Below are 45,096 nucleotides of genomic sequence, written 5' to 3'. Positions count from 1 at the left end.
ATGCCGTTCTGGTTGATGAGATTGGTTTTACGTTCAGGGAGACAGATGTTTCTGATGACGGAGAACCAGAATACACGCGAAACGAAGGGTACTTTGTTAATATCCGTCTTCTTGACGATGGATTTGATGATTCCGTGTTCCGTGAGTGGGTGGTTACACCAGAGCGCCCGCTCAGGGAGTGGTTTTAAGGATAGCAGATGGATATCACGCCGATACTTCATGCAATTTGTGCTGTGGCGGTACAGGGGCTGGTTGGGTGCATTACCGGTGACTGGGCTTATGGTGCAGCCATTGCCTGTACGTTTTTTGTTGCCCGCGAATATACCCAGGCAGAATATCGCTGGATTAAGCGTTTTGGTGATGGTCACCGACATAAGATGCCGTGGTGGGGCGGTTTTGATCCGCACGCGTGGGATGTGGCAAGCCTGATGGATTTTGTGGTGCCGGTGGTGGCCTGTGCGGGATTGTATGGCTGTATGCTGATTTTTAGCTGAAAAAAAGGGAGCGCTCAGGCTCCCCAATCGGAAGAAATCGCTTGAAACGACAAGCTTGTTGTTACGCCCTCTAAGAATGTTATATAAAACATGCCATTGCCGTGATTATGATCGCGTTTAATAAAGAGGGGGTAGCCCATATTTTGCACGAGCGCGGTTGCATGCTTCATTCACGATGCCGTGTTCTCCGGACATCGGAAATTCTCTGCAGGTGGATGAGCGATGTTCATAAATGCTGCAGTAGGCATTGACTCCCGGTTGGCCGATCAGGGCCACACAGCGAGGATTTTTCTGGTTAGTGCCCTGCATGCATTGATGGTAGGGAGAGATTTGTTCTGTCATCGTTACGGGGATGGTGCCGCCAGCATCATCTGTTTCAACCCAGTAAAAAGAGACGCGGAAAAATGCACAACAGGCACCACACGTCATACATGGATTAGGATTGTTCATACTTTTATTGCTTTAGCATCAATGAGTTATTATTACAGATGTAACTGCAGAATTATGAATGGCATTCTGATATTTCTTTTATCATTTTGTTTACTTTTTATTTACTTTTGTAACTTGAAAAAGTGCTGTCTATGGTCAATTAATTATAATGCAATCTATGAATTGCAATCCCATAATTACTTTTAATGGTGACTACTATGACTAAATGTTCAAACCTTAGACAGCAGATTATGGATGATGTACAAAGAAGATATGGAGAATATCTTGATAAGGATAAAGTATCTTGTATTACAAGCAAGATAGCTGCGGCAGAAAATAAATACCCAGCAAAAACTACATTAGCTAGTGCAATATTTTATATAAAAGTAGACACTCAGATCACCAGTGAAGGTGGAAAACATTTTTCGGGAAATGCAGGAGGATTATCATCTCCAGGTGGTGGTGTGCTGTTTGGTGACTTATATACAGATGATTTGGATGATCTGTATACAAATACGGTTAGCTTCCAGATAACAATGACCCCTGTATTTTGTAGTGTATTGTTTTTTGATTCTGCATCAAATCTTTTGGGGCATTTCGAGGGAGGTGGTGTGTCAACAGTATCGGGTGTTGCAGGTGGCACAGGCTCGTGGTCCTGATGCTTTAAAATATAAATAGTGCAAAGTCAGACCCGGCTTTGTATTTATTAATGAATAACATTGTCGGGTCTGTATTAATAAAATAATCTGGTATAGAAAGTCGTTTCTGAGCTATTTAACAAAACAATGAGCAGAAAATTTTACTGAATAAACCCGGCATTCGAGTTTCTCAGACTTACTGCAGCATTTCATGAACGAACTCTTGCGCAGTATCTTTGTCTACGGCTCTTAAGATGGTGAGCCCATCATTGGTGAATTTTGACAATCGTGTGTACATTGTACTATCCGTTGTTTATGAAATGATCTATAAGGGAAGGGATAATCCTCTGCAAAACAAAAAAAGACTTTAAAAAAATCAAGCGGTTAAAAACACAGAGTAACTGTATAAAAAATCATCGCAAAAGGTTGTTTTTCCTTTTATAAACAGCTTGTTATTACATTTTTTATAATCTACCGGTCTGGTACATGGATATCGATACCGAAATCCAACGGCGCAGTGCTGCCTGCAGGGCGTTATTCTGACAACGTACGCCTTGACCCGTGGGTATTTATGTTCTCTGCGGGTTACCGCTTCTAATTTTTTACCATCAATAAACCGCCAGATGTTTTCTGGCGGTTTGTCTCAAATTAACTGCGCGTCGCCGCTTTCATCGGTTGTACAAAAGCTTTCAGTGCCGCCAGCATTTTCTCTGGCTCATTAATATGTTGCTCGATGATTTTAACGATGGCCGAACCAGAAATCGCGCCCGCAGCTCCTGCATCAATCGCGGCTTTTACCTGATCCGGGGCGGAAATACCAAATCCCTGCAATGGAGGCGCAGCGTTGTACTCTTTCAGCTTCGCAACCAGATGATTGAGGGGTAACGCGGCGCGGTTTTCTGCGCCGGTCACGCCCGCTCGCGACAGCAAATAGGTGTAACCACGACCGTAAGAGGCTATCTGGCGCAGCAAATCATCGTCGGCATTCGGCGGGCAAATAAAGATAGGTGCGACATTATGACGCAACGCGGCCTGGCGGAAGGGCGCGGACTCTTCCACGGGCACATCGGCAACCAGCACCGAATCGACGCCGACTTTCTCGCACTCGGCATAAAACTCATCAATGCCTTTGTTAAACACCAGGTTGGCATACATCAAAAGGCCGATGGGAATGGTCGGGTGCTTCTGGCGAATGAGTGCCAGCACCTCAAAGCACTGCGCCGGGGTTACTCCCGCCGCAAAAGCACGCAGTGTGGCGTTTTGAATCGTCGGGCCATCCGCCAGTGGGTCGGAGAAGGGGATGCCTAACTCCAGCGCGTCAGCACCGGCTTCAATTAGCGTATCGATAATTTTCAACGACTGCTCAATGCCCGGATCACCGAGGGTGACGAAAGGAACGAATGCGCCTTCTTTGCGCTCCTTCAACTGGGCAAACAGAGATTCGTAGCGTTCCATCAGATTTCCCCTCGTGCTTTCAAAATATCGTGAACGGTGAAGATGTCTTTATCGCCGCGACCGGAAAGGTTAACCACCAGTAGCTGCTCTTTTTCCGGATTTTCGCGCATCATTTTCAGCGCATGGGCCAGGGCGTGGGAGGATTCCAGCGCCGGGATGATCCCTTCATGCAGGCAAAGCGTTTTAAAGGCTTCCAGGGCTTCATCGTCGGTAATAGACACGTAATCAGCGCGTCCAGTGCTGTTGAGATACGCATGTTGCGGGCCGACGGACGGGAAATCCAGCCCGGCAGAAATGGAGTAAGACTCTTCAATTTGCCCGTCTTCGGTTTGCATCATCGGCGCTTTCATACCGAAATAGATGCCCACGCGACCATGTTTTAACGGTGCGCCGTGCTCGCCAGTTTCGATACCGTGGCCGCCAGGCTCCACACCAATCAGGCCGACGTCGGTTTCGTTGATGAAATCTGCAAACATACCGATGGCATTCGAACCACCGCCAACACAGGCGATAACGGCATCCGGCAGGCGACCTTCTCTTTCCAGAATCTGCGCTTTCGTTTCTTCGCCAATCATCCGCTGAAACTCACGCACAATGGTCGGGTAAGGATGCGGGCCAGCTGCGGTACCCAGCATATAGTGCGCGGTTTCATAACTGCCGGACCAGTCGCGTAGCGCCTCATTACAGGCATCTTTCAGGGTCGCGGAACCGCTATGTACCGGGATCACTTCCGCACCCATTAAGCGCATCCGGAAAACGTTGGGCGACTGGCGTTCAACGTCTTTGGCACCCATATAAATACGGCATTTCAGGCCGAGCAGGGCGCTGGCAAGGGCCGACGCCACGCCATGCTGACCGGCACCGGTTTCGGCAATAATTTCAGTTTTACCCATCCGCTTCGCCAGTAAAGCCTGACCGAGCACCTGGTTAGTTTTATGCGCGCCGCCGTGCAGCAAATCTTCGCGCTTCAGATACAGCGTGGTGTTCGTCCCGGCTGTAATGTTCTGGCATTTGGTCAGCGCGGTTGGACGCCCGGCATAGTTTTTCAGCAGGTCGTTGAACTGAGCCTGAAATTCAGGATCTTTTTGCGCGCTGACAAAAGCTTCTTCCAGCTGGCGCAGAGCAGGCATCAGGATTTGTGGCACGTACATGCCGCCAAACTCACCAAAATAGGGGTTAAGTAATGTTGTCATTGTTCCTTTCCTTAATATGCGCGCAGCGTCTGGAAAACCGAGGCCAAAAGACGTGCGTCTTTGATACCCGGTTGCGACTCTACAGCAGAATTAAAATCAAGCCCGGCGCAGCCGGTTTGTGCCGCTTCCACGCAGTTATCTGCGCCTAAGCCCCCCGCCAGCAGAACGTTGCCAAGCGATTGACCATTTAATAGTGACCAGTCGAAACGTTGTCCGCTCCCGCCCTGACCGTTGTCGAATACATATTTATCGATGTGCTGAAAATCGCGCGCGGGAAGAGTTTCACCGACACTTAAAGCCTTCCAGATGGCGACGTGTGCTGGCAGAGCCTCACGCAGAGTGTCGATATACAGCTGATCTTCATTACCATGCAGTTGCACTGCCGCCAGCGATAACACCTTAGCTTTGTCCACCACATCGGCAATATCGTGATTGCGGAACACGCCAACATACTGCAACGGTGCCGCAGCCATCACTTCCTGCGCCTGTTCAACGTTGACGCAACGCGGTGATGTCGCAACAAAAATCAGCCCACCGTAAATCGCGCCCGCGTCATAAGCTGCTTTAGCATCTTGTTCACGCGTCAGGCCACATACTTTATTCTCACCCAGCAACACCCGACGCACGGCGGCGTTCAAATCGTCATGGGCCATCAACGCCGAACCAATCAGAAAGCCGTTAGTGAAGTGGCTTAACTCGCGCACCTGAGCGTAAGTATTGATGCCGGATTCGCTGATTACCGTCACGTTGTGCCCCAGTTTCGGTGCAAGCTCGCGGGTACGGTTGAGATCAATCGACAAATCGCGCAGATCGCGGTTGTTGATGCCAACGACCTTTGCCCCCAATGCAATGGCGCGCTCCAGTTCCTCTTCATTACTGACTTCGGTCAGCACACCCATCTCCAGACTGTGCGCGACGGCTGCAAGCTGGCGATATTGTTCGTCATCCAGTACTGAAAGCATTAATAAGCAGGCATCGGCCTGGTAATAGCGCGCCAGATAGATCTGGTAAGGATCGATAATGAAGTCTTTACATAAAATCGGCTGCGGGGCGATTTGGCTGACGATGGGGAGGAAATCAAAGCTCCCCTGAAAATATTTCTCATCAGTCAGCACTGAAATTGCCGAAGCGTAATGTTTATAAATGGCAGCAATGCGTGCCGGATCGAAATCATCACGGATCACGCCTTTTGACGGCGACGCTTTTTTGCACTCCAGAATAAACGCCGTGCGTGCACCCTGTAGCGCATCATAAAAATGTCGCGTGCTCGGCTGAATCTCATTCTGAAAACTGGCCAGCGGTTGCTGCTGTTTGCGGGCTTCTACCCAAATCGCCTTGTCTGCGACGATTTTCGCTAAAACGGTTTGCATTATTTACCCTCGTGCCGCCAGTGCGGTGACTCTGTCGTAAGCGGAACCACTGCGCAGTACCTCAAGAACGGTTTGCGCATTGGCTTGCAGATCTTCATGGCCATGCAGGCGCATTAACATGGCGACATTCGCCGCGACGGCTGCTTCGTGAGCGGCGTCGCCTTTACCTTGTAACAAGCGTGTTAAAATGTCACGGTTTTCTTCCGGTGTTCCGCCTGCCAGTTGCTCCTGGTGGTAGGGTGTCAGGCCAAAATCTTCAGCGGTCAATTGATAGCTCTTAATTTCGCCGTCATGCAGTTCGGCAACGATTGTCGGCGCGTGTAATGAAACTTCATCCATCCCGCCGCTGTGCACCACCGCCGCGCGTTGATACCCCAGCACGCGCAAGGTTTCGGCAATCGGCAGCACCAGTTCCGGACTATAAACACCAATTAACGCCAGCGGCGGATGCGCCGGGTTAATCAATGGCCCCAGCACATTGAACAGTGTGCGGGTTTTTAGTTGCTGGCGAACCGGCATTGCATGGCGGAATCCGGTGTGATATTTCGGTGCAAAGAGGAAACAGACGCCTAACTCATCCAGCGCCTGGCGCGATTTATCGGCGTTCATATCAAGATTAATACCGAACGCCGCCAGCAGATCCGACGAGCCGGATTTACTGGAGACGCTACGGTTGCCGTGTTTCGCCACTTTCAGCCCGCAGGCCGCGGCGACAAACGCACTGGCGGTAGAAATATTGATGCTGTTACTGCCGTCACCGCCGGTGCCGACGATATCGGCAAACAGATAATCCGGGCGCGGGAACGGCGCGGCGTTTTCCAGTAGCGCGGTTGCTGCTCCGGCGATTTCGTTCGGGTGCTCGCCGCGAATTTTCATGCTCACCAGCGCCGCCGCCAGTTGTTCCGGTTTCAGTTCGCCACGTACCACCGCTGAAAACAGCTGGTGGCTTTCTTGTTGGCTAAGCGTCTGGGCCTGATACAGTTTTTCCAGAATCGGTTGCAGCGTGTTGGTTGGCTTTAGTTTCTGCTGCGCCCAGGCCAGCGTTTGTTCCAGCAGGCGAGCGCCCTGGGTAGTAAGAATGGATTCCGGATGGAACTGGAATCCACAAACGCGATCCGCATCATGACGCACCGCCATCACCATGCCATTAAAATGGGCGTTGATGGTTAAACCGGCCGGAATATTACTGCCAACCAGCGAGTGATAACGCGCCACTGGCAGCGGGTTTGTTAATCCGGCAAACATCGCCTGACCGTCATGTTCAATGCTCGACGCTTTACCGTGAAGAATTTCGCCCGCCTGACCGACATAGCCCCCGTAAGCTTCGACAATCGCCTGATGTCCGAGGCAAATGCCAATAATTGGCAGCTTGCCACGCAAGCGGGTGAGGAGTTCCGGCATACAACCGGCTTCGCTCGGCACACCGGGGCCAGGAGAAAGCATCAGCACCGGATTGCTCATCGTCGCCAGGCGTTCAATTAAGGTCTGCGCCGGAATATGGTTGCGGTAAATCACCACGTTATGACCATTGCTGCGCAACTGATCTGCCAGGTTGTACGTAAAAGAGTCGATATTATCGAGCAGCAGAATGTCAGCCATTAGAACGTCTCCTGTGCATGATGCGCGGTGGCAATAGCGCGCAGTACAGCGCGGGCTTTATTACGGGTTTCGTCTGCTTCCGACTGCGGAACAGAATCAAGGACTACGCCAGCACCGGCTTGCACGGTGGCGATACCGTTTTCCACCAGCGCCGAGCGGATCACAATGCAGGTGTCGAGATAGCCATGCGCGGTAAAATAACCTACCGCGCCGCCGTAGCTGCCGCGTCGACGACCTTCTGCTTCGGCAATTAACTGCATAGCGCGTACTTTCGGTGCACCGCTTAACGTCCCCATATTCATACAGGCGCGGTAAGCGTGCAGGGCGTCGAGATCGTGGCGCAGCTCACCAACAACGCGGGAGACCAGGTGCATCACGTAAGAGTAACGGTCAACTTTGGTGAGATCGGCGACGTAGCGGCTGCCGGGTGTGCAAATGCGTGCCAGGTCATTACGGGCGAGATCCACCAGCATCAGATGTTCAGAAAGCTCTTTATGATCGGTACGCATCTCCAGTTCGATGCGGCTGTCGAGGTCTCTATCCAGTGAACCATCGGCACGACGACCGCGTGGACGTGTTCCGGCAATCGGGTAAATCTCAATCTGGCGGCTGGTGGCGTCATACTTGAGCGAACTTTCCGGCGACGCGCCAAACAGGGTGAAATCATTATCCTGCATAAAAAACATGTACGGGCTGGGATTACTCTTTTTCAGCACGTAATAGGCCGCCAGCGGTGACGGGCAGGGCAGAGAGAAACGGCGAGATGGCACCACCTGGAAAATTTCTCCGGCGCGAATCGCTTTTTGCAACAAACGCACTACGCCACCGAACTCTTCATCGCTCTGGTTACATTCACAACGCATATGCGGCACGGAAACCACCGGCAGCGGCGGCGCGGCTTCGGTCAGTTGCTGACGTAGTTCGTTCAGGCGAGCAGTGAGACGTTGTTTTTCTTCTTCATTCGGAGCAAACAGGCTGGCCTGAATACGGGTGCTTTTTTTCTGATGGTCAATCACCATCAGCGTTTCAGCGAGATAAAAACAGAAATCAGGGCAGCTATTTTCCGCTGACAGTTGCGGTAAATTTTCAAATCCCGCCACAAGGTCATAAGAGAACAGGCCGCCGAAGAACATTGCTTCTCGTTCTTCCTTCGGTACATTCAACAGATTCTGTAATAAGCGGAAAGCGTCAAAAACCGAAAGGGAGCATAAGCGGGCGTCTTCATCCAGCAGTGGACTGACAGGCGGGAAGCGCAGTACGCGGCAGTTTGGTGATTGTTCATTTTCCACACCCGCAGGCAAGGCGTTATCCAGTAGTGTCAACAGGGCTTCTCCATTGCCGGAAAGCGCCTGGATTGTGACAGTGTCACTTAATGCTGTAATGCGCAGCGCACTGTCTACCAGCAGCAGGCTTTTTAAATCATCTTTGCTGTCGATATCTGCGGATTCCAGCAGCAGCGTTGCCGGACGATCCCCACACAACTGGTGAAAAAGCGCAGTCGGGTTGTCGCGATAAGCGCCTTTGCAGGTTAGCAGTTCGAGAGTCGGTTTTTGTGTTTGCATTGTTATTCTCTAATTTTGTTCAAAAAAAAGCCCGCTCATTAGGCGGGCTGGGTATCTGATTGCTTTACGCATGGTGAATACACTGCCCGTTTCAGGAAGTGCGCCACCAACCTTTCAGTACGAAAATTGCTTTCATTGTCGATACCCTTTTTACGTGAACTTGCGTACTAGTTAACTAGTTCGATGATTAATTGTCAACAGCTCATTTCAGAATATTTGCCAGAACCGTTATGATGTCGGCGCAAAAAACATTATCCAGAACGGGAGTGCGCCTTGAGCGACACGAATTACGCAGTGATTTACGACCTGCACAGCCATACCACAGCTTCCGATGGCTGCCTGACGCCAGAAGCATTGGTGCACCGTGCAGTCGAGATGCGCGTCGGCACCCTGGCGATCACCGACCATGACACCACAGCTGCAATTGCACCAGCAAGAGAGGAAATTTCACGTTCGGGACTGGCGCTGAATCTTATTCCTGGTGTGGAAATTTCCACGGTCTGGGAAAATCATGAAATTCATATTGTCGGGCTGAATATTGATATTACTCATCCGCTAATGTGTGAGTTCCTCGCGCAGCAGACAGAACGGCGCAATCAGCGGGCGCAGCTGATTGCCGAAAGACTTGAAAAAGCGCAAATACCTGGGGCACTGGAAAGCGCGCAACGACTGGCGCAGGGCGGTGCGGTGACGCGCGGTCATTTTGCGCGTTTCCTTGTGGAGTGCGGAAAAGCCAGTTCAATGGCGGATGTCTTTAAAAAGTATCTGGCGCGCGGGAAAACCGGATACGTTCCGCCACAGTGGTGTACAATAGAGCAATCTATTGATGTCATTCATCATTCTGGCGGTAAGGCGGTGCTAGCTCATCCTGGGCGGTACAATCTTAGTGCTAAATGGCTGAAAAGATTGGTTGCGCATTTTGCCGAACACCACGGCGACGCGATGGAAGTCGCGCAGTGCCAGCAATCGCCCAATGAACGCACCCAGCTGGCGACACTTGCGCGTCAGCATCATTTATGGGCATCACAAGGATCTGATTTTCATCAGCCATGCCCGTGGATCGAACTGGGTCGTAAACTCTGGCTGCCCGCAGGCGTTGAAGGCGTCTGGCAGCTATGGGAACAGCCGCAGAACACCACAGAGAGGGAATTATGAGCCAGTTTTTTTATATTCATCCTGATAACCCGCAGCAACGCCTGATCAACCAGGCGGTGGAGATCGTGCGTAAAGGCGGGGTGATTGTTTATCCAACTGATTCCGGCTATGCGCTCGGCTGTAAAATTGAAGATAAAAACGCGATGGAGCGTATTTGTCGTATTCGCCAGCTGCCGGACGGTCACAACTTTACCCTGATGTGTCGCGATCTTTCTGAACTCTCGACCTATTCATTTGTCGATAACGTTGCGTTTCGTTTGATGAAAAACAACACGCCAGGCAACTATACCTTCATCCTGAAGGGGACGAAGGAGGTGCCACGCCGTCTGTTGCAGGAAAAACGCAAAACCATCGGTATGCGTGTGCCGTCTAACCCGATTGCGCAGGCGCTGCTTGAAGCATTGGGCGAACCGATGCTTTCCACTTCGCTAATGCTGCCAGGCAGTGAATTTACCGAATCCGATCCGGAAGAAATTAAAGACCGTCTGGAAAAACAGGTGGATTTGATTATTCACGGCGGCTATCTCGGGCAGAAACCAACAACGGTTATTGATCTCACCGATGATACGCCGGTCGTGGTGCGTGAAGGCGTAGGTGATGTGAAGCCTTTCTTATAACAAATTGCGTTCCACGGATGGAAGATGATGGCAGGGATATATCGCTGCATTTTGCTGTTGATAGTTGGGCTTTTTTTCTCTTCGTTGAGTTATGCGAAAAACACGGAGATCCCTTCTTATGAAGAAGGGATCTCGCTCTTTGATGTTGAAGCCACTCTGCAACCGAATGGGGTGCTCGACATCAAAGAGAACATTCATTTTCAGGCGCGAAATCAGCAGATTAAGCACGGATTTTATCGTGATTTACCGCGACTCTGGATGCAGCCTGATGGGGACGCTGCACTGCTGAACTATCATATTGTTGGCGTCACCCGTGATGGTATTCCTGAACCCTGGCATCTTGACTGGCATATCGGGTTAATGAGTATTGTCGTGGGCGATAAACAACGTTTCTTGCCTCAAGGCGACTATCATTATCAAATTCATTATCAGGTTAAAAATGCTTTCCTGCGTGAGGGGGATTCTGATCTGCTAATCTGGAACGTGACCGGTAACCACTGGCCGTTTGAAATTTATAAGACCCTATTTTCACTCAAGTTGCCTGATATTGCGGGTAATCCATTTAGCGAAATCGATCTCTTTACTGGAGAAGAGGGCGACACATATCGAAATGGCCGCATCCTTGAGGACGGAAGAATTGAATCTCGCGATCCGTTTTATCGTGAAGATTTCACGGTCCTCTACCGCTGGCCTCACGCATTACTTGGTAATGCCCCGGCTCCACAAACGACGAATATTTTCAGTCATCTTCTTTTACCCTCAACGTCATCGTTGTTAATTTGCTTTCCGAGTCTGTTCCTGGCGTGTGGATGGTTATATCTCTGGAAGCGCAGGCCGCAATTTACGCCGGTAGATGTGATTGAAACCGATGTCATTCCGCCAGATTACACGCCCGGCATGTTACGTCTTGATGCGAAACTGGTTTACGACGATAAAGGTTTTTGCGCCGATATCGTAAATCTGATTGTGAAAGAAAAAATTCATCTGGAAGATCATTATGACAAGAACCAGCAAATCCTGATTCGTGTTAATGAAGGCGCGACCAGAAATAATGCGGTATTACTGCCCGCAGAGCAGTTATTACTGGAAGCGTTATTTCGTAAAGGCGATAAGGTCGTTCTTACGGGGAGACGCAACAGAGTCTTACGCAAGGCATTTTTACGGATGCAGAAATTTTATCTGCCGCGTAAAAAGTCTTCGTTTTACCGACCTGATGCGTTTTTGCAATGGGGCGGAATGGCAATATTGGCGGTCATTCTCTACGGTAACCTGAGTCCCGTAGGCTGGGAAGGAATGAGTCTGGTAGGCGATATGTTTATTATGATCTGCTGGCTTCTTACTTTCTTATTTTGTTCCCTTGATCTTTTGTTTGCCCGCGATGATGACAAGCCTTGCGTTAATCGTGTCATCATCACTTTGTTTTTACCACTGATTTGTTCAGGTGTGGCTTTTTACTCTCTCTACATCAATGTCGGAGATGTATTCTTTTACTGGTATATGCCAGCGGGTTATTTTAGCGCGGTTTTCCTGACCGGTTATCTCACTGGCATGGGGTATATTTTTCTGCCAAAGTTTACCCAAACCGGGCAGCAACGTTATGCCCACGGTGAAGCTATCGTTAACTATCTTGCGCGTAAAGAGGCAGCAACACACAGTGGGCGGCGGAGGAAAGGGGAAACACGGAAACTGGATTACGCGTTGTTAGGTTGGGCTATATCGGCAAATTTGGGGAGGGAATGGGCGTTACGCATCGCCCCTTCGCTTTCTTCGGCGATTTGCGCTCCAGAGATTGCCCGTAACGGCGTTTTATTCTCATTACAGACGCACCTGAGTTGCGGGGTCTATACCAGTTTGTTGGGGCGGAGCTATTCTGGTGGTGGTTCTGGCGCTGGTGGCGGAGGCGGTGGTGGCTGGTAATCAAGCTGATGTTAATCGAAACAAGCTTTAACCATAAAGATAGTGTAGTATGTTGCGCCTCAAAGCCAGGCAAGTTAAAACGTCGAGTCGTTTACTTAAGGCCTGAAGAGTTCAAACAGACTTTACTATCAGTGAGTCAGATGTAAGTTCTGACTCATTGTTGCACAAAAGCATATCAGACGCCTGGGAAGGCGACACCAAAAGGAAGCTCTATGAGCGAAAAGCTACAGAAAGTGCTGGCGCGTGCCGGCCACGGTTCTCGCCGTGAAATCGAATCTATTATTGAAGCCGGTCGTGTGAGTGTTGATGGCAAAATTGCTAAACTCGGCGATCGCGTTGAAATTACCCCTGGACTGAAAATCCGTATCGATGGTCATCTGATTTCGGTACGTGAGTCCGCTGAACAAATTTGTCGCGTTCTGGCCTATTACAAACCGGAAGGTGAGTTGTGTACCCGTAACGATCCGGAAGGGCGTCCAACGGTGTTTGACCGTCTGCCAAAACTGCGTGGCGCACGCTGGATTGCCGTAGGTCGTCTGGACGTTAACACCTGTGGTCTGTTGCTGTTCACCACCGACGGTGAACTGGCAAACCGTTTAATGCATCCAAGCCGTGAAGTTGAACGTGAATATGCCGTGCGTGTATTTGGTCAGGTTGACGACGCGAAACTGCGTGATTTGAGTCGTGGCGTGCAGCTGGAAGATGGTCCGGCAGCCTTTAAAACCATCAAGTTCAGCGGCGGCGAAGGGATCAACCAGTGGTACAATGTTACTCTGACCGAAGGCCGTAACCGTGAAGTTCGTCGTCTTTGGGAAGCGGTTGGTGTGCAGGTGAGCCGCCTGATTCGTGTTCGTTACGGTGATATCCCACTGCCAAAAGGTCTGCCACGCGGTGGCTGGACGGAGCTGGACCTCGCCCAGACTAACTATCTGCGCGAACTGGTGGAACTACCGCCAGAAACCAGCTCTAAAGTCGCTGTAGAAAAAGACCGTCGTCGTATGAAGGCGAATCAAATTCGTCGTGCGGTGAAACGTCACAGCCAGGTGAGCGGCGGTCGTCGTTCTGGTGGACGTAATAATAACGGTTAATCAAAGTATGCCGGACGTCATATCCGGCATTTTTACAGATTAGTAATCAATCCCTATCTGCGCTTTTACACCGGCATCAAACGCATGTTTGATGGGGCGCAGCTCACTTACCGTATCCGCCAGTTCAAGAATATCCCGATGACAACCACGACCTGTGATAATCACCGTCTGTTGATGTGGACGTTCATTTAACGCCTGAATCACGTCTTCCAGTGGCAAATAATCATACGCTACCATATATGTCAGTTCATCGAGCAAAACCATATCCAGTGAGGAATCAGCCAGCATCCGCTTTGCATGTTGCCAGACTTCGCGGCAGGCGGCGGTATCAGACTCTCGGTTTTGTGTATCCCAGGTAAAGCCCGTTGCCATTACCTGAAACTCAACGCCGTGTGGCTCCAGCAGATTTCGTTCACCATTAGGCCAGGTGCCTTTAATAAACTGCACGACGCCCACTTTTTTTCCGTGACCAACTGCGCGTGTTGCCGTACCAAATGCCGCGGTGGTTTTGCCTTTTCCATTGCCGGTAAAGACGATGATAATACCGCGTTCATCCTGGGCCTGGGCCACACGAGCATCTACTTTTTCTTTCACTCGCTGCTGACGCTGTTGGTAGCGTTCATCACTCATTGGGAAATTCCTGGTTTACGGCCCGGTTGGGCGTCAAAGGTCATGCCGGTTTTACGGCGGCTGTCATCGCCCATCAGCCAGAGGTAGAGCGGCATGATATCAGCGGGGGTTTTAAGTTTCTGTGGATCTTCGGTCGGGAAGGCGCTGGCCCGCATTGCGGTGCGCGTACCGCCTGGGTTAATGCAGTTGACGCGCAGGCGCTGCTGATATTCATCGGCCAGTACCTGCATCATCCCTTCGGTGGCAAATTTCGACGCTGCATATGCGCCCCAGTTTGCACGCCCCTGACGTCCAACGCTTGATGAGGTAAAGACCAGTGAACCGGCATCCGATTTGAGTAATAAAGGAAGCAGTGCCTGTGTGAGCATAAAGGTGGCATTAACGTTGACCTGCATGACGTCCTGCCAGACCTGCGGATCTTGTTCGCTCATTGGGCAAACATCGCCGAGCAATCCGGCATTATGCAAAACACCATCCAGACGCGGATAATTAACGGCAATGCGCTGTGCCAGTTGTTGGCAATCTTCGGACGTGCAGGTTAGCAAATCGAGAATAAACCACTGTGGCTGACGTCCAATTTCTTCGTTTATGTGGCTGGCTACCTGACGTAATTTTTCTTCATTACGGCCCAAAAGAATCACTGTCGCACCATAGCGTGCATACGTCATCGCTGCTTCACGACCAATTCCATCGCTGGCTCCCGTCACCAGGATAATGCGATCATTGAGTAAATCTTGTTTTGGCTGGTAATGCATGGCTACTCCTCAACGACGTTGTCTGTCGCGCTGCCAGTGTACTTTATGACTTTGGGGCTTTATGCCTGAAACAGAAGGGCATTTCAATCAGCCTGGGGCGATAACACCGCAAAATGGATACTTTGTCATACTTTCGCTGCAATAACATCTCTGCGAGACGGCTAAACATGCCTGTTGTAAACTGTGAGCCAAAGCGTTGTTTAACCAAGGTGGGGACTCGTGGAATTGTTGTCTGAATATGGTTTGTTTTTGGCGAAAATCGTTACCGTTGTGCTAGCGATTGCGGCGATTGCCGCCATTATTGTCAATGTTGCTCAACGTAATAAACGCCAGCGTGGCGAGTTACGAGTCAACAATCTCAGCGAACAGTATAAGGAGATGAAAGAAGAACTGGCCGCGGCGCTGATGGACACTCATCAGCAAAAACAGTGGCACAAAGCGCAGAAGAAAAAGCACAAGCAAGAAGCGAAAGCCGCAAAAGCGAAAGCTAAACTGGGCGAGGTGGTAACTGACAGTAAACCCCGCGTCTGGGTGCTGGATTTTAAAGGCAGCATGGACGCCCATGAAGTGAACTCGCTACGTGAAGAGATAACGGCGGTACTCGCAGCATTCAAACCGCAGGATCAGGTTGTGCTCCGTCTGGAAAGCCCAGGTGGCATGGTGCATGGTTACGGGTTGGCGGCTTCGCAGTTGCAGCGTCTGCGTGATAAAAACATTCCTTTAACTGTTACGGTAGACAAAGTCGCTGCCAGCGGCGGTTACATGATGGCCTGTGTGGCGGACAAAATTGTTTCCGCACCGTTTGCTATTGTGGGTTCCATTGGGGTGGTGGCGCAAATGCCCAACTTTAACCGCTTCCTGAAAAGCAAAGATATTGATATCGAACTGCACACCGCCGGGCAGTATAAGCGCACGCTGACGTTGCTGGGTGAAAATACCGAAGAAGGGCGGGAGAAATTCCGCGAAGAGTTGAACGAAACGCATCAGTTATTTAAAGATTTTGTGAAGCGTATGCGTCCGTCTCTGGATATTGAACAGGTGGCAACGGGTGAACACTGGTACGGACAACAGGCAGTAGAGAAAGGCCTGGTTGATGAAATCAACACCAGTGATGAAGTTATTCTTAGCCTGATGGAAGGCCGGGAAGTGGTCAATGTACGCTATATGCAGCGTAAACGACTCATTGACCGATTCACCGGCAGCGCGGCAGAGAGCGCCGATCGATTGTTGTTACGCTGGTGGCAGCGTGGGCAAAAGTCGTTGATGTAAAAGACAAACGCGAGGATAAGACCTCGCGTTTTGCTTTAATCAACCAAGTGATATTTTTCTGAAAGCACATGGGCCAGGTGTTTGAACATATTAAACACCGCGGTGCTTTTGGCAGTTGGTAATCCTTGTTCATCTAAAAAGTAGTCGCCGGTAAATACCAGCACGCCATTACGCTGCGTGACGCCGGTGGCTTCAATCCCTGCGAGCGTATCCTCATGCTCACGAATGATTTTGTTGGCCTCTTTCAACAGCGTTTCGCGGTCGATGGGTTGAGTCTCTTTGTTCATTATTTACTCCTTAAACAAGGACATTAGTCTACGCCAGGCATGGCTTGCAGACAAATATACCACGCTGGTGGCAAGAGCGCCTTACTGGCAACTTTGGATTTTGCATGCTAATAAAGTTGCGTATCGGATTTTATCAGGTACAGTGTGACGCTTTCGTCAATCTGGCAATAGATTTGCTTGACATTCGACCAAAATTCCGTCGTGCTATAGCGCCTGTAGGCCAAGACCTGTTAACTCAGTCACCTGAATTTTCGTGAGCAGAGTCACGACAAGGGGTTGATATCCGCAGAGAGCGAGTCCATATCGGTAACTCGTTGCCAGTGGAAGGTTTATCAACGTGCGACGCATTCCTGGAAGAATCAAATTAGGTAAGGTGAATATGGGTAAAGCTCTTGTCATCGTTGAGTCCCCGGCAAAAGCCAAAACGATCAACAAGTATCTGGGTAGTGACTACGTGGTGAAATCCAGCGTCGGTCACATCCGCGATTTGCCGACCAGTGGCTCAACTGCCAAAAAGAGTGCCGACTCTACCTCCACCAAGACGGCTAAAAAGCCTAAAAAGGATGAACGTGGCGCTCTCGTCAACCGTATGGGGGTTGACCCGTGGCACAATTGGGAGGCGCACTATGAAGTGTTGCCTGGTAAAGAGAAGGTCGTCTCTGAACTGAAACAACTGGCTGAAAAAGCCGACCACATCTATCTCGCAACCGACCTTGACCGCGAAGGGGAAGCCATTGCATGGCACCTGCGGGAAGTGATTGGTGGTGATGATGCGCGCTATAGCCGAGTGGTGTTTAACGAAATTACTAAAAACGCGATCCGCCAGGCATTTAACAAACCGGGTGAGCTGAATATTGATCGTGTTAATGCCCAGCAGGCGCGTCGCTTTATGGACCGCGTGGTGGGGTATATGGTTTCGCCGCTTCTATGGAAAAAGATCGCTCGTGGTCTGTCTGCCGGTCGTGTGCAGTCGGTGGCGGTCCGCCTGGTGGTCGAGCGTGAGCGTGAAATTAAAGCGTTCGTACCGGAAGAGTTCTGGGAAGTCGATGCCAGCACGACCACGCCATCTGGTGAAGCGTTGGCGTTGCAGGTGACTCATCAGAACGACAAACCGTTCCGTCCGGTCAACAAAGAACAAACTCAGGCTGCGGTAAGTCTGCTGGAAAAAGCGCGCTACAGCGTGCTGGAACGTGAAGACAAACCGACAACCAGTAAACCTGGCGCTCCTTTTATTACCTCTACGCTGCAACAAGCTGCCAGCACCCGTCTTGGTTTTGGCGTGAAAAAAACCATGATGATGGCGCAGCGTTTGTATGAAGCAGGCTATATCACTTACATGCGTACCGACTCCACCAACCTGAGTCAGGACGCGGTAAATATGGTTCGCGGTTATATCAGCGATAATTTTGGTAAGAAATATCTGCCGGAAAGTCCGAATCAGTACGCCAGCAAAGAAAACTCACAGGAAGCGCACGAAGCGATTCGTCCTTCTGACGTCAATGTGATGGCGGAATCGTTGAAGGATATGGAAGCAGATGCGCAGAAACTGTACCAGTTAATCTGGCGTCAGTTCGTAGCCTGCCAGATGACCCCAGCGAAATATGACTCCACGACGCTGACCGTTGGTGCGGGCGATTTCCGCCTGAAAGCACGCGGTCGTATTTTGCGCTTTGATGGCTGGACGAAAGTGATGCCTGCACTGCGTAAAGGCGATGAAGATCGTATCTTACCGGCAGTCGATAAAGGCGATGCTCTGACGCTCGTTGAACTGACACCAGCCCAGCACTTTACCAAGCCTCCAGCCCGTTTCAGTGAAGCATCGCTGGTCAAAGAGCTGGAAAAACGCGGTATCGGTCGTCCTTCTACCTATGCGTCGATCATTTCGACTATTCAGGATCGTGGCTATGTGCGAGTAGAAAATCGTCGTTTCTATGCGGAAAAAATGGGCGAAATCGTCACCGATCGCCTGGAAGAGAATTTCCGCGAGTTAATGAACTACGACTTCACCGCGCAGATGGAAAACAGCCTCGACCAGGTGGCAAATCACGAAGCAGAGTGGAAAGCTGTACTGGATCACTTCTTCTCGGATTTCACCCAGCAATTAGATAAAGCTGAAAAAGATCCGGAAGAGGGTGGTATGCGCCCGAACCAGATGGTTCTGACCAGCATTGACTGTCCGACTTGTGGTCGCAAAATGGGGATTCGCACAGCGAGCACCGGGGTATTCCTTGGCTGTTCTGGCTATGCGCTGCCGCCGAAAGAGCGTTGCAAAACCACCATTAACCTGGTGCCGGAAAACGAAGTGCTGAACGTGCTGGAAGGTGAAGACGCTGAAACCAATGCGTTGCGCGCAAAACGTCGTTGCCCGAAATGCGGCACGGCGATGGACAGCTATCTCATCGATCCGAAACGTAAGTTGCATGTCTGTGGTAATAACCCAACCTGCGACGGTTACGAGATCGAAGAGGGTGAATTCCGCATTAAAGGTTATGACGGCCCGATCGTTGAGTGTGAAAAATGTGGCTCTGAAATGCACCTGAAAATGGGGCGTTTCGGTAAATACATGGCCTGCACCAACGAAGAGTGTAAAAACACACGTAAGATTTTACGTAACGGCGAAGTGGCACCACCGAAAGAAGATCCGGTGCCATTACCGGAGCTGCCGTGCGAAAAATCAGATGCCTATTTCGTGTTGCGTGACGGTGCTGCCGGTGTGTTCCTGGCGGCCAATACCTTCCCGAAATCGCGTGAAACGCGTGCGCCGCTGGTGGAGGAGCTTTATCGCTTCCGCGACCGTCTGCCGGAAAAACTGCGTTATCTGGCCGATGCGCCACAGCAGGATCCGGAAGGTAATAAGACCATGGTTCGCTTTAGCCGTAAAACCAAACAGCAATATGTCTCTTCGGAAAAAGACGGAAAGGCGACTGGCTGGTCAGCATTTTATGTTGATGGCAAATGGGTTGAAGGGAAAAAATAACCTTTAATTCTGTCTGGTTTTTATAAACAAAGGGTCGCGAAAGCGGCCCTTTTTTATTGCATATTATTTTTTCTTCACACCTATACACTAAGGCTATAAATGATATAGTGGTTATAGTTAGCACCTTTTTTATTATTAAATCGTATTAGTCACCCGCCTGGTGTGACGAAAAAACGATGTTCTGATGGCGTCTAAGTGGATGGTTTAACATGAAATTACAACAACTTCGCTATATTGTTGAGGTGGTCAATCATAACCTGAATGTCTCATCAACGGCGGAAGGACTTTACACATCACAACCCGGGATCAGTAAACAAGTCAGAATGCTGGAAGACGAGCTAGGCATTCAAATTTTTTCCCGAAGCGGCAAGCACCTGACGCAGGTAACGCCAGCAGGACAAGAAATAATTCGTATCGCTCGTGAAGTTCTGTCGAAAGTCGATGCCATAAAATCGGTCGCCGGAGAGCACACCTGGCCGGATAAAGGCTCGCTGTATATCGCCACCACGCATACTCAGGCACGCTATGCGTTACCAAACGTTATCAAAGGCTTTATTGAGCGTTATCCTCGCGTTTCTTTGCATATGCACCAGGGCTCGCCGACACAAATTGCTGATGCCGTCTCTAAAGGCAATGCCGATTTCGCTATCGCCACGGAAGCGCTGCATCTGTATGAAGATTTAGTGATGCTACCGTGCTACCACTGGAATCGGGCTATAGTAGTCACTCCGGATCACCCGCTGGCAGGTAAAAAAGCCATTACCATTGAAGAACTGGCGCAATATCCGTTGGTGACATATACCTTCGGCTTTACCGGACGTTCAGAACTGGATACTGCCTTTAACCGCGCAGGGTTAACGCCGCGTATCGTCTTCACGGCAACGGATGCTGACGTCATTAAAACTTACGTCCGGTTAGGGCTGGGGGTAGGGGTCATTGCCAGCATGGCGGTGGATCCGGTCGCCGATCCCGACCTTGTGCGTGTTGATGCTCACGACATCTTCAGCCACAGTACAACCAAAATTGGTTTTCGCCGTAGTACTTTTTTGCGTAGTTATATGTATGATTTCATTCAGCGTTTTGCACCGCATTTAACGCGTGATGTCGTTGATGCGGCTGTCGCATTGCGCTCTAATGAAGAAATTGAGGTCATGTTTAAAGATATAAAACTGCCGGAAAAATAATTTCTTGCGTTATTTTCGGCACCTTTTATGTAGCGAAGGTGCCGGAATATATTCTCCTTTGTTACTTATTTGTATCCGGTGCACAATATTTTTATCCCTCATATTTATAGGGTAAATTACCTGTAAAGTAGTGTCTAATTACACACCTCGCAAACTCCAGTTTTCAAATATCTATTTCAGGTCAAAAGATTGAATTATTCACTGGAGACGATTCGTAAATTCGCTGGATTTTTGACTAAAGTTTCTTTAGGATTTGTCTCATCGTATGATTAATTACACCAATCGTTCAACGTCTTGCTGATAAGTGATGGCGATTATATGAGGTTAGCAATGCCTTCTGGAAATCAGGAACCCCGCCGCAATCCTGAATTAAAACGTAAAGCCTGGCTGGCGGTTTTTCTTGGTTCTGCACTTTTCTGGGTGGTTGTCGCACTGCTTATTTGGAAATTGTGGGGATAACTATGGTCGGTCAGGAGCAACTGGAGTCGTCACCATTATGTCAGCATAGTGACAATGAACCAGAAGCAAAACGGGAATGTTCCGTCGTTATTCCAGACGACTGGCAACTAACATCGCAGCAACAAGCCTTTATAGAACTGTTTGCTGAAGATGATCAGCCGAAACAATAATTATCATCATTCTTATTACCCATTTTTAATGAATTACAGGGCTTTTAATACACCGCAGCAATAACAGGTTGAGTTATCTCAACACAAAGTAATAACCGTTAAGGGTGTAGCCTATGATCAACACAAATATGAAATATTGGTCCTGGATGGGCGCATTTTCTCTGTCGATGCTCTTCTGTGCCGAACTCCTCTGGATCATTACTCACTGATCCCTGACCCCGCTGTTTGCTTTGCCTCAAGGTTTCTCCTCTTTTATCAATTTGGGTTGTTATCAAATCGTTACGCGATGTTTGTGTTATCTTTAATATTCACCCTGAAGAGAATCAGGGCTTCGCAACCCTGTCATTAAGGAGGAGCTATGTCGTCAACCCTACGAGAAGCCAGTAAGGACACGTTGCAGGCCAAAGATAAAACTTACCACTACTACAGCTTGCCGCTTGCTGCCAAATCACTGGGCGATATCACCCGTCTACCCAAGTCACTCAAAGTTTTGCTCGAAAACCTGCTGCGTTGGCAGGATGGTAAATCGGTTACCGAAGAGGATATCCACGCGCTGGCGGGATGGCTGAAAAATGCCCATGCTGACCGTGAAATTGCCTACCGCCCGGCAAGAGTGCTGATGCAGGACTTTACCGGCGTACCTGCCGTTGTTGATCTGGCGGCAATGCGCGAAGCGGTTAAACGCCTCGGCGGCGATACTGCAAAGGTTAACCCACTCTCACCGGTCGACCTGGTCATTGACCACTCGGTGACCGTCGATCGTTTTGGTGATGATGAGGCATTTGAAGAAAACGTACGCCTGGAAATGGAGCGCAACCACGAACGTTATGTGTTCCTGAAATGGGGAAAGCAGGCGTTCAGTCGGTTTAGCGTCGTGCCGCCAGGCACAGGCATTTGCCATCAGGTTAACCTCGAATATCTCGGCAAAGCAGTGTGGAGCGAATTGCAGGACGGTGAATGGATTGCTTATCCGGATACACTCGTTGGTACTGACTCGCACACCACCATGATCAACGGCCTTGGCGTGCTGGGGTGGGGCGTTGGTGGCATCGAAGCAGAAGCCGCAATGTTAGGCCAGCCGGTTTCCATGCTTATCCCGGACGTAGTGGGCTTTAAACTTACCGGAAAATTACGCGAAGGTATTACCGCCACAGACCTGGTTCTCACTGTTACCCAAATGTTGCGCAAACATGGCGTGGTGGGGAAATTCGTCGAATTTTATGGTGATGGGCTGGATTCACTACCGCTGGCGGATCGCGCCACTATTGCCAATATGTCACCAGAATATGGTGCCACCTGTGGCTTCTTCCCAATCGATGCTGTCACCCTCGATTACATGCGTTTAAGCGGGCGCAGTGAAGATCAGGTCGAGTTGGTCGAAAAATATGCCAAAGCGCAGGGCATGTGGCGTAATTCGGGCGATGAACCAATTTTTACCAGTGTGTTAGAACTGGATATGAATGACGTTGAAGCGAGCCTTGCAGGGCCAAAACGCCCGCAGGATCGCGTTGCACTGCCCGATGTACCAAAAGCATTTGCTGCCAGTAGCGAACTGGAAGTGAATGCCACGCATAAAGATCGCCTGCCGGTCGATTATGTTATGAACGGACATCAGTATCAGTTACCTGATGGCGCTGTGGTCATTGCTGCGATAACGTCGTGCACCAACACCTCTAACCCAAGTGTGCTGATGGCCGCAGGCTTGCTGGCGAAAAAAGCCGTAACTCTGGGCCTCAAGCGGCAACCGTGGGTCAAAGCGTCGCTGGCACCGGGTTCGAAAGTCGTTTCTGATTATCTGGCAAAAGCGAAACTGACACCGTATCTCGATGAACTGGGATTTAACCTTGTGGGATACGGTTGTACCACCTGTATTGGTAACTCTGGACCGTTGCCCGATCCTATCGAAACGGCAATCAAAAAAGGCGATTTAACCGTCGGTGCAGTGCTGTCCGGCAACCGTAACTTTGAAGGCCGTATCCATCCGCTGGTTAAAACCAACTGGCTGGCCTCGCCGCCGCTGGTGGTTGCCTATGCGCTGGCGGGAAATATGAATATCAACCTGGCTTCTGAGCCTATCGGCCATGATCGCAAAGGCGAGCCGGTATATCTGAAAGATATCTGGCCATCGGCACAAGAAATTGCCCGTGCGGTAGACCAAGTCTCCACAGAAATGTTCCGCAAAGAGTACGCAGAAGTTTTTGAAGGCACAGCTGAGTGGAAGGAAATTAACGTCACACGATCCGATACCTACGGTTGGCAGGAGGATTCAACCTATATTCGCTTATCGCCTTTCTTTGATGAAATGCAGGCAACACCAGCACCTGTGGAAGATATTCACGGTGCGCGGATCCTCGCAATGCTGGGGGATTCAGTCACCACTGACCATATCTCTCCGGCGGGCAGTATTAAGCCCGACAGCCCGGCGGGTCGATATCTACAAGGTCGGGGTGTTGAGCGGAAAGACTTTAACTCCTATGGTTCGCGGCGTGGTAACCATGAAGTGATGATGCGCGGCACCTTCGCCAATATTCGCATCCGTAATGAAATGGTGCCTGGCGTTGAAGGGGGGATGACGTGCCATTTACCTGACAGCGATGTCGTCTCTATTTATGATGCCGCAATGCGCTATAAGCAGGAGCAAACGCCGCTGGCGGTGATTGCCGGGAAAGAGTATGGATCAGGCTCCAGCCGTGACTGGGCGGCAAAAGGTCCGCGTCTGCTTGGTATTCGTGTTGTGATTGCCGAATCGTTTGAACGAATTCACCGTTCGAATTTAATTGGCATGGGCATCCTGCCGCTGGAATTTCCACAAGGTGTGACGCGTAAAACGTTAGAGCTTACCGGGGAAGAGAAGATTGATATTGGTGATCTGCAAAATCTACAACCCGGCGCGACGGTTCCGGTGACGCTTACGCGCGCGGATGGTAGCCAGGAAGTCGTACCCTGCCGTTGTCGTATCGACACCGCGACGGAGTTGGCCTACTACCAGAACGACGGCATTTTGCATTATGTCATTCGTAATATGTTGAAGTAACGAGTATTTGCTTGCCGGTTATTTTGCTTCCGGCAAGCAAATTAATTACACAATGCAAGAGGGTTATTTGTTCAGCAAATGACCCATTTTCTCGGCTTTGGTATCGAGATAATGTTCGTTATTGGGGTTACGACCTACAATCAACGGTACGCGTTCAATAATATTAATCCCTGCTTCGGTCAGAATTTCGACTTTTTTCGGGTTATTGGTTAACAAGCGGACTTCATTGACGCCAAGGAGTTTGAACATATCAGCGCAAAGAGTGAAGTCGCGCTCATCAGCGGCGAAGCCTAACTGGTGGTTAGCCTCTACAGTATCGTAACCTTGATCCTGCAGTGCGTAAGCGCGGATTTTATTCAGCAGACCAATGTTACGACCTTCCTGACGGTGATACAGCAAAATACCACGGCCTTCCTCGGCAATTTGCGTCAATGCCGCTTCGAGCTGGAAGCCACAATCGCAGCGCAAGCTGAACAGGGCGTCACCGGTCAGACATTCGGAATGGACGCGCGCAAGTACCGGGGTATGCCCGGAAATATCGCCATAGACTAGCGCGACATGATCGTGTCCGGTTGCCAGTTCTTCAAATCCCACCATCAGGAAATCGCCCCATGGGGTTGGCAGTTTGGCTTCTGCCACACGTTTAAGCTGCATGAAATTCTCCAGATAATGCTGGTTCTGTATTGGCTTATTTTGCCATAACGAGAAGGGGTTCACCTAATCACGACGCGTCGATCGTTCACGGAATGGCACAAATCTGTCAATTTTTCCTGGAACTGGCATTTTCAGTTATGATTGTGGGACTTATCAAAAAGGAGAGGCCATGCGTTCGATTGCCAGACGTACCGCAGTGGGAGCTGCACTATTGCTTGTCATGCCAGTAGCCGTATGGCTTTCTGGCTGGCGTTGGCAACCTGGAGAACAAAGTTGGTTACTAAAAGCGGCTTTTTGGGTTACTGAAACTGTCACCCAGCCCTGGGGCGTCATTACACATTTGATTTTATTCGGCTGGTTTCTCTGGTGTCTGCGTTTTCGCATTAAGGCTGCCATTATGTTATTTGCCATTCTGGCGGCGGCAATCCTTATGGGACAAGGCGTTAAATCCTGGATCAAAGACAAAGTCCAGGAACCACGACCTTTTGTTATCTGGCTGGAAAAAACACATCATATTCCGGTTGATGAGTTCTACACTTTAAAGCGAGCAGAACGCGGAAATCTGGTGAAAGAACAGTTGGCTGAAGAGAAAAATATCCCACAATATTTGCGTTCACACTGGCAGAAAGAGACGGGGTTTGCCTTTCCTTCCGGTCACACGATGTTTGCTGCCAGTTGGGCACTGCTGGCCGTTGGTTTGCTGTGGCCGCGTCGGCGAACGTTAACCATTGCTATCTTGTTGGTCTGGGCAACGGGAGTCATGGGAAGCCGCCTGCTGCTCGGGATGCATTGGTCACGCGATCTGGTTGTAGCTACGTTGATTTCGTGGGCGCTGGTGGCGGTGGCAACGTGGCTTGCGCAACGAATTTGTGGGCCATTAACACCACCTGCGGAAGAAAATCGCGAAATTGCACAACGAGAACAAGAAAGTTAACGCTGGTTGATTTTCCGAATTTAGCCCTTAAATCATCAACAATGCGCGTGGATGCCATTTCGCAGACGGCGCGAAAATGGTACTTTAAAGGGCTATTGCGGTAAGTTGACCATAATTTATTCGCCCTAACCACATAACGGGAAGTAATGTGAAATATTTACTCATTTTCTTACTGGTGTTAGCGATCTTCGTGATTTCGGTCACGTTGGGTGCGCAGAACGATCAACAGGTGACGTTTAATTATCTGTTAGCGCAAGGGGAGTACCGTATTTCCACATTGCTGGCGGTATTGTTTGCTGCGGGGTTTGCTATCGGTTGGTTGATTTGTGGCCTGTTCTGGCTGCGAGTTCGTGTTTCCCTGGCGCGCGCTGAACGTAAAATAAAGCGACTGGAAAACCAGCTTTCACCTGCGACTGACGTGGCTGTAGCGCCGCACTCGTCTGCGTCGAAGGAATAACTTTCTATGCTGGAGTTGTTGTTTCTGCTTTTGCCTGTAGCCGCTGCCTATGGCTGGTATATGGGCCGCAGAAGTGCGCAACAAAACAAGCAAGATGAAGCCAACCGCTTGTCGCGTGATTACGTAGCGGGGGTTAACTTCCTGCTTAGTAATCAACAGGATAAAGCGGTAGACCTGTTTCTCGATATGCTTAAAGAGGATACAGGTACCGTTGAAGCCCACCTTACGCTCGGAAACCTGTTCCGTTCGCGTGGCGAAGTTGATCGCGCTATTCGCATCCATCAGACCCTAATGGAAAGCGCCTCGCTGACCTATGAACAGCGGCTTTTGGCGATTCAACAACTGGGGCGTGATTACATGGCTGCCGGGTTATACGACCGCGCGGAAGACATGTTCAATCAGCTGACCGATGAAACTGACTTCCGCATTGGCGCGCTGCAACAACTGCTACAAATTTACCAGGCTACCAGCGAGTGGCAGAAAGCAATTGATGTTGCCGAACGCCTGGTGAAGCTGGGTAAAGATAAACAGCGCGTCGAAATTGCCCATTTCTACTGTGAGTTAGCTCTGCAGCATATGGCCAGCGACGATCTCGATCGTGCCATGACTTTGCTAAAAAAAGGTGCGGCGGCAGATAAAAACAGCGCCCGCGTATCCATCATGATGGGACGCGTGTTTATGGCGAAAGGAGAATACGCCAAAGCCGTCGAAAGTTTGCAACGTGTCATATCCCAGGACAGAGAACTGGTCAGCGAAACGCTGGAAATGCTGCAAACATGCTATCAGCAGTTGGGTAAAACTGCCGAATGGGCAGAATTCCTGCAGCGCGCGGTGGAAGAGAACACCGGTGCCGATGCTGAATTGATGCTTGCGGATATCATCGAAGCGCGCGACGGTAGTGAGGCCGCACAGGTCTATATTACGCGCCAGCTTCAGCGTCATCCGACCATGCGTGTGTTCCATAAGTTAATGGATTACCACTTAAATGAAGCAGAAGAAGGGCGTGCCAAAGAGAGTCTGATGGTGCTGCGTGACATGGTTGGCGAGAAGGTGCGTAGTAAGCCTCGTTATCGCTGCCAGAAATGTGGTTTTACCGCATACACTCTCTACTGGCATTGTCCGTCTTGTCGGGCCTGGTCAACCATTAAACCGATTCGCGGTCTTGATGGCCTGTAATTTTTAAAAAAATCCGACTTTAGTTACAACATACTAATTATTGATGTTCTATTGTGCTCCGGCACCGACGGCGCGGAAAAGCCTGCCAGAGGAGAAATCGCAACTGTTAATTTTTTATTTCCACGGGTAGAATGCTCGCCGTTTACCTGTTTCGCGCCACTTCCGGTGCCCATCATCAAGAAGGTCTGGTCATGACGTTAACTGCTTCATCTTCTTCCCGCGCTGTTACGAATTCTCCTGTAGTTGTTGCCCTTGATTATCATAATCGCGATGCCGCGATGGCCTTTGTCGACAAGATCGACCCACGCGATTGTCGTCTGAAGGTCGGCAAAGAGATGTTTACATTGTTTGGGCCACAGTTTGTGAGCGAACTTCAACAGCGTGGTTTTGATATCTTTCTTGACCTGAAATTCCACGATATTCCCAACACTGCAGCGCACGCTGTCGCTGCTGCGGCTGACTTAGGCGTGTGGATGGTGAATGTTCATGCCTCCGGTGGGGCGCGTATGATGGCCGCAGCGCGTGAGGCACTGGTTCCGTTTGGCAAAGATGCACCGCTTTTGATTGCTGTGACAGTGTTGACCAGCATGGAAGCCAGCGACCTGGCCGATCTTGGCGTGACACTGTCACCTGCAGATTATGCAGAACGTCTGGCGGCACTGACGCAAAAATGTGGCCTTGATGGTGTGGTGTGTTCTGCTCAGGAAGCTGTGCGCTTTAAACAGGTATTCGGTCAGGAGTTCAAACTGGTTACGCCGGGCATTCGTCCGCAGGGGAGTGATGCTGGTGACCAGCGCCGCATTATGACGCCAGAACAGGCGTTGGCGGCTGGTGTTGATTATATGGTGATTGGTCGCCCGGTAACGCAATCGGTAGATCCAGCGCAGACGCTGAAAGCGATCAACGCCTCTTTACAGCGGAGTGCATGATGAGTGATTCCAACAGCCGTCTGGTCTACTCAACGGAAACCGGACGTATTGATGAGCCAAAAGCGGCCCCTGTACGCCCTAAAGGCGACGGTGTGGTGCGTATTCAGCGTCAGACCAGTGGACGTAAAGGTAAGGGCGTTTGCCTGATTACCGGTGTCGCTCTCGATGATGCCGAACTGACGAAACTGGCAGCGGAACTGAAGAAAAAATGCGGCTGCGGCGGAGCAGTTAAAGATGGAATTATTGAAATCCAGGGCGATAAGCGTGATTTATTAAAATCACTGCTTGAAGCGAAAGGGATGAAGGTAAAACTCGCAGGCGGCTAACATAAAAAGCCACGGATATATCCGTGGCTTTCGAATATTTTACTGTGTGTATTATTCAGTTATTTCGTACTGAACAGAATCAAGCGTATTATAATTGCGAGTCGATAATCGACATTTATTTACGATTATTTACCGACCTGGTGACCAATAACACCACCGACGGCTGCACCACCTAATGTACCCAACGTACTGCCATCGGTCAGTACTGCACCGCCTAATGCCCCTGCACCTGCGCCGATTGCGGTGTTGCGGTCCCGTTTAGACCAGTTAGAACAGGCACTCAGAGACATTGCCAGGGTAATTGCCAGAACAGCCGCGGTCATTTTTTTGCTCGTTACAAACATAATACTCTCTCCTGAATTTATGATTCACGGAAGTAAGCTCTCTATAACTATAATAGCTAAGAATAAGCCTGGTGAAATTATTCCGTGAAATCCGCTCGCGCGCAGGGTTATATCACGCAGGTGATAATGACTTCCTGTTATATCGCTGATAATAATTTTATATCTTGAGAGTGTTAATAACAGGTAAATAGTCTTAATTATCAACCAGGAATCATCTTAGAGCGGATGATTTGCCAAACTGCAAATCATCCGTAGAGAAGGGAAATGGTTAAATGTCAACGACGTGAACGGTGAGTTTACTTTGTTCAAGATGCATCAGATCGCTGGCGCGTATTTTCGAATCGGTAATCACACGATTGAATCGCTCAACGGGGCCGATGGAGTATGAATGTACAGCACCAAATTTCGAGCTGTCAGTCAGGACTATCGCCTCGCACTCTTTTTCCAGCACGGCATTGACCACATCGGTACGCATCATATCGCGACCGGTAAACCCAGTTTCAGGTTGCCAGCCATCAATACCAATAAATGCTTTGCTGAAATGCACTTGTTGGATGCACTGGCGTGTCAAAGGGCCAACCATACTTTCGCTTTTTTTCTGGTACACGCCACCGAGCAAAATGACTTCACAAGGCGCGTCTTTCAGCAAATGCGCGATGTAGCTGCTGACCGTGATGATAGTGACATTTTTCTTCTGCTCGCCCAGAGTCCTGGCGAGCAGGGCATTGCTGCTACCATTTTCGATAAAGATGGTTTCGCCCGGTTGAACCAGTGACGCGGCAAACTCGGCGAGTTCACGCTTCAGCGTATAGTTGCTCATCATACGGGTTTCGACGTCATCACTATCAAGCGAAACTGCAAAACCATGTGCACGTCGGAGGTAACTCAGTTTTTCGAGGGTGTTGAGATCCTGGCGAATGGTAACTTCAGAAACTCCAGTGGCTTTTGCCAGATCGGTTACGCTAACCTGACCCTGGTCAATGACCATCTGTAGAATAGTTTGTTGTCGGGAATTCATCGCTGTAATTCTTATAACGTTATAATACTAAATAAAAAAATACTGACGCGCCGGGCATCCTCAAATAGGAAAACCTGAAGGCACGATTGTTAAATCTCCCACGGTGCCTTCGGGATGTCTGGCGTAGATTCAGCAACCTGGCGCAAAAGTTCTGCTTTAAGTATCTCGAGATTATGGATCGCAGAGTGGTAATCGCCTGCCACAAGGATATCTAACACAATATCAATACGTTCGGCAACGCGCTGGGCATCAAATTCAGACATCAAGGACATCCTTATAGCAAAAGGGGGAAAATGAATAATGCAAAAATTGCCGCTAAAAGAGAAGTGTTTAACAGCAACGGCTAATTATCATCCGGGAATACGATATATAATGACGGAATATAGCGCTAAGTATATATATTCATCTACTTATGTGCGCTTCAGGTAGCGTTTATACCAGCGTTCGAAGGCAACGGCGGGCATCGGTTTGGCAAACAAAAATCCTTGTCGCTCATTGATCCCGTTCTTGGTTAAAAAAGCATCTTCCTTTGCACTTTCTACACCTTCGGCGATCACCTGAAGATTCAATGCCTGGGCCACAGCGACGATCGCCCGGACCAGTGATTGCGAGACAGGCTGTTTGTGAATATCCCGAACAAAAACCTGGTCAAGTTTGATGGCATCGATCGGAAAGCGCGCCAGTTGCGAAAGTGAAGAGTAGCCGGTACCAAAATCGTCCAGATGAACTTGCGCACCTAATCGGCTAAATTGTTGAATAACAGACAGTGCCAGTTCATCATTCTCAATCAGGCAGCTCTCCGTCAGTTCAACATCTATAGGGCAGTATTCAAAATTGAGTTCCTGGAGAACCTGTTTCAGGGCGGTGAAAATGGTTTGATCGGCGAGCTGACGTGCAGAAATATTTACCGCCACTCGCAGGTTAATGCCTTTATCCCGCCACTTCGCTACCTGGCGTACGACATCGAGAATCACCCAACGGCCTAAAGGCACAATTAGCCCTGATTCTTCGGCGTAGGAAATGAAGTCCAACGGTGGAATCAACCCACGTTCAGGTGACTGCCAACGTACTAGTGCTTCCAGACTGCGCACTTCGCCACGCCAGGTGATTTTCGGTTGATAGTGAATAACCAACTGATCGTTTTCCAGTGCTTTACGCAAGTTGGTATCCAGCCAGAGATATTCAAATACCCGCTGATTCATTTCTGGGGTAAAAACGCAAAATTGTCCTCGTCCGCCTTCCTTCGCTGTGTACATTGCTGTGTCGGCGTGACGAATAATAGCCGCGCTGTCCGAACCATGTTCGGGAGAGAGTGAAATACCTACTGAACAGCTGGTATAAACTTCAATTAAACCAATGCGAAAGGGGAGTCGTAAGCGGGTCAAAATTCGTGATGCCAATGCTTCCAGCGCGCTTTGTGAGGTATTGGATGCCAGTACCAGAAACTCATCGCCACCTGGACGCGCCAACACCTGGTCATGTTCGAGACAGCTTAAAATAGCCAATGACACGTCGCGTAATAACTGGTCACCAAACAAATGCCCATAGGCGTCGTTGACCTTTTTAAAATTATCCAAATCAAGATACACAACCCCAACTTTATTGTTATCTGCCTGATTAATAGCGTGATCGATTAACTCCTGCATTGCGTTACGATTCGGCAGTCCGGTGATACTGTCGGTATTTGCCAGAATACGCAGTCGCTCCTGAGCGCGGCGCTCTTCGGTAATGTCGGTGCCGGAACAGATTAAAAAAATCTCGTTTTTGCCACTGCCGCTGTGGACAAATTTATTGCGAAACAGAAACAGCCGCTGGCCTTTACGTGTTGGTATCCACAGTTCGACTTCATATGCATTGCCGCTTCGAAAAAATACACGGTTATTGCGCCTGGATGCCGCAGCTTCACGACGACTCATAAACAGTTTAAACACGCTTTGCCCAATGACGTCGTGTTCTTTCAAGCCTGTGTAATCTTCACATAACCGATTAAAGCGCTGGATATTCCCCCGGCTGTCGAGAATCACTATTGCGGAATGTGCTTCAGAAACTACCTGCTCAGCAAAGGAAAGCCCATGTGATAAATCACGAGCAACCGCCGGTGTGTCATGCCATGCAGACGCGTTGCCTCCCCATTCTCGTTTATTGATTTTTCGTCCTACCAGATGCACAGAAAGATCGCTTTCATCGACGGTCAGACTCATCATCAGGCTGGAGGTGATGACCGTCATTTCCCTGATGCGAGCAGCCTGTTCGGCAGATAGTTGCAAAATACGATCGGGTTCTGTGATTTCGGTGGTAGAAAAGCGCAAAACATCGCTGCTTTCCGTCAACCGCCAGTATGGATTGTGCGATCCGAGAAAGTTGTACAACGTTGTGGACTCCCTAACGGTTTTCATGATGCATATCCTCCGGTTAACAGCGGAGTCCGCAGTTAAATAAAAGGAACAACATGACTTACATGAAATTAACGGCGGCTAAACACATTGTTTTTTTATATATTTATTTGTAATCCAGTTTTGGAAAAACGCCAGTTTTCAAACGAAAGTCAGTTAAAAATCTGCCGGGATATGACGAAGGTTGAGCGGGGAAATAAACGGCCCATCCATGAGGAATGGGCCGTGAAAGGAGATTACGCGACTGGGCGCGCAATAATGCTGCGGGTTTCCATGCGGACTTCGGCAATGGTGACGTCAATAACGTCAGTCACTTTGTAAGCCGTTTCACCTTTAATTTGTACAGTGCCGTTTTCCTGGCTGCAAACCAGTTCATCGCGCACAGCGTGTAAGAAAGGTGCTGGAATAAAGGCGATAGCGCCGTTATCAACCAAACGAACACGCATGCCGCCACGGCTGATATCGACAATTTCCGCCGCGAAACGGGTGTCGGTCCCGGCTTTGTCTTTCAGGAAGCGTGCGTATAACCAGTCGCCAACATCACGTTCTGCCATCCGGTTGAGACGGCGACGCTCGGCCATTTGGACAGTGATTTCATCCTGTGGACGCGTCGCAGTTTCGCCTTTGATAACCGCTTTCAGCAGACGGTGGTTGATCATGTCGCCATATTTACGGATCGGCGAAGTCCAGGTGGCGTATGCTTCCAGACCGAGGCCAAAGTGAGGACCGGGTTCAGTGCTAATTTCAGCAAATGACTGGAAGCGACGAATGCGGCTGTCGAGGAAACCAGTTGGTTGCGCATCCAGTTCACGACGCAGTTTGCAGAAACCGTCCAGCGTGAGCACTTCTTCAGCATCGACATGCAGACCGTGCGTTTTCAGCAACGCTGCCAGCGCGTCGGCATTCGCCGGATCAAAGCCCATATGCACGTTATAGATGCCAAAACCGAGCTTATCGCGCAGTACGCGGGCCGCACAAATGTTAGCGGCAATCATCGCTTCTTCGACGATACGGTTGGCAATGCGACGAGGCTCGGCGACGATATCCAGCACTTCACCTTTTTCACCGAGAATAAAGCGGTAATCCGGGCGATCTTTAAACACCAGTGCGTGGTTATGACGCCACTCGCCGCGGCGTTGGCAAATTTGTGCTAGCAAACGGACTTGTTCGGCAATTGCTTCGCTTTCAGGCTGCCAGTCACCGGTATTTTCCAGCCAGTCAGAAACCTGGTCATACACCAGCTTCGCTTTGGATTCGATGGTGGCGGCAAAGAATTCGATATTATCTTCAATGGTGCCATCAGTGGAGAGCGTCATGCGGCATGCCAGTACCGGGCGGACTTCATTGGCGCGCAGTGAGCAGAGATCGTCAGAAAGCTCGCGAGGCAGCATAGGGATGTTGAAGCCAGGCAGATAGTTGGTGAATGCGCGAATTTTCGCGGCTTTGTCCAGCTTGCTGCCTTCAGCAATCCACGCGGTTGGATCGGCAATCGCCACAATCAGCTGAAGTTTGCCATCCGGTAACGCCTTGGCGAAAAGGGCGTCATCCATATCTTCTGTGCTGGCACTGTCGATGGTGACAAAATCCAGCGCAGTCAGATCTTCACGAACCAGACCTTCATCGAGCATTTCGGTAGCGACGCCGTCTGGTGCTTCTTTTTCCAGATTATGACGCGCAAGGGTAACCCACCACGGTACAAAGTGATCGTCACCAAAAGTGATGTATTGTGTCAGTTCAGCATAGAAAGAACGATCGCCTTTCAGCGGATGACGGCGCATTTCGGCAACCGCCCAGTCGCCTTCTTTAAACTCGTGGTTCAGGCCACGGGCTGCGCGGCAAGGAATGGCGTCTTTTAAGAGTGGATGATCAGGAACGATGGCCAGACGGTCATTTTTGCCCTGAACTTTACCCACGAAACGAGTCAGGAACGGTTCAACCAGTTCTTCTGGCTCTGCGGATTCACGTTCTTTTTCACTGTGGATCACCGCGATAATTCGGTCGCCATGCATGACTTTTTTCATCTGCGGCGGCGGAATGAAATAACTTTTTTGCGCGTCGACTTCCAGGAAGCCAAAGCCTTTTTCTGTGGCTTTTACCACCCCTTCAGCGCGTGGCGTCTGGGAATGCAGTTGCTGTTTAAGCTGCGCTAGCAGCGGGTTGTCCTGAAACATAATTGTCTATTTTGGTGGCCATTAGAGCGGCTGACAGTTTTACGCGAATCTGTCTGACGCGGCAAGGTTAATATGTCTCACCCAACGCGATTTTTAAGCGATTTATCCAGCCACACAGCCCGCTCCATACCAGCAGATTAATAATCTGCGTTGATGATTTTTCGTGTTCGAGTAATGGGCTGAACTGGGCGGCGCTAAAGCGATCGGGTGCTCGGGTCAGCCATTGTATCGCCTGAACGGTAGCGCGCTCAACAGAATGACGGTCAGCCCATCGGTTAATTTCATTTTCGCCCTTGCGCAGAAGGGGGCTGATTTTTTTATATTCATTTGATGAATTCATACAGGCGGCAAAACAAGCAGGACTGCCATTTATCCGCGCGCATAACAACGCCGCAAGCTGATTATCCGGCTGTGTATTGACCCGTGTGCTGTTTAACAACTTTTCGAGAAGGGAAAGTGAAATAGGGTGGAGAGAGAGTGTGTTGGCCAGTTGGCAAAGTTCTGCAGTTGAACTTTTTGTGTGCTCTTCAGGGAGTTTTTCCACCTCATAGCTGCTTCGCCAGCGTATTGATTCATCAGCAAACAGTGACGCGTCGGCGTAGTTTTGTATCTCCAGACCGGGTAACCAGCGTACCGGATGCCCGAGATAAGCCTGAAATGTCGCAATTGTCCGCGCCTGAAAGCCAATAAAACCAATGATTTGGTTAATGATCACACAGTCACAGACAGTAAGACCAACGTCATTCAGATGCTGGCGCGATCGGTTGTTGATAATAGAAGGCGAGCTAGCCAGTTGGCGGGCATATTGCGTGATTTGTGCCAACCGATGATTACTTTCCCTGGAGGAATCAGGCCCGGGGAGCGGCGTAAGTCGCGCCGAATAGTAGTTACATAACCGTTGGACGCCGCAAACCTGAGCAACCGTCAGGGCCGTCGACAAGCGTTCATAAGCGGTGAAGGTCTGTGAACGGGTCACGGTAAGCTGGTCAGGGAACAACTCTACTGCAAGAACGCGCGCAGGGACCAGCCATGAAAGGAAGGGTGCCAGCGTTTCTTCATCAAGGATCACGTCGAGCAGAAAGGGATCGCTGACCTTTGCGGCTTCCGGGACCAGAGGCAGAACGTCATACTCCGCAGTACTGGATTGCGTTTCATGATACCAGTGGCTTTTGCCGGTGATGTGGCGTTGTTCCATGGGCGCTCCTTGGTCGTAAAGGAAATCGTTATCCTGACGCAAGGCGGGAAGGGGAGAAAGACGGATCGGCGATAACAAATATCAGAAAGGTATAACAGAGATAACGGGCGGCAGAACGCCGCCCAATATTTACCAACAGAACGATTATTTCAGTTCGAGTTCGTTCATTGCAGCGATGCTGAAACCGCCGTCAACGTGGACCACTTCACCGGAGATACCGGCAGAGAGATCGGAGCACAGGAATGCCGCGGAGTTACCCACATCTTCAATAGTAACGGTACGGCGAATCGGGGTAACGGCTTCGCAATGAGCCAGCATTTTGCGGAAGTCTTTGATACCGGAAGCCGCCAGAGTACGGATCGGACCAGCAGAGATGGCGTTAACACGCACACCTTCCGGACCCATCGCGTTCGCCATATAGCGCACGTTCGCTTCCAGAGACGCTTTTGCCAGACCCATAACGTTGTAGTTCGGGATAGCGCGCTCAGCGCCAAGGTAGGAAAGGGTCAGCAGGGCAGAACCCGGATTCAGCATGGAGCGGCAAGCTTTTGCCATTGCAACGAAGCTGTAGGAGCTGATGTCGTGAGCAATTTTGAAGCCTTCACGGGTAACGGCGTTAACATAGTCACCATCCAGCTGATCGCCAGGTGCAAAACCAATAGAGTGTACGAAACCGTCAAATTTCGGCCAAACTTTCCCCAGTTCAGCGAACATGGTGTCGATGCTGGTATCTTCGGCAACATCGCACTGCAGAACGATGTCAGAACCCAATTGAGCGGCAAATTCTTCTACGCGGCCTTTCAGTTTGTCGTTCTGGTAGGTGAATGCCAGTTCAGCTCCTTCGCGGTGCATCGCCTGAGCGATACCGTAGGCGATGGACAGTTTGCTGGCAACACCGGTTACCAGAATGCGCTTACCGGAAAGAAAACCCATAGCTTTAATCCTTATTGTTGATGCTTGTTGTGCCTGAAAATCAGGCGATTCGTCGTTTTAGTAAACAGTACGAACAGATAAACGGTTATTATAATCAACCTGGCTGTGGGTGGCTATAGTTGCGCTTTCTGTAGCGGAGAGAAGCTGCGGTACAGAGCATTTTGCGTTATCTACTCCTGACGCCTGCAAGGGGGAGGTTGGGGAAATATCTTATAGAATCTGACTTTGAAACTATTCGTATTAGCTCCTATAAGTTTGATGATGAAAACAGAACTGGCGACAACAAGTCGCTGCCTTTCTGATGAATTGACCCCAACTTAATATTGTCAACTATCTTCACAGAATCTCCACAATCTCTTCATTATCAGAATATGCACCATGAATAAGATAAAAATACTTTCCATTACTTTGGAGAAACGTATAATCAGCAAAAATGAGAACGATCATTCTCACCAAGTGATAGGCCAGGAGACAGAAATGACCAGCAAGCTGGAGATACGCCACAAACAGCGTCAGGATGAAATCATTAACGCCGCCCGTCGGTGTTTTCGTCGCTGCGGATTTCATGCCGCCAGTATGTCGCAAATTGCCAGCGAAGCTCAGCTTAGCGTGGGTCAGATATATCGTTACTTCGCCAACAAAGACGCCATTATTGAAGAGATGGTTCGCCGTATCATCGACTTTCGTATTGCCCAAATGGACATTGACGCGCGTACCGATCACTTTCCGGAAGTTCTTGCCTTGCGTAAATCCTTAAATGAGGACGACGACGCGCTGATGCTGGAAGTGGCTGCAGAAGCCACACGCAACCCGCGGGTGATGGCAATGCTTGAAGAAGCTGACGCCAGAATGTTCGCTAACGGTTGTGCTCATATGAAAAGAATGCATCCCCATCTTAGCGACGAGCACATTCGTTGCTGCGTTGAAGTGTTTGCTACCATGATGGAAGGTACGGTTTATCGTCGTTTAACACCGCAAAAAAGCGATCCACAACATCTGCAGGAAATATATCAGGATATTGTTAGTATGTTGATAAATAAATAAGAACAGAATTAACCAATAGCGGGGGATATTAATCCCCCTTATTTCATTGCGAAATTCATTTCGCGATGCGGGTTCGTTATAACTGAATATCCCTGACATATCCTCATTAATTTCAATGAGGAGGGTATTTCTCACCCTGGAGAAAATAATGAAGTATATAGCAACATCTGTAGTGGCAATGCTGCTCTTATCGGGTTGTGATAATACGCATACGCAAAGTAACAATTCATCCCCGTCAGAAACAGAAGTCGGCGTTGTTACACTCAAATCTCAACCGGTTTCGGTAGTCAGTGAATTAACCGGACGCACCAGTGCTGCGCTCAGTGCTGAAGTACGTCCGCAGGTTGGGGGAATTATCCAGAAACGCTTATTTAAGGAAGGTGATCTGGTCAAGGCTGGACAGCCTCTCTACCAGATTGATGCGGCCAGTTATCAGGCTGCATGGAATGAAGCCCGGGCAGCATTACAACAAGCACAGGCACTGGTAAAAGCCGATTGCCAGAAAGCGCAGCGTTATGCCCGACTGGTGAAAGAGAACGGTGTTTCACAACAGGATGCTGATGATGCTCAGTCTACCTGTGCACAAGATAAAGCCAGTGTAGAGGCGAAAAAAGCCGCACTGGAAACTGCGCGCATTAATCTTGACTGGACCACGGTAACCGCACCGATTTCAGGGCGCATTGGCATTTCGTCGGTAACCCCTGGCGCACTGGTGACCGCGTCGCAAGATACAGCGTTAACGACTATTCGTGGTCTGGATACAATGTATGTCGACCTCACTCGCTCCAGTGTCGATTTATTACGTCTGCGTAAACAGTCACTGGCGACCAACAGTGACACCATGAGCGTCTCACTTATTCTGGAAGATGGCACAACCTACAGCGAAAAAGGGCGTCTGGAACTCACCGAAGTCGCTGTAGATGAGTCTACCGGTTCGGTGACATTACGGGCAATTTTCCCCAATCCACAACAGCAGTTATTACCGGGAATGTTTGTTCGCGCTCGTGTCGATGAAGGCGTGATGGAAAACGCTATTCTCGCGCCTCAACAGGGCGTTACGCGCGATGCTAAAGGCAATGCAAATGCGCTGGTGGTGAATAAAGACAATAAAGTAGAGCAGCGAACGCTCGAAACGGGAGAAACGTATGGTGATAAATGGCTGGTGCTGAACGGCCTGCACAACGGCGACCGACTGATTGTTGAAGGTTCTGCCAAAGTCACTTCAGGGCAGACCGTCAAGGCTGTTGAAGTTCAGGCTAATGGAGGCAATGCCTGATGTTTTCGCGCTTTTTTGTTCGCCGCCCAGTCTTTGCCTGGGTTATCGCCATTTTGATTATGTTGGCGGGGATTCTGGCTATTCGCACATTGCCCGTCGCGCAATATCCTGACGTTGCACCGCCGACCATTAAAATTTCAGCCACTTATACTGGTGCTTCTGCCGAAACGCTGGAGAACAGCGTGACTCAGGTTATCGAGCAACAACTCACTGGGCTTGATAATTTACTCTATTTCAGCTCAACCAGTAGCTCTGATGGTTCGGTCAGTATTAATGTGACCTTTGAACAAGGTACCGATCCAGATACTGCACAGGTTCAGGTGCAGAATAAAATTCAGCAGGCGGAGTCGCGCCTACCCAGCGAAGTGCAGCAAACGGGTGTTACGGTGGAGAAGTCACAAAGCAACTTTTTGCTGATTGCTGCCGTGTATGACACCACTGACAAAGCCTCCAGTTCGGATATCGCCGACTGGCTGGTCAGTAACGTTCAGGACCCGCTGGCGCGTGTTGAAGGTGTGGGGAGTCTGCAAGTCTTTGGCGCGGAATACGCTATGCGCATCTGGCTCGACCCGGCCAAACTGGCGTCTTACTCGCTGATGCCTTCAGACGTGCAAAGTGCTATTGAAGCGCAAAACGTGCAGGTTACTGCCGGGAAAATAGGGGCATTGCCTTCACCGGATACTCAGCAACTGACCGCAACGGTACGTGCGCAGTCTCGTTTGCAGACGGTGGATCAGTTCAAAAATATTATCGTGAAAAGCCAGTCAGACGGCGCAGTTGTTCGTATAAAAGATGTGGCTCGCGTTGAGATGGGCAGTGAAGATTATACCGCTATTGGCAAACTTAACGGTCACCCGTCTGCCGGGGTTGCTGTAATGCTTTCGCCCGGTGCGAATGCGCTGAATACGGCGACGCTGGTCAAGGATAAGATTGCCGAATTCCAGCGGAACATGCCGCAGGGATACGACATCGCATACCCGAAAGACAGCACTGAATTTATTAAAATCTCCGTAGAGGATGTAATTCAGACGCTGTTTGAAGCCATCGTATTGGTGGTTTGCGTGATGTATTTATTCCTGCAAAACCTGCGTGCCACACTGATTCCGGCGTTAGCTGTCCCCGTCGTTTTGCTGGGCACATTCGGCGTTCTTGCGTTGTTTGGCTATTCGATTAATACCCTGACGTTGTTTGCAATGGTGCTGGCGATCGGCTTGCTGGTGGACGATGCCATTGTGGTGGTAGAGAACGTCGAACGCATTATGCGTGACGAAGGGTTGCCCGCGCGTGAAGCCACGGAAAAATCAATGGGCGAGATTTCTGGCGCACTGGTTGCCATTGCGCTGGTGTTGTCAGCCGTATTCCTGCCGATGGCCTTCTTTGGGGGATCTACGGGCGTAATTTATCGCCAGTTCTCCATCACCATCATCTCCGCAATGCTGCTTTCCGTGGTGGTGGCATTGACCTTGACTCCCGCCCTGTGCGGTTCCGTCCTCCAGCATGTTCCGCCACATAAAAAAGGCTTTTTCGGCGCATTTAACCGCTTTTATCGCCGTACTGAAGATAAATATCAGCGAGGCGTAATTTATGTCCTGCGCCGTGCAGCCCGAACGATGGGGCTTTATGTCGTGCTGGGCGGTGGAATGGCTCTGATGATGTGGAAACTGCCGGGCAGTTTCTTACCCACTGAAGACCAGGGCGAAATCATGGTGCAGTACACGCTGCCGGCCGGGGCGACCGCTGCCCGTACAGCAGAAGTGAATCGCCAGATTGTTGACTGGTTCCTGATTAACGAGAAAGCAAATACCGATGTCATCTTTACCGTTGATGGTTTCAGTTTTAGCGGCAGCGGACAGAACACCGGGATGGCGTTTGTTTCGTTGAAAAACTGGTCTCAACGTAAAGGGGCAGAAAACACCGCCCAGGCTATCGCCCTACGGGCAACCAAAGAGCTGGGCACAATTCGTGATGCCACGGTATTTGCGATGACGCCGCCAGCCGTTGATGGGCTGGGGCAAAGCAATGGTTTTACGTTTGAATTGTTAGCTAACGGTGGAACCGATCGTGAAACACTGCTGCAAATGCGTAATCAGTTGATAGAAAAAGCGAATCAAAGTCCGGAGTTACATTCTGTACGCGCCAATGATTTGCCACAAATGCCGCAATTGCAGGTAGATATTGATAGCAATAAAGCGGTGTCATTAGGGTTGAGTTTGAATGATGTCACCGACACCCTGTCCAGTGCGTGGGGCGGTACTTATGTGAATGACTTTATTGACCGTGGTCGTGTGAAAAAAGTCTACATTCAGGGCGACAGCGAATTTCGTTCCGCGCCGTCAGACTTAGGTAAATGGTTTGTGCGCGGTAGCGATAACGCCATGACACCATTCTCTGCTTTTGCGACCACCCGCTGGCTGTATGGACCGGAAAGACTGGTGCGCTACAACGGCTCGGCAGCCTATGAAATTCAGGGCGAAAACGCGACTGGCTTTAGTTCCGGCGATGCAATGACAAAAATGGAGGAACTGGCAAACAGTCTTCCTGCGGGAACAACCTGGGCCTGGAGTGGTTTGTCATTGCAGGAGAAACTGGCCAGCGGTCAGGCATTAAGTCTGTATGTAGTTTCTATTCTGGTGGTTTTCCTCTGCCTTGCAGCACTGTACGAAAGCTGGTCAGTCCCGTTCTCGGTCATTCTGGTGATCCCTCTGGGGCTTCTTGGCGCGGCGCTGGCGGCCTGGATGCGTGATTTAAACAACGATGTTTACTTCCAGGTGGCGCTATTAACCACTATCGGCTTGTCGTCGAAAAACGCCATTCTGATTGTGGAATTTGCTGAAGCGGCGGTTGCAGAGGGCTATTCCTTGAGTCGTGCGGCATTACGCGCGGCGCAGACTCGTTTACGCCCAATCATCATGACCTCGCTGGCGTTTATTGCGGGGGTAATGCCGCTGGCGATAGCAACCGGCGCAGGGGCGAACAGCCGCATCGCCATTGGTACGGGCATTATTGGCGGCACGCTGACCGCTACATTACTGGCCATTTTCTTCGTTCCTCTGTTTTTTGTACTGGTGAAACGTTTGTTTGCCGGTAAACCGCGCCGTCAGGAGTAAGTTATGTTGCGTCGTTCTCTTATTTTTCTGGTGTTGTTGAGTGCGGGATGTGTCTCGCTCGATCCTCACTACAGTACGCCTGAATCCCCAATCCCGGCGACCTTGCCGGGAGCACAGGGCCAGGGGAAGGCAATCAGCCATGACTGGCAGCAGGTGATCCACGATCCCCGATTGCAGCAGGTAGTAACCATTGCACTGAACAGTAACCGCGATGTGCAAAAAGCGATTGCTGATATTGACTCAGCACGGGCGCTCTTTGGGCAAACTAATGCGTCGTTATTTCCGACGGTGAATGCGGCCTTAAGTTCGACTCGCAGTCGTTCGCTGGCGAATGGTACGGGAACAACTGCCGAGGCTGACGGCACGGTGTCCAGTTATACGTTAGATCTGTTTGGTCGTAATCAGAGTTTATCTCGGGCGGCGCGGGAAACCTGGCTTGCCAGTGAATTTACAGCCCAGAACACTCGTTTAACGCTGATTGCTGAAATCAGCACCGCCTGGCTGACACTGGCGGCTGATAACAGCAACCTGGCCCTGGCAAAAGAAACGATGGCCAGTGCAGAAAACTCATTGAAAATTATCCAGCGCCAGCAACAGGTTGGCACGGCGGCAGCGACAGATGTCAGTGAGGCGATGAGTGTTTATCAGCAAGCGCGCGCCAGCGTTGCCAGCTATCAGACACAAGTGATGCAGGATAAAAATGCGCTGAACTTACTGGCAGGTACAACGCTTGCGGAAAATCTGCTACCGGGAACACTGGAAAGCCTGCCGGAACAAATGATAAGTCTGGTTCCTGCGGGAGTATCATCTGATGTTCTGCTGCGTCGCCCGGATATCCAGGAAGCGGAACATAATTTGAAGAGCGCCAATGCAGATATTGGCGCGGCGCGGGCTAACTTTTTCCCGACGATTTCGCTGACTGCCAGTGCCGGTGTTGGCAGTGACGCGTTGTCGTCGTTGTTCAGCCACGGAATGCAGATCTGGTCATTTGCGCCATCGGTCACATTACCGCTGTTTACTGGCGGAAGTAATCTGGCGCAGCTTCGTTACGCAGAAGCACAAAAGCGTGGACTCATTGCCACCTATGAAAAAACCGTTCAGAGCGCATTTAAAGATGTCGCTAACGCACTGGCGCGGCGGACCACGCTTGAAGAGCAACTGGATGCACAGCGCCAGTATGTTAAAGCTGAACAACAAACGGTCGATGTTGGCTTGCGTCGCTATCAGGCGGGTGTTGGTGATTACCTGACCGTGTTGACGGCGCAGCGCAGCTTGTGGAGCGCACAGCAGGAGCTGCTGGCACTGCAACTGACTGATTTTACAAACCGAATCACGCTCTGGCAGTCGCTGGGCGGCGGCATGTCATCACTCAAGTAAGGAATAATATGGCTAGAGTCTCTCTTTCATGGGCATTGATTCTTGGTCTTTTAGCCGGTATCGGCCCGATGTGTACTGATCTTTATTTGCCGGCTTTGCCGGAGATGTCTGAGCAACTGGCGGCAACCACGACCATAACGCAATTAACCCTGACCGCATCACTGATTGGTCTTGGCGTCGGACAACTGTTATTTGGCCCTCTGAGCGACAAAATAGGGCGTAAACGTCCGTTAATCTTGTCGTTGCTATTGTTTATTGTTTCTTCCATTTTGTGCGCGACAACGAACAATATTTACTGGCTGGTGGTCTGGCGTTTTATTCAAGGGATCGCGGGGGCGGGTGGTTCGGTGCTCTCTCGTTCTATTGCTCGTGACAAATATCAGGGAGTAACGTTGACCCAGTTTTTTGCGCTGTTAATGACGGTGAATGGCCTGGCACCGGTGTTGTCGCCAGTGCTGGGCGGGTACATTGTTAGCACTTTTGACTGGCGCACTTTATTCTGGGTAATGGCTGAAATTAGCACCGTACTGTTGCTGGGCTGCCTGTTATTTATTAATGAGACCTTGCCAGAAAATAAAAGGGGCTCATCATTGCTATTAACCGGACGAAGCGTGGTGCAGAACCGCCGTTTTATGCGCTTTTGCCTGATTCAAAGTTTTATGCTGGCCGGTTTGTTTGCATATATCGGCTCTTCGTCGTTCGTGTTGCAGAAGGAATTTGGCTTTAGTCCAATGCAATTTAGCCTGGTGTTTGGCCTTAACGGCATCGGACTTATCATTGCTTCATGGATCTTCTCGCGCCTGGCGCGACGGATTAACGCGATGACATTGTTGCGAGGTGGCCTGATAGCGGCAATTTTGTGTGCATTGCTCACGGTCTTATGCGCATGGACACAATTGCCCATTCCGGCACTGGTGGCATTATTTTTCACCATCGCATTTTGTAGCGGCATCGGCACTGTTGGCGGGGCAGAGGCTATGAGTGCAGTAGGGACGCAGGAATCTGGAACGGCGTCTGCGTTGATGGGGATGAGCATGTTTGTCTTCGGCGGTATAGCCGCGCCATTGTCGGGAATTGGCGGAGAAACACTGTTAAAAATGAGTCTGGCAATTACGGTGTGTTATACGCTGGCATTGCTGGTTGCTCTCACCAGAATCGACAATCAAAAGTAATGAACACCTCATCCTGAGGGGGGCCTGTCAGGATGAGGTGCAAAACACTAACGGTCCTTACGCCACGCATCCGCCGTCAATGCTTCGCCAAAATGACCGGCGATCAGCCGTTTGGTGAGTTCATGCAGCGGCGATGCCAGCACATCTGCGGTGCTGCCTCGCTCGACAACCTCGCCCTGATGCATCACCAGCACCTGGTCGCTAATGTGCTTCATCATTCCGATATGCTGGGTAACATAAATATACGAAATGCCCTGTTTTTCCTGTAACTCCAGCATCAGATTAATCAACTGCGAACGCATCGACAT

General features: G+C 50.1%; 44 protein-coding genes, 2 pseudogenes and 1 other annotated feature (1 of these 47 running past the window's edge). Of the genes and pseudogenes, 27 read left to right on the top strand and 19 right to left on the bottom strand.

The features are described 5' to 3' along the window. Together C4F37_RS27915 and C4F37_RS17700 are read left to right on the top strand one after the other, a co-directional pair. Nucleotides 1-188, top strand: a 188-nt coding sequence (locus C4F37_RS27915) for a hypothetical protein (protein WP_106106714.1), incomplete at its 5' end; no start/stop codon positions are given. 9 nt (nucleotides 189-197) lie between these two features. Next, a complete protein-coding gene (locus tag C4F37_RS17700) occupies nucleotides 198-494 on the top strand; it encodes a hypothetical protein (protein WP_000355614.1) in 297 nt (98 codons plus the stop codon). 117 nt (nucleotides 495-611) lie between these two features. Here C4F37_RS17700 and C4F37_RS17695 read toward each other — a convergent pair whose 3' ends face one another. Further along, nucleotides 612-944 carry a YkgJ family cysteine cluster protein gene (locus C4F37_RS17695; protein WP_001304590.1) on the bottom strand — a complete coding sequence of 111 codons (333 nt, stop codon included), beginning with the start codon at nucleotides 942-944 and terminating at the stop codon, nucleotides 612-614. A gap of 197 nt (nucleotides 945-1,141) precedes the next feature. On the opposite strand from C4F37_RS17695, the gene C4F37_RS17690 reads away from it, so the two are divergent. After that, entirely contained in the window at nucleotides 1,142-1,582 is a 441-nt protein-coding gene (locus tag C4F37_RS17690) for a VapA/VapB family virulence-associated protein (RefSeq protein ID WP_000158829.1), read from the top strand. A 447-nt stretch (nucleotides 1,583-2,029) separates the two neighbouring features. Beyond that, nucleotides 2,030-2,159: pseudogene (locus tag C4F37_RS17685) on the top strand (OmpW family outer membrane protein); the annotation flags it as partial. Nucleotides 2,160-2,209: 50 nt separating this feature from the next. Here C4F37_RS17685 and trpA read toward each other — a convergent pair. From trpA to trpL, 6 genes are all read right to left on the bottom strand, one after another. Further along, entirely contained in the window at nucleotides 2,210-3,016 is an 807-nt protein-coding gene (trpA, locus tag C4F37_RS17680; RefSeq protein ID WP_001357405.1) for a tryptophan synthase subunit alpha, read from the bottom strand. Beyond that, the gene (trpB, locus tag C4F37_RS17675; protein WP_000209513.1) at nucleotides 3,016-4,209 is read right to left on the bottom strand and encodes a tryptophan synthase subunit beta; all 1,194 of its coding nucleotides are present in this window, start codon (nucleotides 4,207-4,209) and stop codon (nucleotides 3,016-3,018) included. Before trpB ends, trpA begins: the two co-directional genes overlap by 1 nt. An 11-nt stretch (nucleotides 4,210-4,220) precedes the next feature. Further along, complete coding sequence (gene trpCF, locus C4F37_RS17670; RefSeq protein ID WP_001538690.1) at nucleotides 4,221-5,579, bottom strand: bifunctional indole-3-glycerol-phosphate synthase TrpC/phosphoribosylanthranilate isomerase TrpF; 1,359 nt, start codon at nucleotides 5,577-5,579, stop codon at nucleotides 4,221-4,223. Nucleotides 5,580-5,582: 3 nt separating this feature from the next. Next, nucleotides 5,583-7,178 carry a bifunctional anthranilate synthase glutamate amidotransferase component TrpG/anthranilate phosphoribosyltransferase TrpD gene (gene trpD / locus C4F37_RS17665; RefSeq protein WP_000763537.1) on the bottom strand — a complete coding sequence of 532 codons (1,596 nt, stop codon included), beginning with the start codon at nucleotides 7,176-7,178 and terminating at the stop codon, nucleotides 5,583-5,585. After that, the gene (trpE, locus tag C4F37_RS17660; RefSeq protein ID WP_001538691.1) at nucleotides 7,178-8,740 is read right to left on the bottom strand and encodes an anthranilate synthase component I; all 1,563 of its coding nucleotides are present in this window, start codon (nucleotides 8,738-8,740) and stop codon (nucleotides 7,178-7,180) included. The genes trpD and trpE overlap by 1 nt, the downstream gene beginning before the upstream one ends. Before the next feature lie 21 nt (nucleotides 8,741-8,761). Then, nucleotides 8,762-8,855 (bottom strand) — a sequence feature (Trp leader region). After that, complete coding sequence (gene trpL / locus C4F37_RS17655; protein WP_001700591.1) at nucleotides 8,832-8,876, bottom strand: trp operon leader peptide; 45 nt, start codon at nucleotides 8,874-8,876, stop codon at nucleotides 8,832-8,834. It overlaps the preceding feature by 24 nt. Before the next feature lie 137 nt (nucleotides 8,877-9,013). Between trpL and rnm the strand changes: the two genes are divergently transcribed. The 4 genes from rnm to rluB all read left to right on the top strand — a co-directional run bounded on the left by rnm (nucleotide 9,014) and on the right by rluB (nucleotide 13,517). Continuing rightward, nucleotides 9,014-9,895, top strand: a complete 882-nt coding sequence (gene rnm, locus C4F37_RS17650) for an RNase RNM (RefSeq protein ID WP_001538692.1) — start codon at nucleotides 9,014-9,016, stop codon at nucleotides 9,893-9,895. Next, entirely contained in the window at nucleotides 9,892-10,512 is a 621-nt protein-coding gene (locus C4F37_RS17645; protein WP_001295575.1) for an L-threonylcarbamoyladenylate synthase, read from the top strand. Before rnm ends, C4F37_RS17645 begins: the two co-directional genes overlap by 4 nt. Nucleotides 10,513-10,539: 27 nt before the next feature. Continuing rightward, on the top strand, nucleotides 10,540-12,429 hold the full coding sequence (locus C4F37_RS17640; RefSeq protein WP_024186832.1) for a DUF2207 domain-containing protein: 1,890 nt from the start codon (nucleotides 10,540-10,542) through the stop codon (nucleotides 12,427-12,429). A gap of 212 nt (nucleotides 12,430-12,641) precedes the next feature. Next, the gene (gene rluB, locus C4F37_RS17635) at nucleotides 12,642-13,517 is read left to right on the top strand and encodes a 23S rRNA pseudouridine(2605) synthase RluB (protein WP_001291206.1); all 876 of its coding nucleotides are present in this window, start codon (nucleotides 12,642-12,644) and stop codon (nucleotides 13,515-13,517) included. Between the two features lie 39 nt (nucleotides 13,518-13,556). Here the strand turns inward: rluB and cobO are convergent, their stop codons facing one another. Both cobO and C4F37_RS17625 read right to left on the bottom strand, forming a co-directional pair. Then, entirely contained in the window at nucleotides 13,557-14,147 is a 591-nt protein-coding gene (gene cobO, locus C4F37_RS17630; RefSeq protein ID WP_001278898.1) for a cob(I)yrinic acid a,c-diamide adenosyltransferase, read from the bottom strand. Continuing rightward, a complete protein-coding gene (locus C4F37_RS17625; RefSeq protein WP_000559258.1) occupies nucleotides 14,144-14,902 on the bottom strand; it encodes a YciK family oxidoreductase in 759 nt (252 codons plus the stop codon). The genes cobO and C4F37_RS17625 overlap by 4 nt, the downstream gene beginning before the upstream one ends. A 219-nt stretch (nucleotides 14,903-15,121) precedes the next feature. Between C4F37_RS17625 and sohB the strand changes: the two genes are divergently transcribed. Next, entirely contained in the window at nucleotides 15,122-16,171 is a 1,050-nt protein-coding gene (gene sohB / locus C4F37_RS17620) for a protease SohB (protein ID WP_000422063.1), read from the top strand. A gap of 35 nt (nucleotides 16,172-16,206) precedes the next feature. On the opposite strand, the gene C4F37_RS17615 is transcribed toward sohB, so the two are convergent. Next, the gene (locus C4F37_RS17615) at nucleotides 16,207-16,458 is read right to left on the bottom strand and encodes a YciN family protein (RefSeq protein WP_001031530.1); all 252 of its coding nucleotides are present in this window, start codon (nucleotides 16,456-16,458) and stop codon (nucleotides 16,207-16,209) included. 379 nt (nucleotides 16,459-16,837) lie between these two features. Between C4F37_RS17615 and topA the strand changes: the two genes are divergently transcribed. From topA to acnA, 6 genes are all read left to right on the top strand, one after another. After that, a complete protein-coding gene (gene topA, locus C4F37_RS17605) occupies nucleotides 16,838-19,435 on the top strand; it encodes a type I DNA topoisomerase (protein ID WP_001304419.1) in 2,598 nt (865 codons plus the stop codon). A gap of 209 nt (nucleotides 19,436-19,644) precedes the next feature. After that, nucleotides 19,645-20,619, top strand: coding sequence for an HTH-type transcriptional regulator CysB (cysB, locus tag C4F37_RS17595; protein ID WP_000776253.1), 975 nt, complete (start codon nucleotides 19,645-19,647; stop codon nucleotides 20,617-20,619). A 318-nt stretch (nucleotides 20,620-20,937) separates the two neighbouring features. Further along, the gene (locus tag C4F37_RS17590) at nucleotides 20,938-21,078 is read left to right on the top strand and encodes a YmiA family putative membrane protein (protein ID WP_001815854.1); all 141 of its coding nucleotides are present in this window, start codon (nucleotides 20,938-20,940) and stop codon (nucleotides 21,076-21,078) included. Nucleotides 21,079-21,080: 2 nt separating this feature from the next. Further along, complete coding sequence (gene yciX, locus C4F37_RS17585) at nucleotides 21,081-21,248, top strand: protein YciX (protein WP_001296035.1); 168 nt, start codon at nucleotides 21,081-21,083, stop codon at nucleotides 21,246-21,248. A gap of 113 nt (nucleotides 21,249-21,361) precedes the next feature. Then, complete coding sequence (gene ymiC / locus C4F37_RS27380; RefSeq protein WP_122986688.1) at nucleotides 21,362-21,457, top strand: small membrane protein YmiC; 96 nt, start codon at nucleotides 21,362-21,364, stop codon at nucleotides 21,455-21,457. Between the two features lie 149 nt (nucleotides 21,458-21,606). Next, nucleotides 21,607-24,282, top strand: a complete 2,676-nt coding sequence (acnA, locus tag C4F37_RS17575) for an aconitate hydratase AcnA (protein WP_001538696.1) — start codon at nucleotides 21,607-21,609, stop codon at nucleotides 24,280-24,282. Nucleotides 24,283-24,345: 63 nt separating this feature from the next. Here the strand turns inward: acnA and ribA are convergent, their stop codons facing one another. Then, on the bottom strand, nucleotides 24,346-24,936 hold the full coding sequence (gene ribA, locus C4F37_RS17570; RefSeq protein WP_001176294.1) for a GTP cyclohydrolase II: 591 nt from the start codon (nucleotides 24,934-24,936) through the stop codon (nucleotides 24,346-24,348). A 169-nt stretch (nucleotides 24,937-25,105) separates the two neighbouring features. Here ribA and pgpB point away from each other — a divergent pair, with 169 nt between their 5' ends. From pgpB to yciH, 5 genes are all read left to right on the top strand, one after another. Then, a complete protein-coding gene (gene pgpB / locus C4F37_RS17565) occupies nucleotides 25,106-25,870 on the top strand; it encodes a phosphatidylglycerophosphatase B (RefSeq protein WP_001538697.1) in 765 nt (254 codons plus the stop codon). A gap of 148 nt (nucleotides 25,871-26,018) precedes the next feature. Beyond that, a complete protein-coding gene (gene lapA, locus C4F37_RS17560) occupies nucleotides 26,019-26,327 on the top strand; it encodes a lipopolysaccharide assembly protein LapA (protein ID WP_000876285.1) in 309 nt (102 codons plus the stop codon). Nucleotides 26,328-26,333: 6 nt separating this feature from the next. Then, nucleotides 26,334-27,503 (top strand): lipopolysaccharide assembly protein LapB, encoded by a 1,170-nt coding sequence (lapB, locus tag C4F37_RS17555; RefSeq protein WP_000891353.1) that lies wholly within the window; start codon nucleotides 26,334-26,336, stop codon nucleotides 27,501-27,503. A 191-nt stretch (nucleotides 27,504-27,694) separates the two neighbouring features. Beyond that, on the top strand, nucleotides 27,695-28,432 hold the full coding sequence (gene pyrF / locus C4F37_RS17550) for an orotidine-5'-phosphate decarboxylase (protein WP_001346952.1): 738 nt from the start codon (nucleotides 27,695-27,697) through the stop codon (nucleotides 28,430-28,432). Beyond that, nucleotides 28,432-28,758, top strand: coding sequence for a stress response translation initiation inhibitor YciH (gene yciH, locus C4F37_RS17545; RefSeq protein ID WP_001346953.1), 327 nt, complete (start codon nucleotides 28,432-28,434; stop codon nucleotides 28,756-28,758). Before pyrF ends, yciH begins: the two co-directional genes overlap by 1 nt. 125 nt (nucleotides 28,759-28,883) lie before the next feature. Here the strand turns inward: yciH and osmB are convergent, their stop codons facing one another. From osmB to C4F37_RS17530, 3 genes are all read right to left on the bottom strand, one after another. Further along, complete coding sequence (osmB, locus tag C4F37_RS17540) at nucleotides 28,884-29,102, bottom strand: osmotically-inducible lipoprotein OsmB (protein ID WP_000498253.1); 219 nt, start codon at nucleotides 29,100-29,102, stop codon at nucleotides 28,884-28,886. A 268-nt stretch (nucleotides 29,103-29,370) separates the two neighbouring features. After that, nucleotides 29,371-30,120 (bottom strand): DNA-binding transcriptional regulator YciT, encoded by a 750-nt coding sequence (gene yciT, locus C4F37_RS17535; protein ID WP_001088623.1) that lies wholly within the window; start codon nucleotides 30,118-30,120, stop codon nucleotides 29,371-29,373. An 89-nt stretch (nucleotides 30,121-30,209) separates the two neighbouring features. Next, nucleotides 30,210-30,383: a YciZ family protein gene (locus C4F37_RS17530; protein WP_001288368.1), complete on the bottom strand. Its 174-nt coding sequence runs from the start codon at nucleotides 30,381-30,383 to the stop codon at nucleotides 30,210-30,212. A gap of 37 nt (nucleotides 30,384-30,420) precedes the next feature. Here C4F37_RS17530 and ymiD point away from each other — a divergent pair, with 37 nt between their 5' ends. After that, nucleotides 30,421-30,549, top strand: coding sequence for a protein YmiD (ymiD, locus tag C4F37_RS27910; protein ID WP_001337336.1), 129 nt, complete (start codon nucleotides 30,421-30,423; stop codon nucleotides 30,547-30,549). Here the strand turns inward: ymiD and pdeR are convergent. Then, on the bottom strand, nucleotides 30,531-32,516 hold the full coding sequence (pdeR, locus tag C4F37_RS17525) for a cyclic di-GMP phosphodiesterase (RefSeq protein WP_000859934.1): 1,986 nt from the start codon (nucleotides 32,514-32,516) through the stop codon (nucleotides 30,531-30,533). The two genes, ymiD and pdeR, sit on opposite strands and share 19 nt — an antisense overlap. 53 nt (nucleotides 32,517-32,569) lie before the next feature. Between pdeR and C4F37_RS17520 the strand changes: the two are divergent. Next, a pseudogene (locus C4F37_RS17520) lies at nucleotides 32,570-32,673 on the top strand (hypothetical protein). A gap of 76 nt (nucleotides 32,674-32,749) precedes the next feature. Here the strand turns inward: C4F37_RS17520 and rnb are convergent. From rnb to fabI, 3 genes are all read right to left on the bottom strand, one after another. After that, nucleotides 32,750-34,684, bottom strand: coding sequence for an exoribonuclease II (gene rnb, locus C4F37_RS17515; RefSeq protein WP_000485012.1), 1,935 nt, complete (start codon nucleotides 34,682-34,684; stop codon nucleotides 32,750-32,752). 67 nt (nucleotides 34,685-34,751) lie between these two features. Further along, nucleotides 34,752-35,879 carry a carboxymuconolactone decarboxylase family protein gene (locus tag C4F37_RS17510; RefSeq protein WP_001538699.1) on the bottom strand — a complete coding sequence of 376 codons (1,128 nt, stop codon included), beginning with the start codon at nucleotides 35,877-35,879 and terminating at the stop codon, nucleotides 34,752-34,754. Nucleotides 35,880-36,023: 144 nt separating this feature from the next. Then, a complete protein-coding gene (gene fabI, locus C4F37_RS17505; RefSeq protein WP_000506492.1) occupies nucleotides 36,024-36,812 on the bottom strand; it encodes an enoyl-ACP reductase FabI in 789 nt (262 codons plus the stop codon). A gap of 477 nt (nucleotides 36,813-37,289) precedes the next feature. Here fabI and C4F37_RS17500 point away from each other — a divergent pair, with 477 nt between their 5' ends. The 5 genes from C4F37_RS17500 (at nucleotide 37,290) to C4F37_RS17480 (ending at nucleotide 44,788) form a co-directional block, all read left to right on the top strand. Further along, on the top strand, nucleotides 37,290-37,856 hold the full coding sequence (locus C4F37_RS17500) for a TetR/AcrR family transcriptional regulator (RefSeq protein ID WP_000202113.1): 567 nt from the start codon (nucleotides 37,290-37,292) through the stop codon (nucleotides 37,854-37,856). 148 nt (nucleotides 37,857-38,004) lie between these two features. Continuing rightward, complete coding sequence (locus C4F37_RS17495) at nucleotides 38,005-39,132, top strand: efflux RND transporter periplasmic adaptor subunit (RefSeq protein WP_001538700.1); 1,128 nt, start codon at nucleotides 38,005-38,007, stop codon at nucleotides 39,130-39,132. Beyond that, nucleotides 39,132-42,239, top strand: coding sequence for an efflux RND transporter permease subunit (locus C4F37_RS17490; protein ID WP_001538701.1), 3,108 nt, complete (start codon nucleotides 39,132-39,134; stop codon nucleotides 42,237-42,239). The genes C4F37_RS17495 and C4F37_RS17490 overlap by 1 nt, the downstream gene beginning before the upstream one ends. 3 nt (nucleotides 42,240-42,242) lie before the next feature. After that, nucleotides 42,243-43,616 carry an efflux transporter outer membrane subunit gene (locus C4F37_RS17485; RefSeq protein ID WP_001538702.1) on the top strand — a complete coding sequence of 458 codons (1,374 nt, stop codon included), beginning with the start codon at nucleotides 42,243-42,245 and terminating at the stop codon, nucleotides 43,614-43,616. Between the two features lie 8 nt (nucleotides 43,617-43,624). Beyond that, entirely contained in the window at nucleotides 43,625-44,788 is a 1,164-nt protein-coding gene (locus tag C4F37_RS17480; RefSeq protein WP_000135019.1) for a multidrug effflux MFS transporter, read from the top strand. Nucleotides 44,789-44,835: 47 nt separating this feature from the next. Here C4F37_RS17480 and sapF read toward each other — a convergent pair whose 3' ends face one another. Next, on the bottom strand, nucleotides 44,836-45,096 hold the end of the coding sequence (gene sapF / locus C4F37_RS17475; RefSeq protein WP_000573407.1) for a peptide ABC transporter ATP-binding protein SapF. 546 nt of this gene lie beyond the right edge of the window; 261 of the gene's 807 nt are visible here — the last part of the coding sequence; the start codon falls outside the window, past its right edge; it ends in the stop codon at nucleotides 44,836-44,838.

It is taken from the genome of Escherichia sp. R1, assembly GCF_003000935.1.
Lineage (GTDB): Bacteria > Pseudomonadota > Gammaproteobacteria > Enterobacterales > Enterobacteriaceae > Escherichia > Escherichia coli.
Note: the sequence above shows the minus strand (reverse complement) of the source record. Positions and strands in the feature narration are given on the sequence as shown.

Bases quoted from the DNA above. Each gene is read 5' to 3' on its own strand.
- rluB (WP_001291206.1), top strand. From the start codon at position 12,642: ATGAGCGAAAAGCTACAGAAAGTGCTGGCGCGTGCCGGCCACGGTTCT.
- osmB (WP_000498253.1), bottom strand. From the start codon at position 29,102: ATGTTTGTAACGAGCAAAAAAATGACCGCGGCTGTTCTGGCAATTACC.
- trpA (WP_001357405.1), bottom strand. From the start codon at position 3,016: ATGGAACGCTACGAATCTCTGTTTGCCCAGTTGAAGGAGCGCAAAGAA.
- acnA (WP_001538696.1), top strand. From the start codon at position 21,607: ATGTCGTCAACCCTACGAGAAGCCAGTAAGGACACGTTGCAGGCCAAA.
- lapB (WP_000891353.1), top strand. From the start codon at position 26,334: ATGCTGGAGTTGTTGTTTCTGCTTTTGCCTGTAGCCGCTGCCTATGGC.
- C4F37_RS17500 (WP_000202113.1), top strand. From the start codon at position 37,290: ATGACCAGCAAGCTGGAGATACGCCACAAACAGCGTCAGGATGAAATC.
- yciT (WP_001088623.1), bottom strand. From the start codon at position 30,120: ATGAATTCCCGACAACAAACTATTCTACAGATGGTCATTGACCAGGGT.
- C4F37_RS17695 (WP_001304590.1), bottom strand. From the start codon at position 944: ATGAACAATCCTAATCCATGTATGACGTGTGGTGCCTGTTGTGCATTT.
- topA (WP_001304419.1), top strand. From the start codon at position 16,838: ATGGGTAAAGCTCTTGTCATCGTTGAGTCCCCGGCAAAAGCCAAAACG.
- rnb (WP_000485012.1), bottom strand. From the start codon at position 34,684: ATGTTTCAGGACAACCCGCTGCTAGCGCAGCTTAAACAGCAACTGCAT.
- fabI (WP_000506492.1), bottom strand. From the start codon at position 36,812: ATGGGTTTTCTTTCCGGTAAGCGCATTCTGGTAACCGGTGTTGCCAGC.
- C4F37_RS17510 (WP_001538699.1), bottom strand. From the start codon at position 35,879: ATGGAACAACGCCACATCACCGGCAAAAGCCACTGGTATCATGAAACG.
- cysB (WP_000776253.1), top strand. From the start codon at position 19,645: ATGAAATTACAACAACTTCGCTATATTGTTGAGGTGGTCAATCATAAC.
- ymiD (WP_001337336.1), top strand. From the start codon at position 30,421: ATGCAAAAATTGCCGCTAAAAGAGAAGTGTTTAACAGCAACGGCTAAT.
- C4F37_RS17495 (WP_001538700.1), top strand. From the start codon at position 38,005: ATGAAGTATATAGCAACATCTGTAGTGGCAATGCTGCTCTTATCGGGT.
- trpD (WP_000763537.1), bottom strand. From the start codon at position 7,178: ATGGCTGACATTCTGCTGCTCGATAATATCGACTCTTTTACGTACAAC.
- cobO (WP_001278898.1), bottom strand. From the start codon at position 14,147: ATGAGTGATGAACGCTACCAACAGCGTCAGCAGCGAGTGAAAGAAAAA.
- C4F37_RS17590 (WP_001815854.1), top strand. From the start codon at position 20,938: ATGAGGTTAGCAATGCCTTCTGGAAATCAGGAACCCCGCCGCAATCCT.
- C4F37_RS17485 (WP_001538702.1), top strand. From the start codon at position 42,243: ATGTTGCGTCGTTCTCTTATTTTTCTGGTGTTGTTGAGTGCGGGATGT.
- pyrF (WP_001346952.1), top strand. From the start codon at position 27,695: ATGACGTTAACTGCTTCATCTTCTTCCCGCGCTGTTACGAATTCTCCT.
- yciH (WP_001346953.1), top strand. From the start codon at position 28,432: ATGAGTGATTCCAACAGCCGTCTGGTCTACTCAACGGAAACCGGACGT.
- trpCF (WP_001538690.1), bottom strand. From the start codon at position 5,579: ATGCAAACCGTTTTAGCGAAAATCGTCGCAGACAAGGCGATTTGGGTA.
- yciX (WP_001296035.1), top strand. From the start codon at position 21,081: ATGGTCGGTCAGGAGCAACTGGAGTCGTCACCATTATGTCAGCATAGT.
- ribA (WP_001176294.1), bottom strand. From the start codon at position 24,936: ATGCAGCTTAAACGTGTGGCAGAAGCCAAACTGCCAACCCCATGGGGC.
- C4F37_RS17615 (WP_001031530.1), bottom strand. From the start codon at position 16,458: ATGAACAAAGAGACTCAACCCATCGACCGCGAAACGCTGTTGAAAGAG.
- pdeR (WP_000859934.1), bottom strand. From the start codon at position 32,516: ATGAAAACCGTTAGGGAGTCCACAACGTTGTACAACTTTCTCGGATCG.
- C4F37_RS17640 (WP_024186832.1), top strand. From the start codon at position 10,540: ATGGCAGGGATATATCGCTGCATTTTGCTGTTGATAGTTGGGCTTTTT.
- C4F37_RS17490 (WP_001538701.1), top strand. From the start codon at position 39,132: ATGTTTTCGCGCTTTTTTGTTCGCCGCCCAGTCTTTGCCTGGGTTATC.
- trpB (WP_000209513.1), bottom strand. From the start codon at position 4,209: ATGACAACATTACTTAACCCCTATTTTGGTGAGTTTGGCGGCATGTAC.
- C4F37_RS17690 (WP_000158829.1), top strand. From the start codon at position 1,142: ATGACTAAATGTTCAAACCTTAGACAGCAGATTATGGATGATGTACAA.
- ymiC (WP_122986688.1), top strand. From the start codon at position 21,362: ATGATCAACACAAATATGAAATATTGGTCCTGGATGGGCGCATTTTCT.
- C4F37_RS17480 (WP_000135019.1), top strand. From the start codon at position 43,625: ATGGCTAGAGTCTCTCTTTCATGGGCATTGATTCTTGGTCTTTTAGCC.
- C4F37_RS17700 (WP_000355614.1), top strand. From the start codon at position 198: ATGGATATCACGCCGATACTTCATGCAATTTGTGCTGTGGCGGTACAG.
- C4F37_RS17625 (WP_000559258.1), bottom strand. From the start codon at position 14,902: ATGCATTACCAGCCAAAACAAGATTTACTCAATGATCGCATTATCCTG.
- trpE (WP_001538691.1), bottom strand. From the start codon at position 8,740: ATGCAAACACAAAAACCGACTCTCGAACTGCTAACCTGCAAAGGCGCT.
- C4F37_RS17530 (WP_001288368.1), bottom strand. From the start codon at position 30,383: ATGTCTGAATTTGATGCCCAGCGCGTTGCCGAACGTATTGATATTGTG.
- C4F37_RS17645 (WP_001295575.1), top strand. From the start codon at position 9,892: ATGAGCCAGTTTTTTTATATTCATCCTGATAACCCGCAGCAACGCCTG.
- pgpB (WP_001538697.1), top strand. From the start codon at position 25,106: ATGCGTTCGATTGCCAGACGTACCGCAGTGGGAGCTGCACTATTGCTT.